The sequence below is a fragment of the Kitasatospora sp. NPDC002543 genome, assembly GCF_053594915.1.
In genome coordinates this window covers 1-57421 of sequence record NZ_JBSFWR010000031.1, presented here as the reverse complement: position 1 = coordinate 57421, position 57421 = coordinate 1, and the positions used below count along the sequence as shown (strand labels likewise).

Genomic DNA, 57421 nt, shown 5'->3' with positions numbered 1-57421 from the left:
TGACGGCCGCTCAGGCGGGGGATCCGGGGTCGAAGGAGTACCTGCTGGCCAAACTGCGGCCGGTGGTGCTGCGCCGCTGCTCGCGCTTCCTGCCCCACCACGCCGACGCGGAGGAGGCCGCGCAGGACGCGCTCCTGTCCGTCAGCACGCACCTGGGCGAGTACGGCGGCCACGGTTCCTTCCTGGGCTGGGTGACGGTGATCGCCTCGAACGCCGCCCGGTCCACCTACCGTTCGCTGCGCCGGCGCGCCGAGGACAGCCACGCCGACCTCCCCGAGTCCGTCGACCCGCGCACCACCAGCGTCATCGCCGGGACCCGGCTCGACCTGATGGAGGCGCTGGCCGCGCTCGAACGGCGGCACCCCGCCCTGGTGGAGGCCTTCGTCCTGCGCGACCTGTGCGACCTGACCTACGTCCAGGTGGCCGAGGAGCTGGACGTTCCGCTGGGCACGGTCAAGGACCGCATCCACCAGGCCCGCCGCTTCATGCGCGAGCGTCTGGTCACCGGCCCGTGAACGACGGTCCCGCGGCGGGCGGCGACGGCCGCGCCGTCGTCCGGCGCCGTTCCGCCGTCGCCGCCCTGGTGGCCGCGGCCGCGCTGGGGCTGGTGACCGGCCGGTTCGTCCTGCCGCCCCCCGGCCCCGCCACGCACCCGGCGGCGCGGCCGGGTGCCGCGACGCCCGGGTCCTCGGCCTCCGGCTCCACCTCTCCGACCGCTGCGGCCGGCGCGACTCCCGCGACCGCTCCGGCCGGCGCGACCGGGCCGGTGACGAGCGCCAACCTGCTGGGGCCCGAGGCGTTCGGCCCGGACGTCGACACCGGGCGGATCCACGTCACCGACCGGTTCGGCGACGGGGCCTACGCCAACGCCGCCTGCTCCGGCGAGAAGACCCTCGCCCAGACCCTGGGCGGGCGCGGTGCCCACTTCCGCGGACTGATGACCACCACCCGCACCTCCCCGGACGACCCCACGGTGGCCCTCGGCAGCGGCAACCAGGTCGCCCGCGAGATCGCCGCCGAGACCCCGAGCCCTTCCCTGGCGCAGAACTTCGCCGACCGCCTGCTGCTGGAGGAGGTGCCCTGCCAGGAAGCGGTGCCGGGGCACTGGGTCTACGGGCCGACCACGACGGTGCGGCTCGCCCCGGACGTCACCGCGAGCTGGATGGGCACCTACCGGGGGGACCTCAACACCACCGGCAGGGCGCCCGAGGGCACGGAGCCCTGCGGCGGCATCGCCGTGCTGCGCAGCGGCAACCACTACGCGGTGCTGGAGGTCGACGCCTGCCTGGGGACGGCCACGATGGACCGCGTCGTCAGGACCGCTCTGTCACAGCTGTGAAACAGCCGGTCGGGGCTCCAACTTTCCCTTCCCCGGCGGCATCTCCCCGGTCGTACGAGGACGCAGCAGGCGTCCCGACCAACAGGGGGACCGGATGACCGAGAACCAGACCGTCCAGCAGAAGTCCGTTCACCGCAACCGGGTCGCCGCCGCGGCCTGCCTCGCCGCCGCACTGATCACGGCTGGCGTCGTCGGCACCCAGTCGGCCACCGCCGACGGGACCGCGCACGGGTCCGCCCGCCCGGCCGCGGTCGCGCCCGCCGCGCCCGGACTCGGCTCCGCCCGCCTGGTCCAGAGCGAGGACTACGCCCGGCAGGGCCTGAACCCGGTGGGCGCGACCGTCGACCTGACCGGAGGCCAGGGGCTGTCCGCGTGCTCCGGCGAGGAGACCATGCGCGGCCTGACCAAGGGCGCGGCCACCGGGTACGCGTCCGTGTCCTGGACCTTCGACACCGCCGGCCGGCTGGCCGAGTCGGCCGCGAGCGCTCCCACCGGGACCGCGGCCGACGCCTGGGAGAAGCAGCTCGTCGCGCTCGTCGAGGACTGCCAGGACGAGCCCGCCGGCCACTGGTACTACGGCGCGGCCCACACCCTGACCGTCACCGGTGGCACCGCCCGCTGGTACACGGCCTACAACGGGGACGGCGTCGTCAGCGGCTGGGTCGCGGTGCTGCGCAGCGGCACCGGGGTCGCCGTCGTCGAGCTCACCGGCCGGTCCGCCGACGCCCCGGGCCGTGTCGAGGGCGTCGTCACCGCGGCGCTGAACCGGCTCCACTCCTGAACGGCGGCCCGCTCCGCCCGCGCCGGCGGGCGGAGCGGGCCCCGGACGTCGAAGGGGCCCCCACGCCCAGGACGCCCACGACCACGACCACGACCACGGTGAACGGCCGCCCGCGGAACGGGGACCGGCGCGCCCGGTGCCCCGGTCAGCTCCGGCCGCTCGTGAAGGCGTCGACGTTGAGGTCGCCGCAGACGCTGAGGACGCCCTTGTCGACGCCGCCGGTCACGGGCACCTGCACCTGCTGGGTGGTGTTCGGCAGGATGATCGAGACCTTGGAGCCGGCCACCGCGCACACGTAGCGGGCGGAGGCGGAGCCCTGGCCGTTCAGGTCGCTGTACAGCAGGTCCGCGGTGGCCTGGGCGCCCGGGGCCAGCGTCACCGGGGTGATCGGGCCGCTGTCGTGGCGCACGGCGTCGATCGGGGAGGACTTGCCCTGGTCGTCGGCGAGCTGCACGCCCGGGTAGCCGGTGAGGGTGCAGCTGTGCCCGGAGGTGTTGACCGCGCGGATGGTCGCCGTGGCGGGCTGCTGCTCGGAGGCGTGGCCCGCGGGGCCGGTCACGGTGAGCTTCACGTCGGCGCCGGCGCAGGGCTTGGAGCCCGCGGGGGTGGCGGAGGCGGCGGCCCCGCCGCCCGTCGTCGGCGCCGCCCCGCCCGGGGTCGTGCCGGTGCCCGCCCCCTTCGTGGCCGGCGCTCCGGACACGGCCGGGGCCTGCGCGGAGCCCGCCGTCGAGGGCGTGGAGGCCGCCGCCGGGGACGAGTCGGTGTTGGGCCCGTCGCAGGCGGTCAGCGCGAGGCCCGCGGTCAGGGCAACGGCGGCGGTGGCGATCAGGCGTGCTGCGGTGCGCATGTGTGTCTCCCCCATGGGCAGGTCTCCCTGCCGAATGCATGTCGCTCGTGTTCTTCGGCCTTCCACACCAGTTGTATCCCGCGGAGATCCACAGCTCCATGCCCCGCCTGTCACAGCCATGCCACAGCGGTGAGGCGGTAGGGCGTGCCCGCGGTGGAGGCCTGGTGAACACGGTGCTCAGCCGCGTGCCCCGGCCCGGCGCCGCGGGCCGGGCCGGGCCGGCCACGGGACGCCCGCGCCCGGGGGGTTACGGGTGCGGGCGGGTGCGCTGGGTGGGGAGGGACGGGGCGCAGGTGCGGCGGGCGAGCTCGGCGAGGGTGTGGAAGAGGACGTCGCCGAGCAGGACCGGGTCGCGCGAGGCGTCGGACGCCTGCGGCTCGCGGGCGTCGGGGCGGGCGGTCGGGGGCGGCTGGTCACGGAGCTGGCGTGTGGGCATGGCTCTTCCTGCCGACGGGGTGGCCGTGCGCGGTTCCTGCCCGCCGTGACCGGCCGGGCACCCCGGGTACGGGCGGATCGGCCGGAAACGGCGCATGAAGGGCTTGATCACGGTGAGGGCGGCCGGTGGGCCGCAGGCCGGGCCCGGTGGCCGCAGGCCTGGCCCGGTCGCCGCGGGACCGGGCCCGGTGACCCTTCCGCGCCGATGGGCGAAGATGGACCGGTGACCGAACCCCGTACCGCACCCCGCCTCGTCGCCACCGATCTGGACGGCACCCTGCTCTGCTCCGGTGGCACCGTCACCGACCGCACCGCCGCGGCGCTGGCGGCGGCCGAGGCGGCCGGGGTGCAGGTGGTGTTCGTGACCGGGCGCCCGCCCCGCTGGATGCGGCAGGTGAGCCCGCACATCGGCGGTCACGGGGTGGCGATCTGCTCGAACGGCGGCGCGGTGGTGGACGTGCGGCGCGGCGAGCTGCTGGAGACCTTCCCGCTGCCGGTGGAGACGACCCTGGCGGTGGTCGAGGCGCTGCGGACCGCGCTGCCGGGCACCGCGTTCGCCTTCGAGTACCCGGGCGGCTGGGCCCGCGAGGCCGGGTACGCGGTGCCGATGTGGGGCGACGAGCTGGAGCACGAGGTCGGCCGGGCGGAGGAGCTGCTGGGGGCCGGTGGTCCGGTCCGGGGCCTGTTCAAGCTGCTGGCCAAGCACCCGGACCTCGACCCGGACAAGTTCCTCGCCGAGGCCAGGGCCGCGGCCGGGCACCTGGCCGAGATCACCCGCTCCGCGTCGATCCCGCTGCTGGAGATCAGTGCGCCCGGCGTCACCAAGGCCAGCACGCTGGCCCGCTGGTGCGCCGGGCGCGGGATCGACCGGAGCGAGGTGGTGGCCTTCGGCGACATGCCGAACGACCTGGAGATGCTGGCCTGGGCCGGCACCGCGTACGCCGTCGCCAACGCGCACCCGCAGGTGCTGGCGGCGGTGCCGCTGCACACCGTGAGCAACGAGCAGGACGGTGTGGCGGCGGTGCTGGAGCGGCTCCTCGGCGTGTAGTCCGTGGCCGCCGCCCCAGCCGGGCGGCCGAACGGGCTCAGCCGAAGCGGCCGTTGACGTAGTCCGAGGTCCGCTGGTCGGCCGGGTTGCCGAAGATGTGCTCGGTCGGCCCGGCCTCGACGATCCGCCCCGGGGTGTCGTGGGTGGCGAGGAAGAACGCGCAGGTCTGCGAGACGCGCTGGGCCTGCTGCATGTTGTGGGTGACGATCACGATGGTGAGCCGCCCGCGCAGCTCGGCGATGGTCTCCTCGACCCTCCGGGTGGAGGTCGGGTCGAGCGCGGAGCACGGCTCGTCCATCAGCAGGATGTCCGGCGAGACGGCCAACGACCGTGCGATGCACAGGCGTTGCTGCTGGCCGCCGGAGAGCGCCCCGCCCGGGGTGTGCAGCCGGGTGGACACCTCGTCCCAGAGCCCGGCCCGGCGCAGGCTGGTCTCCACCAGGTGCTGGCGCTCGTCCTTGGACACCTTGATCCCGGCCAGCTTGAGCCCGCTGGAGACGTTGTCCTGGATGGACATCGCCGGGAACGGGTTGGGCCGCTGGAACACCATGCCGATCCGGCGCCGCACCTCGGCGGGCCGGCGGCCGGGGCGGTAGACGTCGTCCCCGTCCAGCAGCACCTCGCCGGCGAGGGCGGCGCCGCGCACCATCTCGTGCATCCGGTTGAGGATCCGCAGGTAGGTGGACTTGCCGCAGCCGGACGGTCCGATCAGCGCGGTGACCTCGCCGGCCGGCATCGCCAGCGAGACCCGCTCCAGCACCTTGCGGCTGCCGAACCAGGCGGAGACGTCCCGCGTCTCCAGCCCGGCGAGCGGTTCGCCGGGCAGGCCGTCCGCGTACTGCTGGTCGGCGTACGGGGCGGCGGCGACCGGGGGGAGGGTGATGGTGTCGGCGACCGGGTCGGGCGCCTGGGTGTCGGTCAGTGGTGCGTCGGTCATCGGAACGGCCCTCCGGGCGCGCGTCAGTAGAGGTTGGGCAGCAGGGCGGCGGCGTTCTCGTAGACCGCCCAGAGCAGCGCGCCGACGACCGGCGCGAGGCTCAGGTACGCGGCCGAGCGCCGCCAGTACCGGGCCAGCACCACGGCGCCGGCCACCGCGCCGAGCAGGCCGAGCGACCACAGCTGGAGCGTGGCCAGCGCGCCCTTGTCCGCGGCCAGCGCCTTGTCGTACGGGACGGTCGCGGGCCGGCCGCCGGGGTTCTGCTCCGGGTCGCCGTCCAGTCGGGCGCCGACCAGCACGGTGGAGCCGGGGATCCAGTCGGAGTCGCCGGTGACCAGCACCAGGCGGTTGCGGGCCTGGTCGACGACCGGGTGGTCGCCGTCGCCGTACGCGTTGACGGTGTAGGTGAACTTGCCCTGGCCGGTGGTGGCTTCGATCTTGTCGCCGACCCGCAGCTTGGACAGCCCGGCGAACGGCGCGCCGAAGGTGGCGCCGCGGCCGAAGACCACGGCCACCCCGCGCTGGCCGGGCAGCGCGGTGTCCCGGCGGTGGCCGGGGCCGCGCATCAGGTCCCGGCCGGTGGTGCCCTCGACCACCACGGCCTGGTGCAGGCCGATCGCCGGGATGTCCAGCAGCGCCACCGGGGCGCCGTCCGCGGCCGCGCCGGTCGGGGCGACCGCCCGGGCCAGCTGGTCGCGGAAGGTCTTGTACCCGGTGGACTGGTAGTGCTTCTGCTGGATGTTCGAGAGCGTGAACAGGTACCCGACGAAGCCGAGCACCAGCGCGGCCGCCAGGCTGACCGCCCAGGCGCCCTGGAGGAACCGCCGCCGCCCGGGGGAGACGGCGGGCCGGGCCGGGGCCGGCGGGGCGGGGGCCTCGGCGGCCGGGGCGCCCGGCGCCACCGGCTTCTCCAGCACCGGGGCCGTCACGAGGTGCCGCCCGAACCGTTGCGGCGGCGCAGCAGCCGGCGGCCGAGGAGCGGCGGGACGAGCACCACGGCGAGCAGTTCCAGTGCGGTGAGCGAGGACAGCATCCAGTCCTCGGGCTTGCCGCTGACCTCGACCACGTTGGCCGCCACCTCGGTGGCGGCGCCGCCGCCGCGGCCGCGGGCGACCACCTGGCCGGTCTGCGGGTCGACCACGTCCTCGGTGCCGCCGTCGCCGGCGCCGGGCGCGTTCGGGTCGCCGCCGGCCGCACCGCCGCCGGCGGCGTTCGGGTCACCGGCGCCGTCGCCCGTGCCCGCGCCCGCACCGGTGCCGCCCGCGCCGCCGTTCCCGGTGCCGCCGGTGCCGCCGGACCCGCCGGCCGCGCCGCCGGAACCGCCCGCGGCACCGCCGGAACCGCCGGCCGCGCCGCCGGAGCCGCCCGAGCCCGAACCGGTCTTGACCGGCTGGCCGTTCTGCACGGTGCAGTCGATCGGGGTGCCCGCCTTGTCACAGGGGCTGGGCATCGGGGCGTTCTTGAGGACGGTCAGCTCGCCCGCCGAGTTGAAGGTCGGGTTGGCGCAGTTGGAGAGGGTGTTCGGGTCGACCGGGCTGGCGTTGCCGGGGATGTTCCTGGTCTGCAGCAGCCCGCCCTTGACCAGGCCGCGCGGGATCGGCGAGTAGCCGAGGTCGTCCGCCTTGCCCTGGCCCTCGCACAGCACGTAGGAGAGGAAGCGGCTGAGCGCGGAGCCCTTGTCGTTGTTGAAGCGCGGCGGCGGCGGGCTGGCCGCACCGGCCCGCGGCACGATCAGGTAGCTGTAGCTGGAGATCGGGTAGGCGCGCGGGTCGTCCATGGTGTAGACGCCGTCGAGGTTCTGCTGCAGGTAGTTCGGGTCGTTCGCCGGGGTGCCGTCGTCCACGCCGCGGATCTTGGCGGCGGTGAGCGCGACGGCGACGTTGGAGGCGGTCGGCAGCGAGTAGTAGCCGGCCTGGTTGAGCACCTTCACGACCGGCCAGTTGCTGCGCTTGGCGAAGGCGTACTCGTCGTAGCCGATGGTGCCGACGTTGGTCGGGGACTTGATGTAGCCGGCGACGACGTCGGAGCCGTTCTGCGCCGTCATCCGGCCGGAGGGCGGGAAGAACTCGGTGTAGTCGCCGCAGCTCACACCGTTGACGGAGGCGCAGTAGGCGTCCCACTGGTCCTTGTGGGTGTGCTCCATCCAGCGGGTGAACTGCGCGGTGGCGCCGGAGCCGTCGGAGCGGACCACCGGGGTGATCGGCAGGCTGGGCAGCGCCCTGCCGTAGTCGGCGGTGATCTTCGGGTCGTTCCAGTTGGTGATCTTGTTGGTGAAGATGTCCACGATGGTCTGCGGGGACAGCCGCAGGTCGCGGACCTGCTTGCCGCCGACCACCAGGTTGTACATGAAGGTGGTGCCGCCCGCCGTGATCGGCACGTAGGAGAAGCCCCAGACCGGGTTCTCCGCGCTTCCGGCGCCGTTCGCCTTGCCGCCCTGGCCCACGCCGGTGTCCTGGGCGGAGCGGAACGGCACGTCCGAGGCGGTGAAGTCGTCCTGCCCGACCGACCACTGGGTGCGGCCGGCGGCCGAGCCGACCGGGTTGAAGTTGATCTGGATGCCCTGCGGGGACACGTCCTGCCGCCACTGGTCGATGGCGGGGCCGGCCCAGCTGGAGCCGTCCGCGCTCAGCGAGACGGAGGCCGCGAACGCCGGGGTCTGCCCCAGCAGGGGGGAGGCCGCCGCGAGCATCAGGGACATCGTCCCCGCCAGCAGCCGGGCCACGGAGCGACTGAGGCCCCTGGACATGTGAACTCCTCTGGTACGGAGGGTGGTTGGCCTTGTCATCGATGCTTCGCCTCGGAGTGGAGGGCGTACGGGCGGGCGATGCCCCCGAGGGCGGCCGCCTCCTGGCGGCGGGCCTCCCGGCTGATCATGCGCTTCTGGGCCCTGGTCAGCTGGCCGGGCCGGCGGCCGCCCAGGACGCGCGCGGTGACGAAGAGGATCAGCACCACGGCCATCAGGGTCAGGCCCGCGGCGAAACCGCGCGCGATCATCCCGTCGTAGGGCTGCTTGACGTAGTTCCAGATGTACAGCGGCAGCGACACCTGGTGCTCGAAGAACGGGTTGCCGTTGAACTGCGAGGTGAAGCCGGAGGTCAGCAGCACCGGCGAGGTCTCGCCGACACCGCGCGCCATGCCGAGCACGACCGCCGTCACCAGGCCGGGCCGGGCGGTCGGCAGCACCACGTTCCACACCGTGCGCCACTGGCTGCCGCCGAGCGCGTACGAGGCCTCCCGCAGGGTGCCCGGCACCAGCCGGATCACCACCTCGGCGGCCCGGGTGACGATCGGCATCATCATCACGGTGAGTGCGAGGGAGGCCGCGAAGCCGCTCTTCTCGAAGCCGAAGGTGAGGATCACGACGCCGAGGATGAACAGCCCCGCCACGATGGACGGCAGGGCCGTCATCGCCTCGACCAGGGTGCGCACCGGGCGGGCCATCCGGCCGCCGACCTCGGACATGAAGACGGCCGCCGCGATGCCCAGCGGGACGGCGAACAGCGTGGCCAGGCCGAGCTGTTCCAGCGAGCCGACGACGGCGTTCAGCGCGCCGCCCGAGTCCAGCCCGTCGAGCGGGCCGGTGTGGTCCATCGACTGGGTGAAGAAGTTGAGGTGCTGGGCGGCCTCCCAGCCGCGGGTGGCGACGTAGCCGATCTGTTCGGCGATCAGCCCGACCACCAGCAGCCCGGAGCTCCAGGCCGTCACGGCGATCAGCCGGTCCCGCACCATCATCGGGTGCCACTGGAGCCGGCCGACCAGGTAGTAGCCGGCCAGGAAGAGCAGGTACCAGCAGATCAGGAAGCCGAAGGCGCCGCTGAACGGCAGCACCCGCTCGTACAGCACCCAGTCCAGCGCGAGCGAGCCGACGGCCGCGCCCGCCACGGTGAGGACGTCGTCGCGGGTGACGCCGCCGATCCGGAGCTTCTTCTCCGGCCGCGGGGCCCCGGTCGCGGCGGGCCCGGCGGGCGCCGCTTCGTCGACGGGCCCGGACGCCGCGACCGGCGGCAGGTCGAGCGTGGTCATCGGATGGTCCCTTCACGGTTCGGGTGGCGGCGTGCCCCACGGGCGATCTGACGGTTCGTCATGCTCAGTCCGCCGTCGCCGCGCCGGAGCGCGAGCGGTTGATGACGAACCCGGCCAGCACGTTGACCAGCAGGGTGAGCGCGAACAGCACCAGACCCGCGGCCATCAGCGCGGAGAGCGACAGCGCGTCCGACTCGCCGAAGCGCAGCGCGATCAGCGCCGAGATCGAGTTGGCGCCGTTCTCCAGGATGTGGGTGATGGCCTTGAAGTTCGGCGAGATGATCAGCGCCACGGCGATGGTCTCGCCCATCGCCCGGCCGAAGCCCAGCATCACCGCGCCGATCACACCGCCCTTGCCGAACGGCAGGACGACCGAGCGGACCATTCCCCAGCGGGTCGAGCCGAGCGCGTACGCGCCCTCCCGCTCGCCCTGCGGGGCCTGGGAGAAGACCTCCCGGCTGAGCGAGGTGATGATCGGAATGATCATCAGTGAGACCACCACCCCCGCGATGAAGGTCGACGAGGTGTACGAGGTGCCGATGTCGCCGGTGCGCACCTTGAGGAACGGGACGTAGTCCCCCAGGTGGTTGGCCAGCCAGCGGACGAAGCCGAGGATCCGCGGCTGGAGGAAGAACAGGCCCCACAGGCCGTAGACGATGCTGGGGATCGCCGCCATCAGGTCGACCAGCGAGACCAGGGCGGCCCGCAGCCGCACCGGGGCGTACTCGGAGATGAAGATCGCGGTGCCGAGCGCCACCGGGACGGCGATGACCAGCGCGATCAGCGCGATCAGCAGGCCGTTGGGCAGGACGGCGCCGATGCCGAAGTTGTGGGCGGCGGTCTGCCACTTCTGCTCGGTCAGGAAGGACCAGCCGACGGCGCGCAGCGCGTCGGTGCCGCGCAGGATCAGGAAGAAGGCGATCAGTCCCATGATCGCGAAGACCGAGAGGCCGGCCAGCCGCAGCACGCCGCGGAAGACCCGGTCGCCCGGGGTCGCGGGGGCGGTGATGGTGCGCGGCACGTCCTGGTCGGGCCCGTGGCCGGGTTCGCGTGGTGCCCCGGCGTACGGTGCCGCGGGCTCGGCGGCGGATGTCATGGTGTGCTCTCCGTGCTCGGGAACGGGCGTGCTCGGTGAGGGACCGGGGCGCTGCCTCGGCGGGAGGGAACGCGCTCGGCGGGGCCGGAACGGCGGCCCCGCCGAGCGCGGGTTCCTACTTGCGGCGCAGTCGCGACCACTGGGTGCGGGCGCCGGCCAGCACCTTCGCCCCGGCCGGGGTGCCGCCGAGGAACAGCGCGGCCGGTCCACCGACCAGCAGCACCAGGCCGGCGATCAGCGCGACGGGCAGCAGCAGCCGGGCGGCGCCGGAACGGTCGGGCACCGGGGTGCCGACGGGGGCCGCGGCGATCGCGTTGCCGGAGGGCGCGGCGCTCGCGCCGGGCTTGGCGCCGCCGGCCGCCGGGGCGCCGGGCGCCGCGGCGCCGCCGGCCGTGCCGGTCCCGGTGGAGCCGGTGCCGGACAGGCCGCCGCCGGACAGGCCGTCGGAGGAGCCGAAGCCGGTGCCGCCGGAGTTGCCGTCCGCGGTGGTGCCGCCGGTGCCGGAGCCGCTCACCGGGGTGACGCCCTCGCCGGTGCCGCCGGATCCGGAGGAACCGTTCCCGTTCTCCGGGGTGCCGGGCTCACCGCCGGGCGGCGGGGCGGTCTGGTTGCCGGGCAGCTTGCCGTCCTGCGCGGCGACGTGCTGCACGGCCTCCTGGGCCTGCTGGCGCTGGGCGCCGGTCAGGGCGAGGTAGCCCTGGGTCAGCTGGCCCGGCGCGAGGCCGTAGGTCTGGCCGTCGGTGGTCACCGACTTGAGGAACTGCGCGATCGAGGCGGCCTTCTCGGCGGACACGCCGCCGGTCGGCACCATCGCGTACTGCACGGCGGTCAGCGGGTACGCCCGCTGGTCGCGGGAGAACGCGGTGTCCGGCGTGCCGTAGGGCAGCTGCTGGACCCCGGTGGCGGCGTCGGTCGGCATGTCGGCGACGGCGGCCTGGAAGCCGGCCGTGCCCGGCGCCACGAAGGAGCCGGCCGGGTTGCCCAGCGCGGCCTCGGGCAGCGAGAAGGCCTTGGCCTGCGCGGTGTCCATGATGGCGAGCAGCGCGCGCTGGCCGGGGATCTGCGCGGGGCAGGCCTTGTGGCTGCCGTCGGACTCGGTGTTCGGCTGCTGGCAGTTGGGCTGGTACTGCATCAGGTTGCGCGCCACCCGCCCGAGACCGTCGAGCGAGGGGTTCCACTCGTACTGCTTCCAGTGCTGGAAGTCGACGCCCGCGCTGCCCTGGGCGGGCCCGGAGAAGTCCTGGGTCTGGAACGCCTCCGCCGGGTAGCCGGCGAACCGCGGCTTCAGGTAGAAGGTGTCGACGCGCATGCCCCACGGGTCCGGCTCACCGTCGAGGAAGCGGCTCGCGTCCGGATCGGCGGCGAACCACGAGGTCAGCTGGTAGGTGAAGTCGGTGGTGCCGCCGGGGACGCCCGGGTAGATCGTCAGGGTGCCGCCGCAGCTCGTCGGCCAGTGGATCCCGTTGGCCGCCGTCTCCGGGTTCAGCTGCTTGAACTCGGGGTCGGTGAAGAGGCAGGTCGGGTTGCCGGCCACGGAGGGGATGCTCGTTCCCGGTGAGGCGTAGGACTGGGTGAGCAGTTTGGCCACCAGCCGGGCGTTCAGCTTCATGTCCCGGATCTGCCGGCCGGTCTTCGGGTCGTCGATCAGGTACGTGACCGAGATGCCGGTCGTGGCGAGCGGGGCGTAGACGTACGGACGGGTGGGCGGCGACCGGTCGGGCCGCGCCGTCAGCGCGACCTCGGTGGTGCCGCTGCCGGCCAGGAACGCCGCGCGGGCCTGCGGCTCGCCGCCGGCCGGGACGTAGCCCACGGTCATCGGCGATTCGCCCAGGCACAGGCCGGCCCGCCACTGCTGCATGGCCCGGTTGGCCATCTCCAGACCGGCGGCGCCGAAGGCCTGGCTGCTCGCCGCGCAGGAGTCCGGCGTGGGGGCGAAGGAGAGCGGGACCACGGTCCGGTGCTGCCAGGCGCACTGCTCGCTGGTCCGGTTGCCCGTCTTCCAGTTCTGGTTGCCGGGGGTCATGATCCCGTCGGCGGCGGTGTAGCCGTCCGGGTCGGTGTCCAGGTCGTGGAACTCGCAGTCGGCCTTGCCGTCGAGGACCTGGTAGAGGTCCAGCGGGTCGCCGCCGTAGTTCGGCTCGACCACCAGGGAGCAGGGGTGGGTCGCGTCACAGCCCAGCGTGGAGCTCTCCTTGGAGCTCCACACCTCGATCGAGGCGGTGCCCGAGCCGTCCGGGCCGGTCGCGGCGATCACCTGGTTGGTGGGCCACTCCGGGGTCTCCGTGCGCGTCGGCCGGGGCGGCTGCTCGAAGCCCTTCGTCGCGTCGCCGCCGTAGAGGGTGCTGCCGTAACAGTCCGTCACCGCCGGGTCGGTGCCGCGGCACTGGTAGATCCGCACCGCGTAGAGGATGTGGGTCGACAGCGGCTGCGCCGTCGGGGCCGGGGCGTTGGAGCCCAGGAAGACGGTCGGGGTGAAGCCGCTCCAGGAGACCTGGAGCACCTGGTTGGTCAGGTTGGCCGTCTGGGAGACGGTCACGCTTCCCGGCTGGCCGTACTTCTTGGTGGCCGGAATCCAGACCTTCGGGCCCGGAACCGTCACCGCCGAGTCGGCATGCGCCTGCGGCGCCGCGCCCAACCCGATCGGAATCACGGCGAGCGCCGCCACCACGGCCTTGACGAGTGCCAGGGCCGGTAGTCGACGGCGCCACCCCCCTTGGCCTCTCGGTTCGGGTACGGGGTTTCTCATGGCGAGGCCTCCGGGAGATGCGGGCCGCCGAGGGAGGCGGCGCGAGGGCGTCGATCGCGCTGGGGACGGACGATTCCGTGCGTACTATTCGGCCAGCCGGACATGGCGGGATCCGGTCGGCCAGATGTACGAGACCACAACGCGACGACTCCGTACCGGAGTTGGGAACTCCGCAAACGGGCGGGCCCACGCCGAGGCGCGGGCCCGCCGACCTGCGGTCCGGTACCGCGCGGGCGGTACCGGGTGGCTCAGTGCGCCGGGGTGTAGGACAGCGCGAGCTTGCCGATCTTCTGGCCGGCGGTGAAGTAGCCGGTGCCCAGCTTGGTGTCCAGGTACTGCGCGCCCGCCGCGTCCACCTCGAAGCTGGAGGAGGTCAGGTTCTGGGTGAGGCCGCTGCGGGTGATCACGTTGTCGCCGGACGGGTCGAGCAGCGGGACGGGGGTGGTCGAGCCGTTCGGCACCGCGGTGAAGTAGCCGTTGTCGACCGAGAAGTCGAGCTGCTTGAAGGTCACGCTCTTGCCGGTCTTCAGGTTCAGGAAGAGCAGGCCGCCGCCGAACTGCACGTCGCCGTAGAAGGAGGGGATGTTCGCAGCGCCGCCGGTCACCGGGAGCGTCACGGTGAGGCCCGCGGTCTGGTCGTACGCCGGGTTCGCGGGCTGGAGCGGGATGACCACGATGCCGTTGAGCGCGGCGTTCGTCAGGAAGTCGACGTCCGTGGTGATCACGGCCTGGCCGGCGGCCGGCGTGGTGGCCGTGTCGGCGACGGCGGCACCGCTCACCGCGGTCAGGGAGAGGACGACGGCGGCACCGGTCGCGGCCAGGCGGGCGCTGATGCGGGACATGCTGGACTCCTTGGGAGAGGGAGAGGTGAGGTGCTGGTGGTGCGGGAGGGCTCAGGAGCGGGGGCTGCGGCCGCAGGCGATCCAGGAGAGTGGCCCGGCGGCCGCGGGGCGAGGCCCCGCGGCCGCCGGTGTGGTGCGGGGTGGCTCAGGAGTGGGTGACGGAGCCGCAGGCGAAGGAGGACAGCGGCAGGAAGCCGAAGCTCTTGATGTCGCTGGCGCCGTTGGTGCAGATCCAGCCGCCCTTGCCGAAGATGGCGCGCAGGGTGGCGTTCGAGGTCCACTCGGAGTCGCGGAAGACGTTGTAGACCACGCGGGCGTACGGGGTGGCCGCGAAGTTGCCGCTGATCTGCTTGAGGGTGGTGTCCACCGGGCCGCCGGTGACGCCGTCGACGTTGCGGATGGTCAGCGGGCCCTGGACGTCGGCTCCGGTGCCCTTGCCGTAGTAGACCTGGCCGATGTAGTGGGCCACGGAGTAGGGGACCAGCGCGTTGACGTCGGCCAGGGCCGTGTCGCTGCCCTGGTTCTCCTGGGTGCCGCTGGTGACGCAGGCACCGGGGGTGACCGCGACGCCGCCACCGATGGTGGTCAGGAAGAACGAGCGGGTGCCCGAGTCGGACTGCGGCAGGAAGGGCTTGATGGTGGCGTTCGGCAGCGCCGGGTCGATCTGGTTCCAGGTGGTGACCGCGCAGGTGTAGATGTCCTTCAGGTTCGCGGTGCTCAGGTTCGCCGGGGCGTTGCCGGTGGCCGGGGCGGCCCAGGCGACGGCGTCCTTGGCGAAGCTCACGAAGTCGTCGGTCGTCGGGTCGGAGGACTGCGGGCCGCGCGAGGAGCGGGCGAAGTCCACCGTGGTGTTGGTGTAGGTGGTCAGCGCCTTGATGCCGGCACCGGAGCCGTTCGGGCGGGCGATCGTGGCGGCGCCGGCCTTCGGGGTGATGGTGGTGCCGGTCGGGGTCGCGTCCCAGCTGTAGACGCGGGGGGCGTTCGGGTCGGTCAGCGACGCGTTGTAGTCGGCGGCGAGCTGGTTCAGCACGGCCTGGGTGGTGTCCGAACCGGTGCCCGCGAAGTCGATGGCGCGGGGGGTCACGCCGGCGGCCGGGTCGGCGACGGCGGTGCCGCCCGCGACGGTCGCGAGGGAGGTCGCCAGGGCGGCGACGGTGAGCAGCTTGGCAGCGGTCTTACGCATGTTCCTCTTCCTCCGGGGGAGAGACGTACATCGCGTGAACCCGCACTCCGTTGGGGAGTTCGGGGCCGTGTGGCCGCGTCCGCTGCGGCCTCGCCGGCAGTGCCGATCCTGTCCGCCGGGGAGGTTCCGCCGGAAGAGAGGTGGAGTCCCGCCGGGGAATGTCGACTCATCGGTTCAGCGAGGTTTAGCCACTGGTCAGCGTGCACGTGACAGGGGCACTGCCCGGTCTCCGAAGCCGGTCGACGTTCTTCTCCAGGAGGCTGCTCGGGGTGTTGCCGGAAACCTGTCCTTCACCGGAACTGCACGGACCGGGACCGGAGCGGAGCCACCCCCTCCGGGAACGCCGACATGACGGTCCGTCGAACGACGGACCGTCATGGTTCCGGACGGTCAGAGGGGCCGGCGGCCGTCCCGCCCGGACCGCCGCAACTCCTGCCCCACCCACTGCAGTCCGGCCAGGAACCCCTCGATCCCCGCCTGGCACTGGTCCCGCCGCAGGTACCCCCGCGCACTGCGGGCGACCGGAACGGCGTCGGCCGTGCCCGGCCGGGTGCTGCGCACCGGCAGGTAGGCGGCCCAGACCCACTGACGCCCCTCGGACTGCCCGACCGAACACCGCAGCGCGGCCCGTTCGATCAGCAACACCCGTACAGCCTCGGCGAGTTCCTCCTCGCTCCGGTAGCTCCGCACGCCGACCCCGAGCGGCCGCCCGTTGGCGGCCCGCAGCACCCAGCCGAGGCAGCGGTCGGCCGCCGGCACGGTCAGCAGCCGCGGACCGCGCCGTTCAGCGGCCATCGGTGCGTCTCAACGGCACCGCGGGCTCCGGGAGTTCGCGGGGCGGCTGCTTGGCGAGCAGCACCACGAACCGCCGGAAGGCGTTCTGGCAGGTCGCGTACCGCTCGTACGCGCGGCTGGAGCGCACCTCGGGGAAGGCCCGTGAACTCGGGACGACCCAGATCCAGCCGATGCCCTCCCGTACGTGGGTGATCCGCGCGGTGAGGTCGCCCGCCGTGGCGCGCAGTCCGTCGAAGCCCCGCTCGGCCTCGCCCACCGTCTCGAACGCGGCCGGGGTGATCGCGACCACCCGTCCGTTGGGCGCCTTCAGTTGCCAGCGGTAGCGCCCGTCCGCCGCCCGTTCGGCGCGGAAACCCCCTCGACTTGCCCCTGCTGCGGTGTAGCCGCGGCCGGCAGCGTTCACTGCCCCCTCCGTCCGGTTGCCCTCCGGATTCCCCTCCGAGCGGGAGCAAAGCTATGTGTGCACACGGAGGCGCCGAAAGCCCAGAACGTTCACAACTTGCGCTGTTGGCCCGGAAGTTCTCTCTCGTTTAACTTTCATCCGTCCTGGTCGGCAACCGGCCCGCAGACGCACCGCGAACAGCCGGGAACCGGTCGGGGACCGACCGGAAACGGTCAGAGCCGGGCGGTCCAGCGCACCATCGTCCCCTTGCGGTAAGGCCCGCTCTCGTGCCAGGCGTCGCCGCCGAGCGCCTCGGCGCGCCGGGTGAGGTTGAGCAGCCCGCTGCGCCGGCCGCCCGCCGGGATGCCCACCCCGTCGTCGGTCACGGTGAGCAGCACACCGGGCCGCCCGCCCCGGTCCAGCGACTCCGGGTCGCCGCCCATCGGCCGCCCGTCCTCGTCCAGGTGGCTGGTCGCGTCGATCTCCACGCCGACCCGGGAGGCCCGCGCGTGCCGGGCCGTGTTGGAGAGCATCTCGCGCAGCGCGGCCAGCAGTTGACGGCCGGTCTTCTCGCCGACCAGGCTCTCCACCGGCCCGACGAAGCTCACCGAGGGCTTGAACCCGAGCGCGGCCGCGGCCTGGCTGGCCTCCCGCAGCACCCGGGTGCGCAGGGTGTCCGGAGCGTCGCCGTGGTTGTCGTGCTGGAGGGCGTAGATGGTGGTGCGGACCTCCTGGATGGTGGCGTCCAGCTCGTCCACCGCCTTGCCGATGCCGACCCTCACCTCGGGGACGATCGCCCGCCGGGCGGCGCTCTCCAGCATCATCCCGGTGGCGAACAGCCGCTGGATCACCAGGTCGTGCAGGTCGCGGGCGATCCGGTCGCGGTCCTGGAAGACGGCCAGGCGCTGCTGGTCGCGCTGGCCCTCGGCGAGCCGCAGGGCCAGCGCGGCCTGCGAGGCGAAGGTCTCGGCGAGCTGCTTCTCGCTGTCGGTGAACGGCACCGCGCCGGTGGGGCGCCAGACGCAGAGCCCGCCGAGCACCCGCCCGGCGGCGACCATCGGCACGGCCACGGACGGGCCGAAGCGGCGGGCGAGCCGGATCACCACCGTCGGGTCGCTGGACATGTCGTCCAGGTAGACGCTCTCCCCGGCGAGCAGCCGCGCCGCGAAGCTCTCCCTGGGCAGCAGTTCGCCGCGGACGTACTCGGCCAGTTCGCCGGAGGCGTGCGCGACCCGCATCTGCCCGTCGCCCTCGCCGCCGCCCTCCGGGCCGGTCGGCAGCAGGATCATGCCGAGCGCGGCGTCCGCCAGCTCCCGGACCTGCTCGGCCGCGACGGTCAGCGCGCTCTCGGCCTGCTCGGCGGAGAGCAGGGCGGTGGCGACGGCGGCGGCGCCGGCGATCCAGCGCTCGCGGCGCCGCCCCTCCTCGTACAGCCGGGAGTTCTCGATGGCCACGCCGGCCGCGGCGGCGAGGGCGTGCACCACCTGTTCGTCCTCGGGGGTGAAGGCGCCGCCGCCCTTCTTCTCGGTGAGGTAGAGGTTGCCGAACACCTCCGCCCGGACCCTGATCGGCACGCCCAGGAAGGTCCTCATGCACGGGTGGTGCGGCGGGAAGCCGGAGGAGCGCGGGTCAGCGCGCAGGTCGGCCAGCCGCAGCGGCTCGGGGCGGTCGATCAGCGCGCCGAGGATGCCCCGGCCGGCGGGCAGTTCGCCGATCTCGGCGGCGGTCCCGTCGTCGATCCCGACGTGGATGAAGTCGGCCAGGCCGGTGCCGCCGGGGGCGATCACGCCGAGTGCCGCGTACCGGGCGTCGACCAGCTCGGCCGCGCCCATGGCGATCCGGTGCAGGGTGGCGTGCAGGTCCAGTCCGGCCCCGATGGAGACCACCGCCTCCAGCAGCCGCTGCATCCGGTCGGTGACCGCGGCGGCCGACTGCAGGCGTTCGGCGACCTCGGTGACCAGCGTGTCCAGTCCGAGCGAGGCGATCTCGGGCACCCGATGGGGTGTCGGCTCGGCAGTGGCCTCGGGGAGGTCCGGCGTGGGGTCCATGAAGAAAGCCTAGTTTGTACGCTTTTCAGACGAAGGACGGCGCGACGGACGCGCGAGGCCGGTGCGGGCCCGGCGCGACGGCGGCCCGACGGCGGCCCGGCAGCGGCGCGCGACGGCCCGACGGCGGCCCGGCGGGCGGTACCGCCGGCCGCCGTACGGCCGTCAGCCCACCGGTTCGAGCAGCCCGTCCGCCTCCCGCTCCCGCCGCCACATCGCGTGCAGCCGCCCGTCCGGGTCGGCGACCAGCTCCGACCAGCGGCCCCGCTCCGCCACCCGGCCGCCGTCCAGCACCAGCACCTCGTCCACCGTGGCGTCGTCCAGCCCGGCCAGCCGGTGGGTGATCAGCACCGTGCTGCGGCCCTCGGTGGCGGCCAGCAGGTCGGCGGTCAGGGCGTCGGCGGTGGGCAGGTCGAGGTGCTCGGCGGGCTCGTCCAGGACCAGCACGGGGAAGTCCGCGAGCAGCGCCCGGGCGAGCGCGAGACGCCGGCGCTGGCCGCCGGAGAGCCGGGCGCCGTGCTCGCCGACCATGGTGTCCAGGCCGTCCGGCAGTCCCTCGGTCCACTCCAGCAGCCGGGCGGCGGCCAGGGCGGCGCGCAGCTCCTCCTCCCCCGCCCCCGGGCGGGCCAGCCGCAGGTTCTCCCGCAGCGAGCTGTCGAAGACGTGGGCGTCCTGGGCGCAGAGCCCGATCACCCGGCGGACGGACTCACCCGACAGCGCGCTCGCGTCCACGGCCCCGGCCGTTCCGTCGGCGAACCGCACCGTCCCGGCGCTCGGCTCCAGGAAGCGCAGCAGCGCCTGGGCGAGGGTGGTCTTGCCGGAGCCGGACGGGCCGACCACGGCGATCCGGCGGCCGGCCGCGAGGTCCAGGTCCACCCCGGTGAGCGCGTCCACCGGCTGCCCGGGGTGCCGGACGGTCAGCCCGCGCACCGCGACGGGCAGCGGCCGCTCGGGCAGCGCCAGCGGCTCGGCGGGCTCGGTGACCGGCTCCGGAGCGTTCAGCACCTCGTCCAGCCGGGCCCGCGCGGCGCGGCTGCGCTGGCGGGCCTGGACGGCGAGCGGCATCCCGGTGACGGCCTCGAAGGCGGCCAGCGGGGTCAGCACCACCACGGCCAGGCAGACCGGCGCCAGCACCCCGTCGCGCACGCCCTGGACGCCGACGGCGGCCGCGGCGGTCACGGTCAGTCCGGTGAGCAGGGCGATCAGACCGGTGCCGAGCGCCGTGGTGGCGGCCGAGCGGGCGGCCAGCCGGGTCAGCGCGGTGTCGGCCGCGCGGACCGCGGCCAGCCGGCCGGGCAGCGCACCGGCCACGGTGAGCTCGGCCGTACCGGTGAGGGCGTCCACCACGGTGGTGGCCAGCCGCCCGCGCGCCGGCGCCTGGCGCCGCTCCGCCCCGGCCGACCAGCGGGCGGCCAGCGCGGGCACCAGCGCGCCCGCGAGCAGCAGCCCGAGGCCGAGCACCAGCCCGGCGGCCGGCAGGAAGGCGGCCATCGCCGCCGTCGAGGCCAGCGCGACCAGCCCGGCCACCGCGGCCGGCAGCCGCCAGCGCAGGTAGTGGTCCTGGACCGCGTCCACGTCGGCGACCAGCCGGGAGAGCAGGTCGCCGCGGCGGAAGGCGGGCAGTCCGGCCGGGGCGAGCGCGCTCAGCCGGCGGTACACGGCGGCCCGCAGGGTGCCGAGGGTGCGCAGCACCGCGTCGTGCGAGACCAGCCGCTCGGCGTAGCGGAAGACGCTGCGGCCGATGCCGAAGGCCCGGACGGACGTGACCGCCATCATCAGGTAGAGCACCGGCGGCATCTGGGAGGCCCGGGAGATCAGGTAGCCGGAGGTGGCCATCAGCGCGACGGCGCAGCCCAGGGCGAGCGCCCCGAGCAGGATCGCGAGCGCCAGCCTGGGGGTGGTGCCGCCCTCGGCGCCGGGCTCCTCGGCCGCGGCGGGGGCCGGGGTGGGCCTGCCGCTGTGGGCGAGCGGGGCGACCGGTTCGGCGGCCGGGAGGGCGGGCGGTCCCGCCAGCCGTACCCGCCGGTCGGCGGCGGCCAGCAGGGCCGGCCGGTGCGCGACCACCAGCACGGTGCGCGCCGGGTCCCCGGTGAGCGCCCGGACGGCGTCCACCACGGCCGCCTCGGAGGCGCCGTCCAGGTTGGCGGTCGGCTCGTCCAGCAGCACCAGCGGCCGGTCCTCGGCGAGCAGCACCCGGGCCAGGGCGAGGCGCTGGCGCTGTCCGGCGGAGAGCCCGGCGCCGTCCTCCCCCAGGACGGCCGCCAGGTCGGTCACGAAGTCGAGCGCGTGCGCGGCCCGCAGCGCCGTCCACAGCTGCTCGTCGGTGGCCTCCGGCCGGTAGAGCCGCAGGTTCTCGGCGACCGTCCCGGCGAAGAGGTGGGGGTGCTGGGGCACCCAGGCGATCTGCCGCCGCCAGCTCCCCGGGTCCAGCTCGGCCAGGTCGTACCGGCGGCCGTCGGCGGCGGTGATCCGGACGGTGCCCTCGTCGGGGGCGGTGAGGCCCAGCAGGACGGCCAGCAGGGTGGACTTCCCGGCGCCGCTGGGGCCGGTGAGCGCCGTGCCGGAGCCCGGGTGCAGGGTCAGCCCGGCGCCGTCCAGCGCGGGCTCGGTGCGCCCGGGGTGCCGGACGACCAGGCCCTCGGCGGTGATCACGGCACCCGCGAGGTCGGGCGCCGGGACGGTGCCGGCGGCGGGCAGCGGGGTCTCCAGCACCTGGAACAGCTCGTCGGCGGCGGTCAGTCCCTCGACGCTGGAGTGGTAGAGCGCGCCGACCTGGCGGATCGGGAAGTACACCTCGGGGGCGAGCACCAGGATCAGCAGCCCGGTATCCAGGTCGAGCGTGCCGTCCACCAGCCGGAAGCCGACGGTGACGGCGACCAGCGCGACGGACAGCGTGGAGAGCAGCTCCAGGGTGAAGGAGGAGACGAAGGCGATCCGCAGGGTGCGCAGGGTGGCCCGGCGGTAGTCGGCGGTGATCCGGGCGATCGTGGCGGCCTGGGTGCGGGCCCGGTTGAACACCTTGAGGGTGGGCAGCCCCGCGACCACGTCGAGGAAGTGGTGGGAGAGCCGGGCCAGGGTGTTCCACTGCCGGTCCATCCGGGACTGGGTGGCCATCCCGATCAGCACCATGAACAGCGGGATCAGCGGCAGCGTCCCGGCGATGACCGCGGCCGAGGTGAAGTCGGCGCCGACGATCCGCAGCAATACGATCACCGGGACGACCACGGCCAGAGCCAACTGCGGCAGGTAGCGGGCGAAGTAGTCGTCCAGCGCGTCGATGCCGCGGGTGGCGAGGGTGGTGAGTTCGCCGGTGCGCCGGCCCGCCAGGTAGGACGGGCCGAGCGCGGTGGCGTGGTCGAGCAGCCGGCGCCGCAGGGTGGACTTCACCCGGGCGACGGAGCGGTGCGCGGTGAGCTCGGTGAGCCAGCCGACCAGCCCGCGCCCGACCGCCGTCAGGGCGAGCAGCAGCAGTGGCGCGGTCAGTTCGCCGAGCGTCGCCCCGCGCTGGAAGGCGCGGACGACGATCTCGGCGATCAGACTCGCCTGGGCGACCACCAGGGCCGCGCCGACCGCGCCGAGCAGCACGGATCCGGCGAGGAAGGCCCTGGTGGTGCGGGCGTACCCGAGGAGTCGGGGGTCGACCGGCTTCACGGCGTCAGGCCTGGTCGAGCTGGGCGGCCGGGTCGTGCCCGGGGATGTGCTGGACGCCGATCCGCTTGCGGAACACCCAGTAGGTCCAGCCCTGGTAGAGCATCACCAGCGGGGTGAAGATCGCCGCCACGATGGTCATCACCTTCAGCGTGTACGGCGAGGACGCCGCGTTGCTGACGGTCAGGCTCCACTCCGGGTCGAGGGTGGAGGGCATGACGTCCGGGAAGAGCGCCAGGAAGAGCATCCCGACCGCGGCCACGATGGTCAGCCCGGAGAGCGAGAACGCCCAGCCCTCGCGGCGCAGCTGGTTCGCCGCCAGCGCGCCGAGCAGGGCGGCCACCGCGACGACCATCGCGGCGAGGCTGCGGCCGTTGCCGTGGTCGGCCTGGGTCCGGACCAGGAAGACCAGCGCCAGCACGGCGGTCGCCAGCCCGGACAGCAGCGCGGCCCGGCGGGCCCGCTCCCGGATCCCGCCGACCGTCTTGAGCACGGCGAACACCGAGCCGTGGAAGGTGAACAGGGCGAGCGTCACCAGGCCGCCGAGCAGCGCGTACGGGTTGAGCAGGTCCCAGAGGGTGCCGGTGTAGTTCTTCTGCGCGTCGATGTCCACGCCGCGCACGATGTTGGCGAAGGCCACGCCCCACAGGAAGGCCGGCAGGAGGGAGGTCCAGAAGAGGGCCTCCTCCCAGTTCCGCTGCCAGCGCTCGCCGTCGCGCTTGTGCCGGTACTCGAAGGCCACGCCGCGGATGATCAGGCAGACCAGGATGACCAGCAGCGGGATGTAGAAGCCGCTGAAGAGCGTCGCGTACCAGTCCGGGAAGGCCGCGAAGGTGGCGCCTCCGGCGGTCAGCAGCCAGACCTCGTTGCCGTCCCAGACCGGGCCGATGGTGTTGATCAGCACCCGCCGCTCGGCGGTGTTCCGGGCCAGCGGCTTGAGCAGCACGCCGATCCCGAAGTCGAAGCCCTCCAGGAAGAAGTAGCCGATCCACAGGACCGCGATCAGCACGAACCAGACGTCGTGGAGTTGCATGTCAGATCCTCAGTTCCCCAGTGGTCCCGGCGCCTCAGTAGGCGAAGGCGAGCGGCTTGTCGGCGTCCTCGTCCGAGGACGGTCCGCGCAGGGACGGGTCCTTGGTGGGCGGCTGCTCGGTGACCACCGGGCCGGCCTTGGCGTACTTGACCAGCAGCCGGACCTCGATGACCGCCAGGATCGCGTACAGCGTGGTGAAGGTCGCCAGCGCCCCGATCTGGGTGCCGACGCCGACGTTGGGGGAGACCGCGCTGGCCGTGGTCATCAGGCCGAAGACGGCCCAGGGCTGACGGCCCATCTCGGTGAAGATCCAGCCGAAGCTGTTGGCGATCAGCGGGAAGCCCATGGTCAGGATGCCGATCCGCCAGCTCCACTTGGTCAGCTGCGGCCCCAGCTCGCGCCTGGGGGTGAGCATCAGCCGGGGCACCTCGGTCTCGCCGGTGCGGAACTCGGGGTGCAGGAAGAGCTTCTTCCGGGTGGTCCAGAGGCCGATCAGGCCGGCCACGAAGGAGGTCATCCCGAAGCCGATCATGAGGCGGAAGCCCCAGTAGGTGACGAAGATGCTCGGGATGTAGTCCTTGGGGTCGCCGCCGTGCTGGGCGGCTTCGGCGGCGGCGGTGTCGTTGATGCCGGGGACGGACGAGCTGAAGTCGTTGTGGGCGAGGAAGGACAGTATCCCGGGGATCTCCAGGGCGACCGAGTTGTGGCCCTTGCTGACGTCACCGACGGCGAACACCGAGAACGGCGCCGGCGCCTGGGTCTCCCAGAGCGCCTCGGCGGCGGCCATCTTCATCGGCTGCTGCTCGAACATGACCTTGCCCAGGGTGTCGCCGCTGAGCGCGGTGCCGGCGCCGAAGATCACCGCGAGCACCAGGCCGAGCCGCAGCGAGGTGCGCATCGCGGCGGTCTTCTTCGGGTCGGCGGTCTCCGCCCCTCCGCTCTTTTCAAGCAGCCGCTTGGCCTTCCAGAGGTGGAAGGAGGCGATGCCGACGACGAAGGCCGCACCGGTGAGGAACGCGGCGGTCAGGGTGTGGAAGACCACCACCAGGGTGGTGTTCTGGAACAGCACCCGTACGACGTCGGTCAGTTGGGCCTTGCCGGTGACCGGGTCGATCGCGTAGCCGACCGGGTGCTGCATCCAGGAGTTGGCGGCCAGGATGAAGTAGCCCGAGAGCACGGTGCCCAGCGCCACCATCCACATGCAGGCGGCGTGGATCTTCCTCGGCAGCTTGTCCCAGCCGAAGATCCACAGCCCGATGAAGGTGGACTCGAAGAAGAAGGCGATCAGCGCCTCCATCGCGAGCGGGGCGCCGAAGACGTCACCGACGAAGCGGGAGTAGTCGGACCAGTTCATGCCGAACTGGAACTCCTGGACGATGCCGGTGACCACGCCCATCGCGATGTTGATGAGGAAGAGCTTTCCCCAGAACTTGGTCGCGTGGAAGTACTTCTCCTTGTTCGTCCGCACCCAGGCGGTCTCCAGACCGGCCACGATCGCGGCCAGGCTGATCGTGAGCGGGACGAAGAGGAAGTGGTAGACGGTGGTGATGCCGAATTGCCATCGCGCGATGGTCTCGTGAGCGATTGCCAGTTCCACGTCGCCCTCTCTCCCAACCTGCCCGCGTGATGACGGGCATCTTCCGGACAAACTTCATCTATAGCCGTAGACCGTTGCTCAACCACGCAAGCTTGTCCGCTTGTGAACGTGAACACGTTCACAAGGAGCAGTATCCACCATCCTTACGGGGGAACTGCAGGTGGGGTGGGGTGGACGGTCTGTGGGGTGCGTCACGGCCCGCGGCGCGGTCCGCACAGTCTGCGGACCGACCGCGGGCCGGAGCAACGAACGACCGGGCGGGTGGCCGGAAGTTGTTGGCCGAACCGGCGCTTGACAGGCTCGCGGGCCGGTCGCACCGACCGCGCCCACGTGCTAGGACGCGGCCCCGGCACGGCCCTGCCGCGCCTCCTCCCGGGCGGGCCGCGGGGCGCGCTACGCCCGGCCGAGCAGCTCGGTGCCCGGGGCGGAACCGGCGCGGGCCGTGAAGAACCCGGTGAAGCCCTCGAGGAACTCCTCCCGGGTGATCCGACCGTCCCCGTCGGCGTCCAGCCGGCGGAAGCCGTGCGACAGCTCCGCCGGGTGCGTCCTCGGCCCGCCGAACACGGCGCGGTACTCGTTGAACTCCAGGAAGCCGCTGCCGTCCGTGTCGGCCGCGGCGAACACCGCCCGCAGCGCCGGCAGCAGCCCCCGCTCCAGGTAGGCCTCGTCCCGGTCGCAGCCGGCCAGGGTGGCCGCCACGAACTCCTCCTGACCGACCCTCCCGTCGCCGTCGGCGTCCATCACCGTGCGCAGCTGCTCCCACCAGCTGTCGAAGGCCTCGTACACCCGGGCCTCACCGGCCTCGTCCAGCTCCAGCCGCCAGCACACGTTGTGCGCCATCGCCCGCAGGTCGTGCACCGTGACGAAGCCGTCGCCGGTCTGGTCCAGCACCTCGCGGAAGAAACGGTCCAGCCGGGGCGCGCGGCCGTCCCGCTCCGGTCCGCAGCGCTCCGGTCCGCGGCGCTCCGGCCCCCGGCGCTTCGGCCCGGACGGCTCCGGGGAGCGGTAGCGCAGCCGGTCCGGCAGTCGGGGGACGACCGCGCCGGCGCCGCGGTGCAGCACGGCGGACAGCAGCGCGCCCCGCCGGGTGCGGACCAGCCCGAACCGCTCCAGCACCACCGGCGGCAGGTCCGCCACCGTCAGCTCGCGGACCGCCCGGGCGACCACCAGCCGCAGCAGCCGCCAGCCCGTGTCGCCGAGGAACCCGAGCCGGCGCGGCCGCGGCGCCTCGCGCAGCAGGTCGTCCAGCAGGTAGCGCGCCGCCTCGGTGAACTCCAGCCGCTCCCGCGCGTACCGGGCGAAGTAGGCCGGCAACTCCCCCACCGTGGCCGGGATCTCGCCCTCGGGAAGCCCGAAGGCGGCGACCGCCTCGCGGAACTCCGCGTACGCCGACGCCGACTCCCCCGCGCCGTACCCGTCCCCGCCCAGCCGGCGCATCGCGGCCACGCACTCGAAGAGCGTCAGCAGCACCCACGCCCTGGTCGCCGCGTCCGCGGCGTCGTACGGCTCCCCGTCGGGGCCCGTCCCCCGGATCCGCTTGTGCGCCCGCTCCAGCCGCGCGATCTCCCGGCGCAGCGTCTCCGCGTCCTGGTAGAACAGCCGCCGCCCGCTGCCCAGGGTGTGCTCCACCCGCCGCCACGGGTGCGCCCGGTACGTCGAGTGCTCGACCATCCCCGCCGACACCATCGGGTCCGCCGCCTGCAGGATCAGCAGCCGCCACGCGACCAGCATGATCCGCCACTCCGACAGGTCCCGCTTGAACGAGGCCGGCCCGTCAGCCACGGCGCTCGCCGGTGATGTCGGGCCCGATCACGAACCCCTTGGCGGGGCCCTCGGGGATCACGGCCTCCTTGCCGTAGGGGACGCGGGTGGAGGAGCCGTACTCACGGCGTTCGGCATCGGGTTCGGTGAGGACGGTGACGGCACCGCCGTCGTCGTGGTCGTCGATGATCACGTACACCGGGATGCCGGCGGCCGCGTAGGCACGCCGCTTCAGGACGTGATCGCGGCGGCGGTTCTCGGCGCCGGGAGAGACGGTCTCGACGACGAGGAGAACACCGGAAGCAACCAGGCCCTTTCCCTCCGGGTGCTCGATCTCCTCGATCTCCCGCTGAGCGACGAACACGTCGGGGATGAGCACTTTGAGCCCGTCGATGACGTTGCAGTCGTTCCCCGGCCGCCATTCACTGCCGCGCAACTGCACGAACAGACCTTCGAGAACCCGGTTGTTGACATCGAAATGGCGGCTGCTGCCGGTGGGTGACAACGTGATCGTCCCCTCGATGATCTCCGCTCGGAAGCCCTCGGGCACATCCATGGACTTCCACGCCTGCCACAGCAACTGGTCCAGGTTCACGACGGTCCTCTCGGCGACGAGCGCGCTCATTGAGACACCCCACTTCCCGTCCAGTGTGATCAGCCCGTGCGAGCCCGCACAAGCAACGGCAGCACGGTCGCACACGACCGGGGGGCCGACCGGGTGAACGGCGGCGGGTTCACTCGATCGAGGAGTTTCGGGGCCGGGAACGCCGGAACCGTGGGACCGGCCGGGCCTGTCCCGTGGTGCGGGAGCGCGGCGTTCGGACTCGCGGGCGTCCGGTCAGCGCTGGCGGGGGAGTTCGACGCGGAAGGTGGCGCCCTCGCCCGGGGCGGTGTGCAGGGTGAGGGTGCCGCCGTGGGCGCGGGTGAGGGCGGTGGCGATGGCGAGGCCGAGGCCTGCGCCGCCCCCGTTGTCGCGGCTGCGGGAGGCGTCGACCCGGAAGAACCGGTCGAAGACCCGCTGGGCCTGCTCCTCGGTGAGGCCCGGGCCGGAGTCGGCGACCTCCAGCAGGCAGACGCCGCCGGGCCCGGCGCCCACCCCGATCCGGACCGGGGTGCCGGCGGGGGTGTGCTTGACCGCGTTGCCGACCAGGTTGGTGACCACCTGCCGCAGCCGCGCCTCGTCGCCGACGACGGGCGCGGCGCCGGGCGCACCGGTGCCGGCCGGGCCGGTGAGCGCGACCGGGCGGCTCGGGTCGAGGGCGGTGAGGTCGTGCAGGGCGTCGGCAGCGAGGGTGCGCAGGTCCATCGGGGCGAGGTCGAGCGGGCGCTCCTCGTCGAGGCGGGCGAGCACCAGCAGGTCCTCGACCAGGGCGCCCATCCGGTCGGCCTCGCTCTCGATCCGGGTCATGGTCCGCGTGACGTCGTCCTCGGTGGGCAGCGCGCCCATCCGGTACAGCTCGGCGAAGCCGCGGATTCCGGCCAGCGGGGTGCGCAGTTCGTGCGAGGCGTCGGCGACGAAGCGCCGCATCCGGGCCTCGGACTCGGCGCGGGCCGCGAAGGCCGCCTCGATCTGGGTGAGCATCCCGTTGAGCGCGACCGACAGCCGGCCGACCTCGGTGCCCGGGGAGAGCTCCGGCATCCGGTGCGACAGCTCGCCGGCCGCGATCCGCTCGGCGCCCTCCTCGATCCGGCGCAGCGGCCGCAGCCCGGCCCGCACCGCGAAGAAGCCGAGCGCGGCGATCAGCAGCAGGACGCCGCCGCCGATGGCCAGGAAGGAGGTGTTCAGCTTGCCGAGGGTGGCGTCGATGTCCTCCCGGGAGACCGCCACCATGACGTGGGTCGGCGTGACCTCCGGCGCGGCGTACGCGCTGGGGCCGACGGCCTGCCCGCGGGGCGGCTGGAGCGGCAGCACCAGCACCCGCCAGCTGTGGTGGCCGCGCTGGTCGGGCAGGTCGAAGGGGACGTCGGGGGCGGTCCTGGTCGGGTCGAGTCCGGCCAGCTGGGGCGCCGGGTCGCTGTCCGAGACCGGTTGGCGCATCACCGCCTGGACCTTGCCGTCCGAGGAGAGGTACTGCACCAGGTACTGGCTGGGCAGGCTGACCCGCCGGCCGGCGACCGCGGGCCGGCCGCCGGCCTGCGCGGTCAGCTGGCTCGGGGGCTTGCGGGAGAGCGGCAGTCCGTACCGCTGGAGCTGCTCGTCCAGCTGCTGCACCAGCTGGGCCCGTACGGTGCCGAGCACGAAGGCGTCGCTGACCGCGAGCCCGGTGGTGACCAGCACGAGCGCGAGCACCAGCAGGCGGGCGCGCAGCGACAGCCGGGAGGAGAACCGGGCGAACACGGGCGGGGTCCGGTCAGCCCTGCGGGGGGCGGCGCAGGACGTAGCCGATGCCGCGCACGGTGTGGATCAGCTTGGGGCCGTGCGCCGGGCCGGAGTCGAGCTTGCGGCGCAGGTAGGAGATGTACGACTCGACGATGGAGAGGTCCCCGCCGAAGTCGTAGGCCCAGACGTGGTCGAGGATCTGCGACTTGGAGACCACCCGCCCGACGTTGGCCATCAGGTAGTGCAGCAGCTTGAACTCGGTCGGGGAGAGCGAGACCGCGGTGCCGCCCCGGGTGACCTCGTGGGCGACCGGGTCGAGGCTGAGGTCGGCGACGATCAGCCGGCCGTCCTCGGCGGGGCCGCCGGCCCGGCGCAGGATGGCGCGGATCCGGGCGATCAGCTCCTCCAGGCTGAACGGCTTGGTGACGTAGTCGTCCGCGCCGGCGGCCAGGCCCTGCACCTTGTCGCCGACGCCGTCCTTGGCGGTGAGGAAGAGCACCGGCAGGTGGTCGCCGGGGTGTCCGTGGGCCGGCCCGGCTATCTGGCCGCGGCTGGTGCGCTCGCGCAGCTTCTCGACGACGGTGAAGCCGTCGAGGTCGGGGAGCATCACGTCGAGCACGACCAGGTCGGGGCGTTCGACGGCGACCAGTTCGAGCGCCTCGGTGCCGCTGGCGGCGGAGGCGACGCGGAAGCCGGAGAAGCGCAGCGAGGCGGAGAGCAGCTCGCGGATGTTGGGCTCGTCGTCCACGACGAGCAGGAACGCTTCGCCCTGGCCCCCGGCCGCCGTGGGGCCGCCTGGTGTGGTGACAGTGCCTTGCACGGGGCTTTCGCCTCCCGGTCGGACGATGACGTTCAGCATGAGGCTAGCCCCCGGAGGCTATGCGGCATGGATGAATGTTGGATTAACACCTTATCGGTCGGTTTTTGGGCGATCGGCGCACAGGGGCGGGGTTCGGTGGTGTGCGCACGGGCTCGCCGGCTCCGGTCCGGACCGGCCACCCCTCCGCCCCTCCGCCCGGGCCGGGGGCACCTCCCCGGGCCGCGCCGTGCCCCGGCCGCACCTCGACAGCGTCGCGGCGTCGCCTCGACCGCACCCCCCCGGGGCGTCTCCGGAGGCGCTGCCGGGGTACCGCCGGGGAGCCGCCGGGCCGGACCCGCGAATCCCTCCGCATTTCCCCCTGCTATGATTGACAACGAGGCGAAGGCAATGCTTTCGAGCAATTGCCCGGCCCGATCATTTCGGTGGTCATAGCGAGAGGGAAACGCCCGGCTCCATTCCGAACCCGGAAGCTAAGCCTTTCAGCGCCGATGGTACTGCAGGGGGGACCCTGTGGGAGAGTAGGACGCCGCCGAATTCTTCTCAGGCCCCTGCCGTGTCCGACAGTGACACGGCAGGGGCTTTTTTCATTTCTCCGGCCATTTCGCTCCCGCCGGACTTCCGCGGCGCGGCCCGCCCCCGTCCCGTCCGGCATGCGAGACGTCAGGTCCCGGAAGAGCCGCTTTGCGCACATCTGAGAGGATGGCGGACACCGAAACAGACTTGCGTCTCGCCAACTGAGACTGCAATATCATGGTATGGACAACACTAGCGGCGTCGGCGTTCTCGACAAGGCCGCTCTGGTGCTCAGCGCACTGGAGTCGGGCCCCGCCACACTGGCGGGGCTGGTCGCCGCCACCGGTCTGGCGCGCCCCACCGCCCACAGACTCGCCGTCGCACTCGAACACCACCGCCTGGTCACCCGTGACATGCAGGGCCGCTTCATCCTCGGCCCCCGCCTGTCCGAACTCTCCGCCGCCGCCGGCGAGGACCGACTGCTCGCCACCGCGGGCCCGGTCCTCACCCATCTGCGCGACGTCACCGGGGAAAGCGCGCAGCTCTACCGCCGACAGGGCGAAATGCGCATCTGCGTCGCCGCCGCCGAACGACTCTCCGGCCTGCGCGACACCGTCCCCGTCGGCAGCACCCTGCCGATGAAGGCCGGCTCCGCCGCCCAGGTGCTCCTCGCCTGGGAAGAGCCCGAGCGCCTCCACCGAGGCCTCCAGGGCGCCCGCTTCACCGCCACCGCGCTCAGCGGCGTCCGCCGCCGCGGCTGGGCCCAGTCCATCGGCGAGCGGGAGCCGGGCGTCGCGTCCGTCTCCGCCCCCGTCCGCGGACCGTCCAACCGCGTGGTGGCCGCCGTCTCCGTCTCCGGCCCCATCGAGCGGCTGACCCGCCACCCGGGCCGCCTGCACGCCCAGGCCATCATCGAAGCCGCGAACCGGCTCACCGAGGCCCTCCGTCGCAGCTGACGGAACACGGCCGGAGGCCGGAAGGCACCGGGACGGCACCGGACGGCACCGGACGGCACCGACAGACGCCGAAAGACGCCGAAAGGGCCGCGTCCGAGGACGGATCTCCTCGGACGCGGCCCTTTCGTGTTCCGCCCGCCATTTCCCGGTTCTACGGTTCCGCGGTTCTACGGTTCGAGGCGGTGCGGCCCCCGGAAGAGGAAGGTCGCCTCGCGGATCGACGGCAGGCCGAGGGCCAGCATGAGCAGCCGGCCGAGCCCGAGTCCGAAGCCGCCGTGCGGCGGGGTGCCGTAGCGGAAGCAGTCGAGGTACCCGGTGAGCGGCCCGGTGTCCATGCCCTTCTCCCGGGCCTGGGCGACGAGGCGGTCGTACCGGTGCTCCCGCTGGGCGCCGGTGGTGATCTCCACGCCCTTCCACAGCAGGTCGAAGGAGTCGGTGACGCTCGGGTCGTCCTCCGGCCGCAGGTGGTAGAAGGGCCGCACCGCGGACGGGAACCGGGTGACGAAGACGAACTCGTGCCCCGTCTCCTCGGCGATCAGGCCGCACAGCGCGCGCTCGCCCTCGGGGTCGAGGTCCTCCTTGACGCCCTCCCGGTCCCAGCCGGTGGCGCGGAGCCGGGCCAGCGCGTCCGCCATCGTGATCCTGGGGAACGGCAGTCCGGGAACCGTCACCGGGGTGCCGAAGTGCTCGGCGATCGCCGCGCCGTGGCGCTCGGCCACCGCGGCCAGGACGCGGTGCAGCATCCGCTCCTCGAAGGCCATCACGTCCTCGGCCCCGTCGGTCCAGGCGATCTCGACGTCCACCCCGGTGAACTCGGTGGCGTGCCGCGAGGTGAAGGACGGCTCGGCCCGGAACACCGGCCCGACCTCGAAGACCCGGTCGATGCCGCCGGCGATGGCCATCTGCTTGTAGAACTGCGGGGATTGGGCCAGATAGGCGGTGCGGTCGAAGTAGCCGACCTCGAACACCTCGGCGCCCGACTCGGAGGCCGTCCCCATCAGCTTGGGCGTGTGCAGCTCGGTGAAGCCCTCCTCGGCCGCCACCTCGCGCATCGCGCGCTCGACGGTCGTCTGGACGTCGAAGACCAGGTGCTGGGAGGGGCGCCGGATGTCGAGGAACCGCCAGTCCAGGCGCTGGTCGATGCCGGTCCGCTCGTCGATCGGCAGTTTCGGTTCGGCGGGTGAGACGACCTCCACGCGGGTGGGGACGATCTCCAGACCGCCCAGCTTCACCTGCGGGTTGGCGACGACCCTGCCGGTGATCTTCACGGCGGACTCGACCGTCACGCCCTCGAAGGCGGCCTCGACGGCGTCGCCCTCCCCACCGCGGAAGTGGGTGACCTGCACGAGACCGGTGTGGTCCCGGACCAGTACGAACTGGATGCGCCGCTGGAGCCGGAGCGTGTCGACCCACCCGTGGACGGTGACCGTCTCCTCCAGGTGGGAATGCAGCTCGGCGGCGAGGGTGCGCGTCATGACAGGGAACTCCCCGGGTGTGCGGGCGCGTTGGTCGCGCCACGTCGACGGGCGGTAAACGGCCGCCCTGGGCGTGTTCACCGTAGGGGATCACGCCCGGGGGAGTCGCCCGGTTTTCCGTCGCGGTGCCGCCGGTCCGGGTTCGCCCTACGCTGGCTGGAGGGGGTTCGCGGGCAGCACCGGCCACCACCTCACGGAGTCGCCATGGCCACCACGAAATGGTTCTTCGAGCCCAGCCACACCGGTGCGGAGTTCCGCGCCCGGCACATGATGGTCACCTACGTGCGCGGCCAGTTGAAGAACGTGCAAGGCTTCCTGGAGGTCGACCCCGACACTCCGGAGCGGGCCCGGGTCGAGGCGACCATCGACGCGACCCAGGTGTACACCGGTTCGCCCGAGCGGGACGCCCACCTGCGCAGCGCCGACTTCTTCGACGTCGAGCACCACCCGACCTGGAAGTTCGTCGGCTCGCAGGTCCACCAGGTGAGCGCGAGCGGCTTCGAGGTGACCGGGCAGCTCACCATCCGCGGCGTGACCCGCCCGGTCACCTTCGACGTGAGCTACCTCGGGCAGTGGGACACCCCGTGGTGGGAGGACGGGCGCGACCTGGGACCCCGGCGGCGCGCCGGGTTCACCGCGAGCACCCGCATCAACCGGCAGGACTTCGGGGTGAGTTGGAACGACGTGGTGGACCGGGGCGGCACGGTGGTCAGCAATCTGGTGGACGTCACGGTCGACGTGGAGGCGGTCCTGGAGACCGCTCCCGACAGCGCCGCCCGTGCCGCCTGAACCGGCCCCCGGGCCGGGCCACGGGCCCCGTCGCTCGTGAAACGGCTGGTCGCCCCGGTACGGCAGGGCGCCCAGCCAATAAAGCTTATTTCCTGACAACCTTGGGACATTCCTTCACGTCGATCCGGCCACCTCCGTTACCACCGCCCATTCGGAGAGCGCCCGGACGGTCAATTCCCGGCTATTCGATCGCCTTCCCTCCCGAGGATCACCACACCCACCGGACCGCCACCCCCGCCCGCCCACCAGCGGGATGCCGCGCCCCTGACAACCACCCCCGTCGAACCGGGCCCACCGCCTCCCGCCCGGCCCGCGTCGAGGTGTGCAACCTTCCGACCCACTCCGGGCATCCAAGAGAGGGCAGGGCCCGGGAAGGAGGGGGAGCCGCACGCCGGCGGGCCGCATCGCACACGGACCACCGAGCCTCCCGCATTCATATGGTGCGTATGCGATTCACCCCCGCCGGAGTCAGCCCCGGCCTGTTGCACAGCCGTGACAACCGGGCGCGAAAAATCGTTCGAGCGGCGACTCCCGAGGGTTAGCATCCTGGAATGGAATCGAACCTCCCCCCGATATGGAGTTCCTCCGAGGACGCGGACCCCCAGCCGCCCCGCAGGGCGCCGCTCCGGCTGGCCCGCTTCGGTGCGACCTTCCTGGGGGTGAGCGTCGTGTCCGGCGTGCTGCTGGCGGGCCTCGCCCTGCCCGTGGCCGGCGGCATCGGGCTGACGGCCAAGGGCACCGCGGAGGGATTCGCGGACGTCCCCTCCGACTTCAAGACCCCGCCGCTCACCCAGGCCACCCAGATCTTCGACGCCAAGGGCGGCCTGATCGCCAAGGTCTACGAGCGCGACCGCACCGTCATCACGGCCGAACAGATGTCACCGTTCATGCGGCAGGCCCAGGTGGACATCGAGGACGCCCGCTTCTACGAGCACGGCGCCGTCGACCTCAAGGGCGTCCTGCGCGCGATCAGCAAGAACGCGGAGAGCGGCACCGCCTCCCAGGGCGCGTCCACGCTCACCCAGCAGTACGTGAAGAACGTCAACGTGGAGCAGGCCGGCGACGACCGCGACGCGGTCCTGGAGGCCCAGCGCAAGACCCTGGGCCGCAAGATCCAGGAACTCAAGGTCGCCATCAAGCTGGAGGAGGAACTGCCGAAGGAGCAGATCCTCACCAACTACCTCAACATCACGTACTACGGGAACGGCGCCTACGGGGTGGAGGCCGCCTCCCAGCGCTACTTCAGCAAGAGCAACAAGGACCTGACCGTCGCCGAGGCCGCGATGCTCGCCGGGCTGGTGCAGAACCCGTCCCAGTACGACCCGAAGCAGCACCCGCAGGCCGCGCAGAACCGCCGCGACACCGTCATCGACAAGATGCTGGAGAACAAGCACATCACCGCGGAGCAGGCGCAGGAGGCGAAGGCCGCCCCGCTCGGCCTCAACTTCAAGGCCCCGCAGAACGGCTGCATCACCGCCCAGGCCGGCATGGGCTTCTTCTGCGACTACGTGCGCCACGTGGTCAAGCAGGACCCGGTCTTCGGCCAGGACTCCGCCGAGCGCAAGAAGTTCTGGAACCAGGGCGGCCTGAACATCTACACCACCCTGGACCCGGACAAGCAGGCCGCCGCCCAGAACGCGGTGAGCTCCAACGTGCGGGTCACGGACAGCATCTCCGCCGCCGCCTCCATGGTCGAGCCCGGCACCGGCAAGATCCTCGCCATGGCCCAGACCCGCCCGTACGGCCTGGACACCAACCAGAACCAGACCGTCGTCAACCTGAACGTCGACGCGGCGATGGGCGGCGGCAACGGCTTCCAGCCCGGCTCCACCTTCAAGCCGGTCGTCGCGGCCGCCGCCCTGGAGGCGGGGCTGCCGGCGACCCAGGAGTACTCGTCCCCGAACAAGCTCGAGTACCCGACGATGAAGACCTGCGAAGGCACCTGGAAGAACGACACCAGGCCCAAGGCCGTGGTGCCCAACGAGTCCGCGAGCGAGAAGGGCCCGTACCAGCTGAAGATGGCGATGGCCCTCTCGGTCAACACCTACTTCGTGCAGATGGAGCAGGAGATCGGCCTCTGCGCGGTCAAGCAGATGGCCAACAAGCTCGGCATCAACGCCAAGGCCAGCGGCAAACCCCTGGAGGAGGTCCCCGCGATGGCCCTGGGCGTCGAGGAGATGAGCCCGCTGACCATGGCCAACGTCTACGCCACCTTCGCCGCCCAGGGCACCCACTGCGCGCCGGTCGCCATCAACCGGATCACCACCGTGGAGGGCAAGGACGTGCCCGTCCCGGCGAGCCAGTGCGAGCAGGTGTTCTCCGAGAAGACGGCCCGGGCGCTGAACACCGTCCTGAACGGCGTGACCGAGAACAACGGCACCGGCGCGGCGCTCAACCTGGAGGACAACCGCCAGATCGCCGGCAAGACCGGCACCTCGGACCGCAAGCGGGCCGCCTGGTTCAACGGCTACACCCCGCAGCTCGCCACCGCGGTCTGGCTCGGCGGCCCCAACGGCGGCGTCGAGATGCGCAACTTCACCTACAACGGGAAGTACCACACCGAGGTGTTCGGCGCCGACGGCCCCGGCCCGATCTGGCGCGACGCCATGAACCAGGCCCTGCGCGGAACGCCCAAGCAGTCCCTGCCGATGGCCGACATCCCGGACCCGGCCCCCAGGCCCAACCCGAACGCCACCGGGGGCGCCACCGGCCCCTCCACCACCGCGGGCTCCCCCGCCGGCGCCGGTGCGCCCGACCCGGAGCAGCAGCCCTGACCGCGCACGCCCCTCGTACCACGACGCCCCGCCGAGCAGCCGCTCGGCGGGGCGTTCCCGCTCCGTCGGCCGGGCCACCGGGCGTCGTGCGCGGGGCCGCCGGGGAGGGCGTCCGGCGCAGGAGGTCGGAACGGCCGACCTCCTGCGCCGAGTCGGTGGGGTTCAGCCCGCCTCGGAGAAGGAACCGGCCAGGGCGGAGGTGCGGGTGAGGACCGCGACCGCGGCCAGGGCGAGGGCGGAGAGGCCCTGGAGGACGGCGTACCAGAGCGGGCAGAGGCCGGGGATCCCGTCGACCGCGACGATGGCGATCGGCAGAACGGTCGAGAGCGTGCGGAGGCGGTCGAAGGCCTGCCGGGAGCCGCCCGCCGCGTCGGAGGCCTTGCGGTGGAGGAAGGGCGCCAGCGCCAGGAAGATCACCCCGCGGATCCACATGAACGGGGTCGTCGGGTGGCCGGTGGCCGCCACGGCGGCGACCGTGCCGAGGACGACGGCGCCGCCCGCCCCGAAGAGCACGATGCACTTCTTCACCGCGGTGAAGCCGTCCTGGTGGGTCGTGGTCGCCATGGTTCTTTCCCCTCCGTGTCGTTGTGGCAACGACGCTACGGAGCGCGCGGACGGCCCGGTATGGCCCCAGCCCCACGAAGAGGTGGGTCCAGACCCACCCACCCGGGAACACCGGGCGTGTCCTAGAAGTAGATGAAGGTCCAGAGCTGATTGATGCCGGGCTTGCCGAAGGTCTCGACAGGCTTGACGACCTGCCCGGCCCCCTCTGCCGCCAGGGCCGCGTTCTTGTTCTTCTCGCTCACGATCGTGGTGTGCTCCAGGCCGGTGTCCACGTACCAGCGCTGCGCGATGTTCCCGTCGTTGCACTCCTCCAGGAGCACGGGCCGCCTCACCCCGTCGCTCTTGATGCACCTGCCGGTGTCGTCGGCCGCCTCGATCGTGTAGATCCCGGTCCCTTCATGGCTCTCTCCGACCCTCTTGAACCGCCAGTCCTGGGACTTCGCGCCCAGCTCCGGAGTCTGAGTCGTGACCGCGGTGTCGTCGGGGTGGGCGAGGTTGGTGTCGTACATTTCGTCCTGGGCCTTCGCCTGGAAGGCCACGACAGGCAGCGACGCCGCCGGCGCGTCGTCGCCCGCCGCGGAAGCGGTACCGACCGCCGCACCCGAGAGCACCGCTGCCACCGCGACCGCGCCGATCCTCCTGCTGATGCTCACGTGACTTCTCCTCGGACGTTCCCCGTGCCCGTGCTCACGGGCGCCGATGCGGGCAGGTCCTCCTGTCCGGTGGAAACGTAGCAACGCGCGGTCCGCCCACGGCCCTGCCGGGGCATTGGATCGTCAACAAACAACCTGGATGCCCCAACGGCTCCGGGCCGGACGCCGCGGATCGCCCGGCGTCGGTGGCGGCCGGACCCACCACGCTCGATCGCGGCGCGGGAAGCACGGGCCCCACGGCAGTCGGCGTTCGGGCCCGAGCGGCTCGACTCCCGCCGGACGGGGTCACGCGCACACGGTTCCCGTGTCCTTCCCGACCGACCGGACGGACTCCCGGGATCCCTCCTCCGCACGTGCGAAGGCCCCCGCCCAGGGAAGGGGCGGGGGCCTCGTGGTCGTCCGACGGCTCCGGGTCAGCCGTTGGACGAGCTCCTGGGGGTGCCGCCACCGGCGCCGCCGCCACCGAAACCGCCACCGGAGCCGGCAGCGCCTTCGACGAGCTGGCCGGCGGTGTAGCCACCGTTGGCGTCGGGGGTGCCGACGACGGTCACGCTCTGACCGGGCTGGAGGTCGGCGACCTTGCCCTCCTTGTTGAGCTGGACCTTCGTCGCGTCGCCGGTGGTGACCTTGATGGTGTTGCCGTTGCTGTCGGTCAGGTAGACGGTGGTGCCGTCGACGGCCTTGACGGTGCCCCGCGCGAAGCCGGCCTGCCCGCCCTGCCCCTGCTGGCCCTGGCCGGCCTGGCCCTGGCCCCGGCGGCCGGAGCCGCTCTGCCCGTAGCCGCTCGGGCCCGAGGCCGCGGTCGGCCGGGCGGCGGAGGACTTCCCGCTCCCCGGCGACCCGTGGTTCTGCTGGAACCAGACCCCGCCCGCGAACGCGCCGGTGGCGATCACGCCGCCCGCCAGCACCAGGCTGAGCCAGGGCAGCTTCCGCCGGGGCGGCGCGGCGAGTTCGGCGCTCACGTCCCGCGCGTCCGGCGGGGTGGCGAGCAGGGCGACCTGCTCGGCCGGGGTAGCGGCCTCGACCGTGGCGATCTCTTTGCTCATGGAGTGGGTCCTACTCGTGCCGGAGGGCGTCGATCGGCCGCAGCGAGGCGGCCCGGTTGGCGGGGTAGCTGCCGAAGAACAGCCCGATGGCGACGGCGACGGCGAACGCGCCGAGCACCGATTCGGGGATCACCACCGGCTTGATGCCGACGATGCTGAAGTGCGAGCCGGCGATCCCGGCCGCCACGCCCAACCCCGCGCCGATCACCGACAGCAGCGTCGACTCGGTGAGGAACTGCCCCAGGATCACCGCGCGCGGTGCGCCGAGCGCCTTGCGGATGCCGATCTCCCGCGTCCGCTCGGTGACCGTCACCAGCATGATGTTGGTGATCCCGATCCCGCCGACCAGCAGCGAGATCGCCGCCACCGCGCCGAGCAGCACGGTGAAGGTCCTGGTGGTGCTCTCCCTCGCCGTGAGCAGCGAGGACTGGCTGGTGATCCGGAAGTCCGCCTTGGCCGGGTCGGCGATGGCGTGCGTGCCGAGCAGCACGCGGGTGATCTCGGACTGGGCCGCCGTGGTGCTGTCCGCGGACGAGGCCTGGACCAGGATCTGGTTGACGGAGCCGAAGCCGGTGAAGGCGTTCTGCACCGTCGGCAGCGGGGCGATCACCACGTCGTCCGGGTCGGTGAAGCCGCTGCCGCCCTTGGCCTGGAGCACGCCGACCACGGTGAACGGCGTGCCGCCCAGCACCACGGACCTGCCGACCGGGTCCTCGGTGTCGAACAGCTGCTTGGCCGTCGTCGCGCCGAGCACCGCGACCTTGCGCGAGGCGAGCACGTCGTCATCGGTGAAGTACTCGCCGTGCGCGACCTTCTGGTTGGAGGTCTCGAAGTACGACGGGTAGGTGCCGACGATCGAGCCGGGGCTGTACGAGATGTTCCCGTAGAGCGCCGTCCCGCTGGTGGTGACCACCGGGGCGACGGACTTGATCGCCCCGGTCGAGGAGTCGCTCGCCAGCGCCTTGGCGTCGGCGACCGTGAGCTTCTTCACCGAGGAGGTGGCCCGGGAGCCGCCACTGGCCGAACCGGAGCTGACCGTCAGCGCGTTGGTGCCGAGCGAGGTGATCGACTCCTTGACCGCCGCCGACGAGCCGTTGCCGACCGCCAGCAGCAGGATCACCGAGGCCACGCCGATCAGCACCCCGAGCATGGTGAGCGCCGAGCGCACCTTGTTGGCGGCCAGGCCGCCGACCGCGAAGCGGAGCGTCTGCCAGAGGATCACGCCGGCACCTCCGCGCCCGGCGCGAGTTCCGCGTCGGCCGTGTCCAGGAAGGGCGGCGGCCCCTCCACCGGGGCCTGCCGCAGATCGCTCACGATCTGACCGTCCACCAGCCGCAGCACCCGCTTGGCGTGCCGCGCGACCTCGTCCTCGTGGGTGATCAGCACGACCGTGCGGCCGATGGCGTTGAGCCCGTCGATCAGGGCCAGCACCTCCTCCGTCGAGCGGCTGTCGAGGTTGCCGGTCGGCTCGTCGGCGAGCAGCATCGCGGGCGCCGTCACCAGCGCCCGGGCCACCGCGACGCGCTGCTGCTGGCCGCCGGAGAGCTCGTTGGGCTTGTGCCCGGCCCGCTCGGCCAGCCCGACGAGGGACAGCGCGGCCATCGCCCGGCGGCGCCGCTCGGCGGCGCGGACGCCCGCGTAGGCGAGCGGCAGCTCGACCTGGGCGAGGGCGGTGGTGCGGGGCACCAGGTTGAAGGACTGGAAGACGAAGCCGATCTTGCGGTTGCGGACCAGGGCGAGCTGCTGCTCGTCGAGGTGGCCGACGTCGGTGCCGTCCAGCAGGTAGCGGCCGGAGGTCGGGACGTCCAGGCAGCCGAGGATGTTCATCAGGGTGGACTTGCCGGAGCCGGAACTGCCCATCACGGCGACGTAGTCGCCCTGTTCGATGTCCAGGTCGACGCCCCGCGGCTCGCCGCTCCCGGGATCGGACGGGCCGCGCAGCGCGTGGACGGTGGCGTCGCCGTGCCCGTACGCCTTGGTGAGCCGGCGGATCCGGATCACCGGAACGGGGTGCGCCGGGACGCGCTTGTCGATGACGTGACGCATGACCGGTCTCAGCCCCTGCCGCCGCGACCGGCCCCGCCACCGGCACCGCCGGCGCCCCCGCCACCACCCGGGAAGACCCCGCTGCCGCCGCCGGAGCCCCGGTTGCCCCCGAGGCCCGGGAAGGAGGCGTTCGGGAAGCCGTTCCCGCCGCTGGTGGTGGGGAGTTCGACCTTGTCGCCCTCCTTCAGTCCGGAGACCACCTGCACCGTGCTGTCGCCCTCGACCCCGACCCCGACGGTGACCCGCTCGGAGGCGCCGTCCGGCTGCACCAGGGTCGCGGTGCGCGAGGTGCCGGTGCCCGAGAGGGCGGAGGTGGGCAGCGACAGCGCGTTGTCCGCCTCGCCGGTGATCACCTGGACGGTGGCGCTGAGGCCGGTGCGCAGCGTGCTGGTGTCGCCGTTCAGCTGCAGCGTGGCCGCGTACTGGACGGCGGCGGAGCCGGCCGAGCCGCCGGAGCCGCTGCTGCTGGGCAGCGGACTGACGGACAGCACGGTGGCGTTGAGCTTGGTGTCGGACTGGGCGTTCAGGGTGACGGTGGCCGCCTCGCCCTTCTTCAGCTTGAGCGAGTCGAGTTCGGAGAAGTTGGCGGTGACCTGCATTCCGGTCGGGTTGGTGAGCACGATGAAGCCGCTCGGGGCGGCCGTCGAACTCGCGCCGGTGCCGCTGGACTTGGTGGCGGCGGTGCCGCTCGCGGTGGCCCCGACGGTGTCGCCCGGCTTGCCGGAGACCGAGGCGACGGTGCCGTCCACCGAAGCGGTCAGGGTCGTCCCGGCCAGCGCCGCCCGGGCGTTGGCCAGGTTGGTCTGCGCGGTGGTGACCTGCTGCTGGGCCTGGGCCACGGCCGCGTCGTCGACCTTGGTGGTGGTGATGGTGGTGGTCTGCGGGGCGGGCGTACTGCTCCCGCCCGCCCCGCGTCCGCCACCCGCGCTGCCGGCCCCGGCGCCGGGAGAGGCGGCGGAGGTGGCGCCCGGCAGCGGCTCGGTGGTCGTGGTGGTGACCCCGGCCTGGGCCTTGGTGAGGTTGGCCTGGGCCGTGGTGAGGGCCGCCTGGGCCGTGTCCACCTGCTGCTGGGCCGCCGTGGTGTCGACGGTGGCGAGCACCTGGCCCTTCTTCACGGCGTCCCCGACCGCGACCTTGACCTCGGTGAGCCGGCCGCCGGTGGTGAAGTCCTGGGCGGCGTCGGTCGGTGAGACCAGGGTGCCGGTTCCGGACACGGTGGCCAGGACGGTGCCCTTGGACACCGTCGCGGTACGGGCCACGGGCTTGGCGGAGGCCTGGCCGGAACTGCCGCTGACCGTGGCGTACACCAGGGCCGCACCGCCCAGCAGGGCCACGCCGAGCGCGGAGTTGACGAGGACGGCGCCTCGCCGCCGTGGGAGCACCTTCATGCCGGACAGCTTCCCGGCGGGCTCTTGCGCTGCCCTGGGCGGCGGCTGGGAGAAGCCTGACCGGCCGGATCCGGGCATTGCGGACGGATCACCCGTCCCGTGCGGGCGCCTTGGCCGTCCCGTGGGCGGCCGTTGGGCGAACTCCCAGCGGGCTCCCAGCGATCTCCAGCCATCCGGGAGGGTGTTCTGAGGCCGTTCTCACGGAGCCGCGGGGTGTCCGCCCGGAGCCGCCGGCCGCCGCGCGGAAACGCCGCAGGGGCGCGCTGGAGGACCAGCGCGCCCCTGCGATCAGCAGCAGGACGTCAGAGCGACTTGCGGAAGGCCTCCGCCACCGCCAGGAAGATCGAGTTGCCCTCGGCCTCACCGATCGACACCCGCACGCCCTCCGGGAACGGCCGCACGACCACACCGGCCTCGGCGCACGCGGCGGCGAACTCCTGCGAGCGCTCACCGAGCCACAGCCAGACGAAGTTGGCCTGCGAGTCCGGGATCTCCCAGCCCTGGGCGCGCAGCCCGGCCACCACCCGGGTGCGCTCCTCGACCAGCGCCTCCACCCGCTCCAGCAGCGCGTCCTCGGCGCGCAGCGAGGCGACGGCGGCGGCCTGGGCGAGCTGGCTCACGCCGAACGGGGTGGCGACCTTGCGCAGCGCGGCCGCGACCGGCTCGTGCGCGATCGCGAAGCCGACCCGCAGGCCCGCCAGGCCGTACGCCTTGGAGAAGGTGCGCAGCACGCAGACGTTCGGGCGGTCCCGGTAGAGGTCGATGCCGTTGGGCACCTCGGGGTCGCGGATGAACTCGATGTAGGCCTCGTCCACCACGATCAGGACGTCGCCGGGGACGGCGTCCAGGAAGCGCTCCAGCTCGGCGCGGTGGATCACGTTGCCGGTGGGGTTGTTGGGGTTGCAGACGAAGATCAGCCGGGTGTTCGGGGTGACCGCGGCGAGCATCGCGTCCAGGTCGTGGTCGCCGTTCGCCTTGAGCGGCACCGGGACGGGCGTGGCCCCGGAGACCGTGGCGACGATCGGGTACGCCTCGAAGGAGCGCCAGGCGAAGATCACCTCGTCGCCGGGGCCGGCCGTGACGAGCACCAGCGACTGGGCGATGCCGACCGAACCGGTGCCGGTGGCGATGTGTTCGGCGGGCACCCCGAAGCGCTCGGCCAGCACGGCGGTCAGCTCGGTGACGCCCATGTCGGGGTAGCGGTTGAGCGAACCGGCGGCCTGGACGGCCGTCTCCAGCACGCCGGGCAGCGGCGCGTAGGGGTTCTCGTTCGAGGACAGCTTGAAGGCGTCGGCGCCGGCCGGCTTGCCGGGCTTGTACGTGGGGATGCCGTCGAGGGTCGGCCGAAGCCGCGGGCCCTGCGCTGACGTACCACTGCTCACGGTCGTACTCCGTTTCCAGTTTCGGAACTCTCCGGTGCGCTCGCCCGCCACGGACGGGTTCGCCTCCGTGCCCGGGACCTCGTGACGCGCCCGGACCACCCCGGTCGGGTGCCTTGCACGATACCGATCGGCCCTCACCCTTAGGAGTGAGATGCCCGGTCGGGTTACAGGCTCGGATCAGCCATTCTGCCCCGTTCCTTTGGCACATGTCAGAGGTAAGAGGCCTGGTTTCAGGCGGGTATCGAAGGGGCGCACCCCGGCTCACTCTTGGAGAAACGTATCTCTGGGGGCTCCCGATGCGCCGGTCACAGACCCTTGTCAGGAGCCATACGATCGGTCCGCCATGACAGCAGCAGCCAACCAGAGCGGTCGGCGGCCCACTACCTCACGGCGTCTGGAGCGGGCCGGCATCCGGGATGTGGCAGCAGCCGCCGGAGTGTCGATCACCACGGTCTCCGATGCGCTGAACGGAAAGGGCCGCCTGCCCGACGAGACCCGCAGCCGGGTGCGCGAGGTCGCCGAGCGCCTCGGCTACCGACCCTCCGCGGCCGCCCGCACCCTGCGCACCGGACGGTCCGGCCTGATCGGGCTGACCGTCACGACCTACGGTGAAGAGCCGTTCACCTTCACCGAGTTCGCGTACTTCGCCGAGATGGCCCGGGCCGCCACCAGCGCCGCCCTGGGCCGCGGCTACGCGCTGGTGGTGCTGCCCGCCTCCTCCCGCCACGACGTCTGGGGCAACATCGCCCTGGACGGCACCGTGGTGATCGACCCGCCCGACCAGGACCCCTTGGTGAGCGAGCTGTACCGGTCCGGCGTGCCGGTGGTCAGCGACGGCAAGCCCGGCAACTGCCCGGTCACCGCCTGGGTCGACAACGACCACGAGGCCGCCGTGCTCGGCATCCTCGAACACCTCTCGGAGGCCGGTGCCCGCCGGATCGGCCTGCTCACCGGCACCAGCACCGACACCTACACCCGGCTCTCCACCGAGGCCTACCTCGGCTGGTGCGCCAAGGTCGGGCAGGAGCCGGTGTACGAGACCTACCCCGCGCACGACCCCGCCGCCGGCGCCGTCGCCGCCGACCGGCTGCTCGCCCGCCCCGACCGGCCGGACGCCGTCTACGGACTGTTCGACCCCAACGGCACCGACCTGCTGGCCGCCGCCCGCCGGTACGGCCTGCGGGTGCCGGACGACCTCCTGCTGGTCTGCTGCAGCGAGAGCGACGTCTACGCGGCCACCGAACCGCCGATCACCACGCTCTCGCTCAAGCCGCGCAAGATCGGCACCACGGTGGTCAACCTGCTGATCGACGCGATCGAGGGAGTGGACTCCGGCACCGGCGTCGACATCGCCCGGCTCTTCCCGCCGCGGTTCCGCACCGCCGGCACCGGGCCGCCGCCGGGCACCCTGATGCCGACCGAGCTGATCGTCCGCGCGTCCTCCCAGCGCCGGAGTCCGCGCACCACCGTCAGCCCGCCGCGGCCCCCGGGCGAGGTCTAGGGCGGCGTGTCCCGCGGATCCCCTCCGGGCGGCCGACGCCCTGATCCGACGGGACCCGCGGGACGCGCCGGACGCGCCCCGGACCACCGCACCGGACGCGCCCGAACCACCGCGCCGCCCGGGCGCCGAGGCCGGGGCGCGGGGCCCGGTCAGAGCTGACGAGACCGTACCGAGCCGGGACAAAACGGACCTTGCGGGCCGCCCGGCTGACGCTCCGGAGGATTGGATACCCACCAGGTGACGACGCCGGGAGAGTGGTCTTCCTATGATGGGCGAATGACACCCGAGGACCGCTTCCCCGGGCCCGAGCACCCCCACTCGGGCCCCAGCCACCAGCCGGACCTCGACGTGCTGCCGTACGGCACCTATTACGAACCCGATCCCGCCCCCGGCTATCCAGCGGCCCCCTACGAGGGCGAGGCCTACGACGGGGAGACCTACAGCGGCTACGGCGGAGCCCGCTACCTGGAGCAGCACTGGCCCGCCGACGGCCAGGGCCACACCGTGCACGCCCAGGGGATCGGCATGGACCAGACCCCGGCCTTCTCCCACCAGGGACAGGGCGGCTACGAGGACGGCCCCGGGTACGAGGGGAGCCGGGAGCAGGCCGGGTACGAGGACGGCGCCGGGTACGAGGGCGGCCGGGACCAGGCCGGGTACGAGGACGGCCGGGACCAGGCCGGCTACGACGCCCGGGACCAGGGCGGCTACGAGCCCGCCCTGCCCGACCAGCCCTCCCCGGCACTCCGGCTCGCCGGCCGCGACGACCCGCCGACCATCGAGCTCGGCCCGCCGCTCCCCGACCCCGCCGCACCGACCTACCCGTACCCGGCCCCCGGCCCCGGCGAGCCGCCCGGCCCGGTCTACGTCGTCGGCGACGTGCACGGCTACCTGGAGGAGCTGCGCGCCGAGCTGCGCCACCAGGGCCTGATCGACGCCGACGGCCACTGGTCCGCCGGCCGCGCCCGGATCTGGTTCCTCGGCGACTTCACCGACCGCGGCCCCGACGGCATCGGCGTCATCGACCTGGTCATGCAGCTGGCCGCCGAGGCCGCCGCGGCCGGCGGCTACTGCCGCGCCCTGATGGGCAACCACGAACTGCTGTTCCTCGGCGCCGCCAAGTACGGCGACGAGCCCGTCCAGTCCACCGCCGGCACCGCCTCCTTCCTCGCCGCCTGGCGGCTCAACGGCGGCCAGCAGAACGACCTGGACCGGCTGGAGGCGCACCACATCAGCTGGCTCTCCCGGCTGCCCGCCATCGCGCTGGAGGACGGCCACCTGCTGCTGCACTCCGACACCACCGCGTACCTGGAGTACGGCGAGTCCATCCCCGACGTCAACGACGCGGTGCACGGTCTGCTCGCCGACGGCAGCGTGGACGAGTGGTGGGACTGCTTCCGCCGCTTCACCAAGCGGTTCGCCTTCCGCGGCGACGCCGGCCCGACCGCCGTCCACGAGCTGCTGGACACCTACGGCGGTAGCCGGATCGTGCACGGGCACAGCCCGATCCCGTACCTCACCGGCGCGGTGCACAACGACGACGGCCAGCCGCCGCACATCCCCGGCCCGTACGTGTACGCGGACGACCTCGCGGTGGCGATGGACGGCGGCGTCACCATGGAGGGACGGCTGCTGGTCGCCCGGCTGCCCATCGGCTGAGGCACCGGCCGGCCGCCGACCGGTCGTCAACCGACCACCCGTCGACCGCCCGTCGAGGCGCCGACCGGTCGTCAACCGACCACCTCCGTGGAACAGTTGTTCCCGGCGCCCGGGGCGTCGCACGCGCGCGCCCCGGGGCGCGAAGTTCCGGAAACCGACTGTCAGCGCGGGCGCACCCGCCCCTACCATGAGGCACACCACACCCGGCCGCCCGTCCGGCGGCCCGCCTCCGCGCCCGTTCCGGCGCACCGAGGGCCGCGCGCCCCCGGAGCGCGCCGATCGGGGTCCGCACGAACGGGGTCCCCATGTCCAACCCCCCGCCACTGCTCGCCGAGGACCGCGCGGAATACGAGCGCCTCCTCACGGAAGCCCTGCGCGACCGCGCCGTCCTCGCCGCCCTGCGCGCACCGGGCGCGCTCACCACCGACCAACTGCGCCTCGGCGCGCTGCGCGAGGCCGACCGCGTCAACGCCGCGGCCGCCACCGAGTACACCCACTACACCCGGCTGCGCGAGAGCCTGCACAGCACGCCCCCGCCACCGCCCGGCAGCGGGACGGCCGCACCCGGACTGCTCACCCAGCTGCGCTCCGGGGGAGACGGCGCCGGGCTGTTCCCCGTCCTCACCGTGCTCACCCCGATCCTGGCCTGGGCCGCCGCCCTGCTCCTGCTGCTGGCCGGCTACCTGCTGCGCGCCACCGACCCCGGCCTCGGCCTCGGCCGGTCCCTGGTCACGGCCGGCTGGGTGGCGCTCGCCGCCGGGGTCGCCTCGATGGCCATCGGCATCGTCGGACTGCTGCTCACCGCCCTGCGCGACGGCGCCACCACCACCCCGGCCGGCACCGACCCGGAGCTCACCGCCGAACTCGGCGACGCCCACCGCGAGTGGCGCACCGCGCTGCGCGAGCGCGGCCTCCTCCCGTACCTGCTCGCCGCGTTGCCGCCGGTGCCTGGCCCGGACACCCGGGCCGGGCGCGACGGCCCCGACTTCAGCAGCCCCGATTTCACCGGGCCCGACTTCAGCAGCCCCGACTTCACCGGGCCCGGCTACAGCAGCCCCGACTTCACCAGCCCCGGCGCCGACGGGCCGACCGGCCCCGAGGGCCGAGCTCCCCGCCCCGCCTTCACCCCGCCCGACTTCACCGGCCCCGGGTACACCCCGCCCGACTTCACCGGGCCCGACGAGGTCCGCTGAGCCCTCCGCGCCCCCGGCGCCGCCCCGCCCGCCCGGTCACCCGTCGGCCACCACGCACAACGGCGCCGCCTCCGCGGCCGCCTCGGAGGCGATGTCCGCGGCCGCCCGGACGAAGGCGAGGACCCGGGCCGTGGAGTTGCTCTCCAGCCAGACCGGGCCGCGCTCGATCGGCGGCGCGTCGTGGATCGGCACGTACGCCACGTCCGGGCGCGGGTAGTAACGGCGGGAGTGCTCGCCGACCGGCAGCACACCGCGGCCCATCGCGACCAGGCTGAGCATCTCCGAGAAGGTGCTGCCGGACGGCCCCTTGGGCACCGGGCGGCCGGCCGGGGTGCGGTCGGGCGTGCGGTCGCGCTTGAAGCCCGCCGAGGTGACGGCCGGGAACTGCACCACCGGGTGGTCGGCGAGCACCTCGACCGACACCGAGCGCTCGGCGGCCAGCGGGTGCCCGGCGGCCACCGCGAGCACCCGCCGCTCGCTCAGCAGCACCGGCCCCCGGGCCATGCCGTCGAACGGGAAGGAGGCGACCAGGACGTCGATCGAGCCGTCCTCCAGGCTGGACCGGGAGTTGGAGAGCTGCACCTCCCGCACGTCCACCCGGCACTCCGGGTGCCGCTCACCGAACAGCGCGACCGCCCTGAGCAGCACCGGTGCCGTCCACTCCCCGAGGAACGCCACCCGGAGCTCCCCGGTGACGCCCCGGCCCGCGTCCTCCGCCCGGCGCAGCGCCGCCGCCATGGCCGCCGCCACCGGGACCAGGTCGTCGACCAACCGCCGCCCCACCGCCGTGATGCGGACCGACCGGCTGGTGCGGTCGAAGAGCGGCCCGCCGATCCTGCGCTCCAGCTTCCGCACCACCTGGCTGACCCGCCCGGTGGTCAGGTGCAGCCGCTCGGCCGTCCGGCCGAAGTGCAGTTCCTCGGCCAGCGCGAGGAGCACCTCGATCTCCAGCCGTTCCAGCATCCGCCCCACCCCTCGATCGTTGAACCAGGCTCAACGATCGTACGGCGATCGCGCGTTGATCACGCCTCCGACCTGGAGGATCGTGGACCACGCCACCAGCGGAGCACCGGAACGGAGCCGATCCCCATGCGCGTCACAGCCTTCGACCACCTCGTCCTCAACGTCGCCGACGTCGAACGTTCGCTGGCCTTCTACACCGGCCTCCTCGGCCTGGAGCCGGTCCGCGTCGACGAATGGCGCGCCGGCAAGGTGTCCTTCCCGTCCGTCCGGGTCGGCCCCGGGACCATCATCGACCTGGCCGTCGGTCCCCGCCACGAGTCCAACGTCGACCACTTCTGCCTCACCGTCGAACCCCTCGACTGGCAGGAGGTCATCGACGCGGGCACCTTCACCGTCCTCGAGGGCCCCGTCCCCCGCTTCGGCGCCCGCGGCACCGCCACCTCCGTCTACGTCCGGGACCCGGACGGCAACACCGTCGAACTCCGCTGGTACCCGCAGGACGCCGTCGGCTGAGCGGTGCCCGCCCCGGACCCACGGGGGTGGACCGGGGCGGGCACCGCGAAACACCGCCGGGGGAAGGTCAGTTCCGGCCGGCGAGGTGCTCCACCAGCCGGTCGAAGCTGGAGTTGAGCCCAGCCTCGGCCTCCGGGCCGCGGAACATCTCCGGCACGTCGACCTGGTGCAGCACCACTCGGGTACGGCCCTCGCCCAGGTCGGTGAAGGTGAGGGTGGAGCGCATCCCCGAGCCCTCCTCCAGCATCGTGAAGGACTCCCCGGCCCGGAACTCGACGATCCGGGCCTTCAGCGGGTACCGCTCGCCCGTCCCGTCGATCACCATGGTGCTGTCGTAGCGCCCGCCCTCCTTCGCCTCGATGGCCACGGTCTCCAGCGGCACGTGGGTGCCGACCGGACCCCAGAAGCGGACGAACCGCTCCGGCTCGAAGTACGCCTCGAACGCGGCGGCCGGGGCACCGGGCAGCTCACGGGTGATGGTCAGCTCGCCCAGGTTCTCGGTCATCTCGGTGTCTCCTCGGTGGTCGCACGATCGCTTGCACGGGGGTAGACCGGGGCCGCGCCGAAAACTCATCGCTCCCCGCGAAGAATTCTCGGCAACAACCGCGCCGACGACTGCGCGGGAGGACGACCAGGGGCCTCCTCCGCGGAGCCGCGCCGATCAGGGGCGGGCCGAAGCGAAGACCTCGACCTCGCACTTTGCCGCACCGCTGCGTTCGATCCTCGCGTCGCTGGTGACCAGCGGTACGCCCAGGGCCTCCGCCAGGGCGACGTACTGGGAGTCGTAGGCGCTGAGGTTGGCGTGCAGCGTCTTCACCCGGTCCCAGAACGGCAGGGTCTCCCGTTTGGCGATGGGAAGCATCCGGTATGCGGCGACCGCCCTCTCCGCTTCCTTCTCGGTCAGCTTGCCGCCACGCCGCATGCCGAGGAGGGCCGACTGGATCTCGTAGTCGAGGAGAGTGGGAGCGTAGACGTCCCCGGCCCCGGCCACCCGGTTGCGGATGAGCTCCCCGTCGGAACCGTGGGCCGTGAGGACCAGGACGAGGGCGGAGCAGTCGATGACGATCAACGCCCGGCTCGCCCTTCGTCGATGGCTGCGAGAACGTCGGCGGAGCTGACGTCGGCAGTGGTCTCGCGGTTCAGCCTCTCCATCATCTCCGCCATCGTGGGCTTGGACACCTCCCTGGCGATCAGGTCCTGCATGAACGCCTGGAGCGACTTGCCGGCCCGGGCCGCGCGGATCTTCAGGGTCTGGATCTGATCGTCCGGGACGTCCCGGATCGTGAGGGCAGTCATGTCTGCATTCTAGCTCCACTGCCTGCATAATGCAGACAAAGGAACCCGGGGCAGGAATGACGAGGAGCCGCCCCGAGAGGCGGGAGCTCTCGGGGCGGCGCCGGGTGCGGTGGGTCAGTCGGCCAGCGGGAGGTAGACCCGGTTGCCCTGGGCCGCGAACTCGGCGGACTTCTCGGCCATGCCGGCCAGGGCCTCGGCGTCGAACTCGGTGCTCACGGCCGTGGAACCGTCGCCGTGCTCGTCGCGGATCTTCTGGGAGATCTTCATCGAGCAGAACTTCGGGCCGCACATCGAGCAGAAGTGCGCGGTCTTGGCGGGCTCGGCGGGGAGGGTCTCGTCGTGGAAGGCGCGGGCGGTCTCCGGGTCGAGGGCCAGGTTGAACTGGTCCTCCCAGCGGAACTCGAAGCGGGCGTCGGAGAGCGCGTCGTCCCAGGCCTGGGCACCGGGGTGGCCCTTGGCGAGGTCGGCTGCGTGGGCGGCGATCTTGTAGGTGATCACGCCGGTCTTGACGTCGTCCCGGTTGGGCAGGCCCAGGTGCTCCTTGGGGGTCACGTAGCAGAGCATCGCGGTGCCCCACCAGGCGATCATCGCGGCGCCGATGCCCGAGGTGATGTGGTCGTAGCCGGGGGCGACGTCCGTGGTCAGCGGGCCGAGGGTATAGAACGGCGCCTCGTCGCAGATCTCCTTCTGGAGATCCATGTTCTCCTTGATCTTGTTCATCGGGACGTGGCCCGGGCCCTCGATCATCACCTGGACGTCCCGCTCGCGGGCGATCCGGCCGAGCTCGCCGAGGGTCTTCAACTCGGCGAACTGCGCCTCGTCGTTGGCGTCCGCGATCGAGCCCGGGCGCAGGCCGTCGCCGAGCGAGAAGGTGACGTCGTAGCTCGCGAGGATGTCGCAGAGCTCCTCGAAGTTGGTGTAGAGGAAGTTCTCCCGGTGGTGCGCCAGGCACCAGGCCGCCATGATCGAGCCGCCCCGCGAGACGATGCCGGTCTTGCGGCGCGCGGTGAGCGGGACGTAGCGCAGCAGCACGCCGGCGTGGACGGTCATGTAGTCGACGCCCTGCTCGCACTGCTCGACGATGGTGTCCCGGTAGACCTCCCAGCTCAGCTCCTCGGCCTTGCCGTCCACCTTCTCCAGGGCCTGGTAGAGCGGCACGGTGCCGATCGGCACCGGGGAGTTGCGCAGGATCCACTCGCGGGTGGTGTGGATGTTGCGGCCGGTGGAGAGGTCCATGACGGTGTCGGCGCCCCAGCGGGTGGCCCAGGTCATCTTCTCCACCTCCTCCTCGATCGAGGAGGTGACGGCCGAGTTGCCGATGTTGGCGTTGATCTTGACCAGGAAGTTGGTGCCGATGATCGCCGGCTCCACCTCCGGGTGGTTCACGTTGACCGGGATGACGGCCCGGCCCCGGGCCACCTCGGCGCGCACGAACTCGGGCGCGAGGCCCTCGCGCAGCGCCACGAACTCCATCTCCGGCGTCACCACGCCCCGCTTGGCGTAGGCGAGTTGGGTCACGGCCACCCCGCCGCGGGCGCGCAGCGGGCGGCGCGGACGGCCGGGGAAGACGGCGTCCAGGTTGCGCAGGTTCCCGCCCCGCGGCGAGGTGTGCTTGATCCCGTCGTCCTCGGGGCGCGGCTCGCGGCCGTCGTACTCCTCCACGTCCCCGCGCTGGCGGATCCAGGCGTCCCGCAGGGCGGGCAGGCCGCGCCGCACGTCGGGCTCGTAGGACGGGTCGGTGTACGGGCCGGAGGTGTCGTACAGCGGGACGGTCCTGCCGTTGGTGAGCTGCACCTCGCGGTACGGGACGCGCAGGTCGGGGCGCGAACCCTCGCGGTGGGCCTTGCGCCAGGCCGGGGTCGGGTACCCGGTGCGCTCGCTGCTGGGGGCGCCCTGGGCAGACTGCGGCTGTGCTTCGAACGTGGTCATCGGACCTCTACTCCCTACGCCGGCATTACCCGGTCAGGTTCCTGCGGTCGACGCAGCCGTCGGTCCGTCCGTCGACGTCCCGGTCAGCGTCCTCTCAGCCCGGTGCTCCGAGCTCCCGCGTCGCAGGCGGTGTTGCCTGCACACGACGTCCAACACCGTAGCGAGCGGATCGCCGCAGGTCCAGAACGCCCCCCGGCCGGCCGGCCTTCCGCCCAGGGGCACCCCGCGGCCGGAAACGTCCGACCCCACCCCCATAATTCTCACCAATGCTCCGCAGACACTCCATCAGGTCGGGCACGGCCCACCCGGGTCGGGCACGAGCGGGAGTGTCGCGGCTTTGACGACTCTTGGGGGAGAAGTACACCGTGCGCATCCGTCACACGGCCGGTCTGAGCGCCGCCGTGGTCTCCGCCGTGGTGGGCCTGCCGCTGCCCGCGATGGCGGCCGAACCGGCCACCATCCTGTACGTCCAGGGCTCCAACGGCGCCTGCACGAACAGCGGTCAGGGCACCCAGGCCCAGCCGTTCTGCACCATCCAGGCCGCCGCCGACCAGGCGCTGCCGGGCCAGACCGTGGAGGTCGCCCCGGGCACCTACGCCGAGGACCTGGTCATCAAGCGCTCCGGCGAGCCCGGCAAGCCGATCACCTTCCGCGGGGGCGGCAGTCTCCTCGAGCGCAAGTCCTTCCCGGTCATCAGCAGTGCGCAGAAGCAGCCGGTGAAGATGTCCGGCCGGCACGACATCGTGTTCTCCGGCTTCAACCTGACCCACTTCGAACTCGACGCCGTCAGCCGGGTCGAGCTCTCCGGCAACTGGATCCAGCAGCCGAACGGCGACATCTTCCGGCCGGCCGTCAGCATCACCGGCGCCAGCGACGGCGTCCGGGTCGAGCGCTCGCTCGTCAGCCTGCCCCACGGCGGTGTGAAGGTCGGTCCGGGCGCCACCGGGACGGTGATCGCCGGCAACGACTTCAGCTCCACCTTCGGGTCGGCCGTGTCGGTGACCGACGCGCCGAACACGGTCATCACCCACAACACCGTGCGCTACCAGTGGAACGTGTCGACCGCGATCGAGCTGGCCGGCGCGTCCCACCACGCGACGATCACCAACAACCTGGCCGACAAATCCGTCGTCCAGGTGTCGGCGGGCTCGACCGAGGGCACCGTCCTCGACTACAACACCGTCGAGTCCCCCCTTCCCGGTAGCACCCCGGTCTACAAGTGGGGCGGCACCGACTACCTGGAGGCCCCGCAGCTGAAGGCCGCGACCGGTCAGGGCGCCCACGACCTGAACCCGTACTCGATGAGCTTCGACTTCGACCAGTTCCCGTTCTCGGTCCCGACGGCCGCGCTCGACACCTGGCAGCCCGGCATCGTGGTCGACTCCGCCGGTCCCGACGTGCCCGGCACCCCGGCCGTCGACCTGTTCGGCCACCGCCCGATCGACCACCCCGACGCCCCCAACGCCGGCCCGAACGGCGCGTTCCGCGACCGCGGCGCCCACGAGGTCGTCGGCTCCTTCAAGGCCGACCTCAAGGTGACCCCGGAGAGCGACTCCGACCCGCTGGCCGTCCGGATCGACGCCAACCCCGTCATGCCGACGCGGATCGCCAACTACTCCTACGACTTCGGCGACGGCACCACGGCCTCGGGGCCCGACCGCCCCGTCGAGCGCCACGTGTACGCCAAGCCCGGCAACTACACGGTGAAGCTCACGGCCACCGACGAGCTCGGTGCCACCCTGACGGACCAGCGGTGGTTCAGCGTCGACTACACCCCGGCCGGCTACACCGCGATCGCGCCGACCCGCGTCCTGGACACCCGTGAGGCCGGCAGCCGCTACCCGCGGCTCGGCCCCGGCGAGACCATCGACCTGGACGTCCGCAAGCCCGGCTCCGGGACCCTGGTGCCCGCGGGCGCCACCGCCGTCGTGCTCAACCTGACCGCGACCGAGGGCACCGCCAACAGCCACCTGGACGTCTACCCGTCCGCCGCCGCCCGGCCGACCACGTCGAACGTGAACTTCGGCCCCGGCCAGGACGTCGCCAACCTGGTGACCGTCCCGATCGGCCCGGACGGCAAGGTCGTGGTGCGCAACAACGCGGGCACCGTGCACGCCGTCGCCGACGTCCTCGGCTACTTCACAGCCGCCGCCCCCGACCGCTACACCTCCCTCGCCCCGGCCCGGCTGCTCGACACCCGCTCCGACGCCACCCCGCTGACCGGCGGCACCCCCCGACGCCTCCAGGTCGCCGGCACCGGCGGCGTCCCGGCGGGCGCCACCTCCGCGGTGCTCAACGTCACCGCCACCGAATCCGCCTCGGCCGGCTTCGTCACCGTCTACCCCGGCGGCACGGCGCGCCCCGCGGCCGGCTCCAACCTCAACACCGCGCCCGGCCGGAACATCGCCAACCAGGTCGTCGTCCCGCTCGGCGCGGACGGCAGCATCGAACTGTTCACCAACGCCGCGAGCTCCCACCTCGTGGTGGACGTCTTCGGCTACTACAGCCCGGACGGCAAGGGCCTGTTCACCCCCGTCACCCCGACCCGTCTGCTGGACTCGCGGGGCAACGTCACCTTCGCGCCGTTCACCAGCCAGCGGGTCTGGCGCGTGCCCACCGGCGCGAGCGCCGCGGTGGTCAACCTGACCGCGACCGGGACCCTCGGGGCCACCCACCTCACCGCGTGGGCCACCGGGACGGCCAAGCCCGACACCAGCAACCTCAACGCCACCCCCGGGATGGACGTCTCCAACCACACCACCATCCCGGTCAGCTCCGAGGGCACGTTCGAGATCGCCAACCACGCCGGCACCACCGACGTGATCGCCGACCTCTTCGGCTACTACCGCAACCAGTAGCGGCCGCCCGGAGGCCCGTCCCGTCGACCGGAGCACACGTCGGCGGGGCGGGCCTCCGGCGTTCCCCAGGCCGCCGCCGGAACGCCCGAGGCCCGGCTCCCCCACACGGGGACCGGGCCTCAGGGCGGCGTTGCGGGGGCGGTCGGTCAGCTCCTGGCGGCCTTCTTCACCAGGACCACCACGGCGGCGGCGATGCCGACCACCACCAGCGCCTTGATCACGATCGAGAGCAGTGCGCCGACGACGCCGAACACGAACGCGAAGACGTTCCAGGCCAGCACCAGGACCAGCACCGGGATGACGATGTTGCGCACCCAGGAGGGCAGCGACTTCCAGAGCTCAGCCATGTCGGTTCCTCTTCTCCCCTCGGGTCGGCCGCCGTCCGGTGCCGCATCCCGCTTGCTTTCGGTACTTCGATCGTACGGTGGTGCGAGTAGCGGAACGAGGCCCTACGGCCCGGAGAGAACCCCGAGATCCCCCCGACCCCGGCCCCCCGGGTGACCCCCGAAGAACGCGGGGATCCGCCTACCGTCCGGGCCCGGCCCGGACGCCCCGTGGATACCGCGGCATCCGGAACCACCCGTGCACCAGCCGCACTTGGGGGAACCGGGCCCTGCGTGCCCGTCGTACCGCCACCCTGGCCTTCCCGGCCGTCCTCACCCTGACCTGCCGGGCCCCGCCGTGTCCCCGGCCTCGCCACCGCGTCGTCCCGCCGGCCGGCAGCGTCCCGACGGCGCCGGCGGCGGCCCGGAATTCCTCCGCCCGGGTACAACCCCCGGCGTTCCCAGACGTCCAACCAGTGCCGGAAGCAAACCCGTCCGGCACCGTCGACCTGGGGGAATCCGAATCATGCGGGCCAGAACAGCCCTGTCCACAGCCGCCCTGGCGGTGCTCACCCTCACCACCGCGGCCCTCGCCACCGTCCCGGCCGCCGCCGCACCCGTCACCGCACCCGCCGCCGCACCGGCGGCCACGACCGCCGCGGACGTCACCGCACCGGCCGGATTCGTCGGGATGGCCCCGACCCGGATCCTGGACACCCGCGACTACAGCAAGGTCCCGGAGACCCGTACCGCCCGGCCGGTGCAGGCCGGCGAGTACTACTCGACCCCGGTTGCCGTGGGCTGCCACAGCCACCCGCCGCAGGAGTGCTACGGCGTGATCCCGTCCGACGCCACGGCCGTGGTGGTCAACGTGACCGTGACCAACCCGACCGCCGAGGGCTTCGTCTCACTCGGCTCCGCCCCCGGCGCGCCGGGCACCAAGCCCGCCACCTCCAGCGTGAACTTCGCGCCCGGCCAGACCGTCTCGAACCTGGTCACGGTCGCGACCGGCCCGGTCAGCCGCTGGGTCCCGTGGCTCACCGTCTACAACAACGCGGGCACCACCGACGTCGTCCTCGACGTGGTCGGCTACTACCGGACCGCGGCGACCGACAAGTACGCCCCGCTGCGCCCGACCCGGATCGCCGACAGCCGGACCGACGGCACCGACCGGCTCAACACCAACTCGGTGCGCAGCTACCAGGTCGCCCGCCCCGAGCTGGGGACGGAGAACGCCAGCGCGGTGGTCCTCAACGTCACCGCCGTCGACGGCTACTGGGACAGCTACCTGACCGTGTACCCGAGCGGACGGCCCCGGCCCGACGGCTCGAACCTCAACTTCCCGGTGAGCACGACGGCCTCGAACCGGGTCGTGGTGCCGGTCGGGGCGGACGGCAGGATCGACGTCTACAACCACGTCGGCGGGGTGCACGTCATCGTCGACGTGGTCGGCTACTTCGGCCCCTCCGGCACCGGCCTGTTCAGCGCGCTGAAGACGCCGGTGCGGAGCTTCGACTCCCGGGTCGGGGGCGGGCCGGTGCCGGGGTCGGGCACCGTGCGGGTCCAGGCCGTCCCCACGGACGGCTCCGTGCCGAACGCCGTCGGCGTCGAGGCCAACGTCACGGCCACCGACGTCGTCGCGGACGGCCACCTCATCGTGTTCCCCGGGCCGGGCCTGCCCACGGACACCTCCACCGTCAACGTGACGACGGGGCGGACCACCTCCAACTCGGCGACCACCGCGGTCGCCGCCGACGGCACCTACTCCATCCACAACCACGGGGCCGACCTGGACGTCATCGCCGACGTGACCGGCTACTACGTCACCGGCTGACCCGGCGCCGCCCGCCCGCCCGTCGTCGTCCGGGCCCGCCCCGCGGCGACGCTCACCGAGCGCCTGGTGCCGCCGATGCCGGACGGCC

General features: G+C 73.0%; 47 protein-coding genes and 1 rRNA gene (1 of these 48 cut by a window edge). 14 read left to right on the top strand and 34 right to left on the bottom strand.

Annotation, left to right across the window (positions count from 1 at the left end):
- From ACWD4P_RS15885 to ACWD4P_RS15875, 3 genes are all read left to right on the top strand, one after another.
- A protein-coding gene (locus ACWD4P_RS15885) for an RNA polymerase sigma factor (protein ID WP_359826065.1) crosses the window boundary here: on the top strand, positions 1-515 show its 3' portion. 1 nt of this gene lie to the left of the window's left edge; the window shows 515 of its 516 coding nt (coding positions 2-516); only part of the start codon is in view: it crosses the left edge, with 2 bases visible at positions 1-2; the stop codon is at positions 513-515.
- Positions 512-1339: a hypothetical protein gene (locus tag ACWD4P_RS15880; protein ID WP_449779985.1), complete on the top strand. Its 828-nt coding sequence runs from the start codon at positions 512-514 to the stop codon at positions 1337-1339. Before ACWD4P_RS15885 ends, ACWD4P_RS15880 begins: the two co-directional genes overlap by 4 nt.
- Before the next feature lie 94 nt (positions 1340-1433).
- The gene (locus ACWD4P_RS15875) at positions 1434-2120 is read left to right on the top strand and encodes a hypothetical protein (protein WP_449779984.1); all 687 of its coding nucleotides are present in this window, start codon (positions 1434-1436) and stop codon (positions 2118-2120) included.
- A gap of 145 nt (positions 2121-2265) precedes the next feature.
- On the opposite strand, the gene ACWD4P_RS15870 is transcribed toward ACWD4P_RS15875, so the two are convergent.
- Both ACWD4P_RS15870 and ACWD4P_RS15865 read right to left on the bottom strand, forming a co-directional pair.
- Positions 2266-2967 carry a DUF4232 domain-containing protein gene (locus ACWD4P_RS15870; protein ID WP_449779983.1) on the bottom strand — a complete coding sequence of 234 codons (702 nt, stop codon included), beginning with the start codon at positions 2965-2967 and terminating at the stop codon, positions 2266-2268.
- 247 nt (positions 2968-3214) lie between these two features.
- A complete protein-coding gene (locus ACWD4P_RS15865; protein WP_359831355.1) occupies positions 3215-3403 on the bottom strand; it encodes a hypothetical protein in 189 nt (62 codons plus the stop codon).
- 204 nt (positions 3404-3607) lie between these two features.
- Here ACWD4P_RS15865 and ACWD4P_RS15860 point away from each other — a divergent pair, with 204 nt between their 5' ends.
- On the top strand, positions 3608-4450 hold the full coding sequence (locus ACWD4P_RS15860; RefSeq protein ID WP_449779982.1) for an HAD family hydrolase: 843 nt from the start codon (positions 3608-3610) through the stop codon (positions 4448-4450).
- Between the two features lie 37 nt (positions 4451-4487).
- On the opposite strand, the gene ACWD4P_RS15855 is transcribed toward ACWD4P_RS15860, so the two are convergent.
- From ACWD4P_RS15855 to ACWD4P_RS15770, 18 genes are all read right to left on the bottom strand, one after another.
- Positions 4488-5387, bottom strand: a complete 900-nt coding sequence (locus ACWD4P_RS15855; RefSeq protein ID WP_359831359.1) for a phosphate ABC transporter ATP-binding protein — start codon at positions 5385-5387, stop codon at positions 4488-4490.
- Between the two features lie 23 nt (positions 5388-5410).
- Positions 5411-6316, bottom strand: coding sequence for a sortase (locus tag ACWD4P_RS15850; protein WP_449779981.1), 906 nt, complete (start codon positions 6314-6316; stop codon positions 5411-5413).
- Positions 6313-8133, bottom strand: a complete 1821-nt coding sequence (locus ACWD4P_RS15845) for a phosphate ABC transporter substrate-binding protein PstS (RefSeq protein ID WP_449779980.1) — start codon at positions 8131-8133, stop codon at positions 6313-6315. Before ACWD4P_RS15845 ends, ACWD4P_RS15850 begins: the two co-directional genes overlap by 4 nt.
- A 35-nt stretch (positions 8134-8168) precedes the next feature.
- Positions 8169-9410: a phosphate ABC transporter permease PstA gene (gene pstA / locus ACWD4P_RS15840; RefSeq protein WP_359831236.1), complete on the bottom strand. Its 1242-nt coding sequence runs from the start codon at positions 9408-9410 to the stop codon at positions 8169-8171.
- 64 nt (positions 9411-9474) lie between these two features.
- A complete protein-coding gene (gene pstC, locus ACWD4P_RS15835; protein WP_359831234.1) occupies positions 9475-10506 on the bottom strand; it encodes a phosphate ABC transporter permease subunit PstC in 1032 nt (343 codons plus the stop codon).
- A gap of 115 nt (positions 10507-10621) precedes the next feature.
- A complete protein-coding gene (locus ACWD4P_RS15830; RefSeq protein WP_449779979.1) occupies positions 10622-13105 on the bottom strand; it encodes a hypothetical protein in 2484 nt (827 codons plus the stop codon).
- A 395-nt stretch (positions 13106-13500) separates the two neighbouring features.
- Positions 13501-14094 (bottom strand): hypothetical protein, encoded by a 594-nt coding sequence (locus tag ACWD4P_RS15825; protein ID WP_359827202.1) that lies wholly within the window; start codon positions 14092-14094, stop codon positions 13501-13503.
- 145 nt (positions 14095-14239) lie between these two features.
- The gene (locus ACWD4P_RS15820) at positions 14240-15277 is read right to left on the bottom strand and encodes a PstS family phosphate ABC transporter substrate-binding protein (protein WP_359827205.1); all 1038 of its coding nucleotides are present in this window, start codon (positions 15275-15277) and stop codon (positions 14240-14242) included.
- A 390-nt stretch (positions 15278-15667) separates the two neighbouring features.
- Entirely contained in the window at positions 15668-16072 is a 405-nt protein-coding gene (locus tag ACWD4P_RS15815) for a hypothetical protein (protein ID WP_359827207.1), read from the bottom strand.
- Positions 16062-16475, bottom strand: coding sequence for a YegP family protein (locus tag ACWD4P_RS15810; protein ID WP_359827210.1), 414 nt, complete (start codon positions 16473-16475; stop codon positions 16062-16064). The genes ACWD4P_RS15815 and ACWD4P_RS15810 overlap by 11 nt, the downstream gene beginning before the upstream one ends.
- A 212-nt stretch (positions 16476-16687) precedes the next feature.
- Complete coding sequence (locus tag ACWD4P_RS15805) at positions 16688-18502, bottom strand: GAF domain-containing sensor histidine kinase (protein ID WP_449779978.1); 1815 nt, start codon at positions 18500-18502, stop codon at positions 16688-16690.
- Positions 18503-18664: 162 nt separating this feature from the next.
- Complete coding sequence (cydD, locus tag ACWD4P_RS15800; RefSeq protein ID WP_449779977.1) at positions 18665-22150, bottom strand: thiol reductant ABC exporter subunit CydD; 3486 nt, start codon at positions 22148-22150, stop codon at positions 18665-18667.
- A 4-nt stretch (positions 22151-22154) separates the two neighbouring features.
- Positions 22155-23180 (bottom strand): cytochrome d ubiquinol oxidase subunit II, encoded by a 1026-nt coding sequence (gene cydB / locus ACWD4P_RS15795; protein ID WP_449779976.1) that lies wholly within the window; start codon positions 23178-23180, stop codon positions 22155-22157.
- Between the two features lie 34 nt (positions 23181-23214).
- Positions 23215-24777 carry a cytochrome ubiquinol oxidase subunit I gene (locus tag ACWD4P_RS15790; protein ID WP_449779975.1) on the bottom strand — a complete coding sequence of 521 codons (1563 nt, stop codon included), beginning with the start codon at positions 24775-24777 and terminating at the stop codon, positions 23215-23217.
- Positions 24778-25170: 393 nt separating this feature from the next.
- The gene (locus tag ACWD4P_RS15785; RefSeq protein WP_449779974.1) at positions 25171-26559 is read right to left on the bottom strand and encodes an oxygenase MpaB family protein; all 1389 of its coding nucleotides are present in this window, start codon (positions 26557-26559) and stop codon (positions 25171-25173) included.
- On the bottom strand, positions 26552-27163 hold the full coding sequence (locus tag ACWD4P_RS15780) for a Uma2 family endonuclease (protein ID WP_359827223.1): 612 nt from the start codon (positions 27161-27163) through the stop codon (positions 26552-26554). The genes ACWD4P_RS15785 and ACWD4P_RS15780 overlap by 8 nt, the downstream gene beginning before the upstream one ends.
- Positions 27164-27376: 213 nt before the next feature.
- Positions 27377-28876 (bottom strand): sensor histidine kinase, encoded by a 1500-nt coding sequence (locus tag ACWD4P_RS15775; RefSeq protein ID WP_449779973.1) that lies wholly within the window; start codon positions 28874-28876, stop codon positions 27377-27379.
- A gap of 13 nt (positions 28877-28889) precedes the next feature.
- Positions 28890-29678, bottom strand: coding sequence for a response regulator transcription factor (locus ACWD4P_RS15770; RefSeq protein ID WP_449779972.1), 789 nt, complete (start codon positions 29676-29678; stop codon positions 28890-28892).
- 418 nt (positions 29679-30096) lie between these two features.
- On the opposite strand from ACWD4P_RS15770, the gene rrf reads away from it, so the two are divergent.
- Both rrf and ACWD4P_RS15760 read left to right on the top strand, forming a co-directional pair.
- Positions 30097-30213, top strand: a 5S ribosomal RNA gene (gene rrf, locus ACWD4P_RS15765).
- A gap of 220 nt (positions 30214-30433) precedes the next feature.
- Positions 30434-31147 carry an IclR family transcriptional regulator gene (locus tag ACWD4P_RS15760; RefSeq protein ID WP_030246527.1) on the top strand — a complete coding sequence of 238 codons (714 nt, stop codon included), beginning with the start codon at positions 30434-30436 and terminating at the stop codon, positions 31145-31147.
- Between the two features lie 167 nt (positions 31148-31314).
- Here the strand turns inward: ACWD4P_RS15760 and aspS are convergent, their stop codons facing one another.
- Positions 31315-32622, bottom strand: coding sequence for an aspartate--tRNA(Asn) ligase (gene aspS, locus ACWD4P_RS15755; protein WP_449779971.1), 1308 nt, complete (start codon positions 32620-32622; stop codon positions 31315-31317).
- A gap of 204 nt (positions 32623-32826) precedes the next feature.
- Between aspS and ACWD4P_RS15750 the strand changes: the two genes are divergently transcribed.
- Positions 32827-33411, top strand: a complete 585-nt coding sequence (locus ACWD4P_RS15750; protein ID WP_359830712.1) for a YceI family protein — start codon at positions 32827-32829, stop codon at positions 33409-33411.
- A gap of 551 nt (positions 33412-33962) precedes the next feature.
- Complete coding sequence (locus tag ACWD4P_RS15745) at positions 33963-36185, top strand: transglycosylase domain-containing protein (protein WP_449779970.1); 2223 nt, start codon at positions 33963-33965, stop codon at positions 36183-36185.
- Positions 36186-36347: 162 nt separating this feature from the next.
- Here the strand turns inward: ACWD4P_RS15745 and ACWD4P_RS15740 are convergent, their stop codons facing one another.
- The 7 genes from ACWD4P_RS15740 to hisC form a co-directional block, all read right to left on the bottom strand.
- Positions 36348-36749 carry a hypothetical protein gene (locus ACWD4P_RS15740; RefSeq protein WP_359823719.1) on the bottom strand — a complete coding sequence of 134 codons (402 nt, stop codon included), beginning with the start codon at positions 36747-36749 and terminating at the stop codon, positions 36348-36350.
- A gap of 122 nt (positions 36750-36871) precedes the next feature.
- A complete protein-coding gene (locus ACWD4P_RS15735; protein WP_449779969.1) occupies positions 36872-37402 on the bottom strand; it encodes an RICIN domain-containing protein in 531 nt (176 codons plus the stop codon).
- A 413-nt stretch (positions 37403-37815) separates the two neighbouring features.
- Positions 37816-38448, bottom strand: coding sequence for a hypothetical protein (locus ACWD4P_RS15730; RefSeq protein ID WP_449779968.1), 633 nt, complete (start codon positions 38446-38448; stop codon positions 37816-37818).
- Between the two features lie 10 nt (positions 38449-38458).
- Positions 38459-39670, bottom strand: coding sequence for an ABC transporter permease (locus tag ACWD4P_RS15725; protein WP_359823711.1), 1212 nt, complete (start codon positions 39668-39670; stop codon positions 38459-38461).
- On the bottom strand, positions 39667-40494 hold the full coding sequence (locus tag ACWD4P_RS15720; RefSeq protein ID WP_449779967.1) for an ABC transporter ATP-binding protein: 828 nt from the start codon (positions 40492-40494) through the stop codon (positions 39667-39669). The genes ACWD4P_RS15725 and ACWD4P_RS15720 overlap by 4 nt, the downstream gene beginning before the upstream one ends.
- 8 nt (positions 40495-40502) lie before the next feature.
- A complete protein-coding gene (locus ACWD4P_RS15715; protein WP_449779966.1) occupies positions 40503-41882 on the bottom strand; it encodes an efflux RND transporter periplasmic adaptor subunit in 1380 nt (459 codons plus the stop codon).
- A 302-nt stretch (positions 41883-42184) separates the two neighbouring features.
- Entirely contained in the window at positions 42185-43264 is a 1080-nt protein-coding gene (gene hisC, locus ACWD4P_RS15710) for a histidinol-phosphate transaminase (RefSeq protein ID WP_359823704.1), read from the bottom strand.
- Positions 43265-43607: 343 nt separating this feature from the next.
- Between hisC and ACWD4P_RS15705 the strand changes: the two genes are divergently transcribed.
- The 3 genes from ACWD4P_RS15705 (at position 43608) to ACWD4P_RS15695 (ending at position 47617) form a co-directional block, all read left to right on the top strand.
- Positions 43608-44765, top strand: a complete 1158-nt coding sequence (locus tag ACWD4P_RS15705) for a LacI family DNA-binding transcriptional regulator (RefSeq protein WP_359823701.1) — start codon at positions 43608-43610, stop codon at positions 44763-44765.
- Positions 44766-45041: 276 nt separating this feature from the next.
- Positions 45042-46424 (top strand): metallophosphoesterase, encoded by a 1383-nt coding sequence (locus ACWD4P_RS15700; protein ID WP_449779965.1) that lies wholly within the window; start codon positions 45042-45044, stop codon positions 46422-46424.
- A gap of 305 nt (positions 46425-46729) precedes the next feature.
- Complete coding sequence (locus tag ACWD4P_RS15695) at positions 46730-47617, top strand: hypothetical protein (protein WP_449779964.1); 888 nt, start codon at positions 46730-46732, stop codon at positions 47615-47617.
- Positions 47618-47653: 36 nt separating this feature from the next.
- Here the strand turns inward: ACWD4P_RS15695 and ACWD4P_RS15690 are convergent, their stop codons facing one another.
- Complete coding sequence (locus tag ACWD4P_RS15690; protein ID WP_449779963.1) at positions 47654-48580, bottom strand: LysR family transcriptional regulator; 927 nt, start codon at positions 48578-48580, stop codon at positions 47654-47656.
- Positions 48581-48706: 126 nt separating this feature from the next.
- On the opposite strand from ACWD4P_RS15690, the gene ACWD4P_RS15685 reads away from it, so the two are divergent.
- Positions 48707-49093, top strand: coding sequence for a VOC family protein (locus ACWD4P_RS15685; protein WP_359823691.1), 387 nt, complete (start codon positions 48707-48709; stop codon positions 49091-49093).
- Positions 49094-49160: 67 nt separating this feature from the next.
- Here the strand turns inward: ACWD4P_RS15685 and ACWD4P_RS15680 are convergent, their stop codons facing one another.
- From ACWD4P_RS15680 to thiC, 4 genes are all read right to left on the bottom strand, one after another.
- Complete coding sequence (locus ACWD4P_RS15680; RefSeq protein ID WP_449779962.1) at positions 49161-49598, bottom strand: SRPBCC family protein; 438 nt, start codon at positions 49596-49598, stop codon at positions 49161-49163.
- 156 nt (positions 49599-49754) lie between these two features.
- On the bottom strand, positions 49755-50162 hold the full coding sequence (locus ACWD4P_RS15675) for a type II toxin-antitoxin system VapC family toxin (RefSeq protein ID WP_449779961.1): 408 nt from the start codon (positions 50160-50162) through the stop codon (positions 49755-49757).
- Complete coding sequence (locus ACWD4P_RS15670) at positions 50159-50389, bottom strand: FitA-like ribbon-helix-helix domain-containing protein (RefSeq protein ID WP_449779960.1); 231 nt, start codon at positions 50387-50389, stop codon at positions 50159-50161. Before ACWD4P_RS15670 ends, ACWD4P_RS15675 begins: the two co-directional genes overlap by 4 nt.
- 114 nt (positions 50390-50503) lie before the next feature.
- Positions 50504-52318, bottom strand: coding sequence for a phosphomethylpyrimidine synthase ThiC (gene thiC, locus ACWD4P_RS15665; RefSeq protein WP_359823687.1), 1815 nt, complete (start codon positions 52316-52318; stop codon positions 50504-50506).
- A gap of 365 nt (positions 52319-52683) precedes the next feature.
- On the opposite strand from thiC, the gene ACWD4P_RS15660 reads away from it, so the two are divergent.
- Positions 52684-55176 (top strand): PKD domain-containing protein, encoded by a 2493-nt coding sequence (locus ACWD4P_RS15660; RefSeq protein ID WP_449779959.1) that lies wholly within the window; start codon positions 52684-52686, stop codon positions 55174-55176.
- 146 nt (positions 55177-55322) lie between these two features.
- On the opposite strand, the gene ACWD4P_RS15655 is transcribed toward ACWD4P_RS15660, so the two are convergent.
- The gene (locus ACWD4P_RS15655; protein WP_359823683.1) at positions 55323-55523 is read right to left on the bottom strand and encodes a DUF5326 family protein; all 201 of its coding nucleotides are present in this window, start codon (positions 55521-55523) and stop codon (positions 55323-55325) included.
- A 502-nt stretch (positions 55524-56025) separates the two neighbouring features.
- Between ACWD4P_RS15655 and ACWD4P_RS15650 the strand changes: the two genes are divergently transcribed.
- Complete coding sequence (locus ACWD4P_RS15650) at positions 56026-57333, top strand: hypothetical protein (RefSeq protein WP_449779958.1); 1308 nt, start codon at positions 56026-56028, stop codon at positions 57331-57333.
- Positions 57334-57421 lie beyond the last annotated feature (88 nt).

Excerpts from the sequence above, each read along its gene's own strand:
- ACWD4P_RS15715 (WP_449779966.1), bottom strand. The coding sequence starts at position 41,882 with ATGAAGGTGCTCCCACGGCGGCGAGGCGCCGTCCTCGTCAACTCCGCG.
- ACWD4P_RS15875 (WP_449779984.1), top strand. The coding sequence starts at position 1,434 with ATGACCGAGAACCAGACCGTCCAGCAGAAGTCCGTTCACCGCAACCGG.
- ACWD4P_RS15705 (WP_359823701.1), top strand. The coding sequence starts at position 43,608 with ATGACAGCAGCAGCCAACCAGAGCGGTCGGCGGCCCACTACCTCACGG.
- pstA (WP_359831236.1), bottom strand. The coding sequence starts at position 9,410 with ATGACCACGCTCGACCTGCCGCCGGTCGCGGCGTCCGGGCCCGTCGAC.
- ACWD4P_RS15870 (WP_449779983.1), bottom strand. The coding sequence starts at position 2,967 with ATGCGCACCGCAGCACGCCTGATCGCCACCGCCGCCGTTGCCCTGACC.
- cydB (WP_449779976.1), bottom strand. The coding sequence starts at position 23,180 with ATGCAACTCCACGACGTCTGGTTCGTGCTGATCGCGGTCCTGTGGATC.
- ACWD4P_RS15745 (WP_449779970.1), top strand. The coding sequence starts at position 33,963 with ATGGAATCGAACCTCCCCCCGATATGGAGTTCCTCCGAGGACGCGGAC.
- ACWD4P_RS15805 (WP_449779978.1), bottom strand. The coding sequence starts at position 18,502 with ATGGACCCCACGCCGGACCTCCCCGAGGCCACTGCCGAGCCGACACCC.
- ACWD4P_RS15720 (WP_449779967.1), bottom strand. The coding sequence starts at position 40,494 with ATGCGTCACGTCATCGACAAGCGCGTCCCGGCGCACCCCGTTCCGGTG.
- ACWD4P_RS15730 (WP_449779968.1), bottom strand. The coding sequence starts at position 38,448 with ATGAGCAAAGAGATCGCCACGGTCGAGGCCGCTACCCCGGCCGAGCAG.
- ACWD4P_RS15685 (WP_359823691.1), top strand. The coding sequence starts at position 48,707 with ATGCGCGTCACAGCCTTCGACCACCTCGTCCTCAACGTCGCCGACGTC.
- ACWD4P_RS15695 (WP_449779964.1), top strand. The coding sequence starts at position 46,730 with ATGTCCAACCCCCCGCCACTGCTCGCCGAGGACCGCGCGGAATACGAG.
- ACWD4P_RS15740 (WP_359823719.1), bottom strand. The coding sequence starts at position 36,749 with ATGGCGACCACGACCCACCAGGACGGCTTCACCGCGGTGAAGAAGTGC.
- ACWD4P_RS15815 (WP_359827207.1), bottom strand. The coding sequence starts at position 16,072 with ATGGCCGCTGAACGGCGCGGTCCGCGGCTGCTGACCGTGCCGGCGGCC.
- ACWD4P_RS15750 (WP_359830712.1), top strand. The coding sequence starts at position 32,827 with ATGGCCACCACGAAATGGTTCTTCGAGCCCAGCCACACCGGTGCGGAG.
- ACWD4P_RS15860 (WP_449779982.1), top strand. The coding sequence starts at position 3,608 with ATGGGCGAAGATGGACCGGTGACCGAACCCCGTACCGCACCCCGCCTC.
- ACWD4P_RS15820 (WP_359827205.1), bottom strand. The coding sequence starts at position 15,277 with ATGCGTAAGACCGCTGCCAAGCTGCTCACCGTCGCCGCCCTGGCGACC.
- ACWD4P_RS15865 (WP_359831355.1), bottom strand. The coding sequence starts at position 3,403 with ATGCCCACACGCCAGCTCCGTGACCAGCCGCCCCCGACCGCCCGCCCC.
- ACWD4P_RS15700 (WP_449779965.1), top strand. The coding sequence starts at position 45,042 with ATGACACCCGAGGACCGCTTCCCCGGGCCCGAGCACCCCCACTCGGGC.
- ACWD4P_RS15855 (WP_359831359.1), bottom strand. The coding sequence starts at position 5,387 with ATGACCGACGCACCACTGACCGACACCCAGGCGCCCGACCCGGTCGCC.
- ACWD4P_RS15825 (WP_359827202.1), bottom strand. The coding sequence starts at position 14,094 with ATGTCCCGCATCAGCGCCCGCCTGGCCGCGACCGGTGCCGCCGTCGTC.
- aspS (WP_449779971.1), bottom strand. The coding sequence starts at position 32,622 with ATGACGCGCACCCTCGCCGCCGAGCTGCATTCCCACCTGGAGGAGACG.
- ACWD4P_RS15650 (WP_449779958.1), top strand. The coding sequence starts at position 56,026 with ATGCGGGCCAGAACAGCCCTGTCCACAGCCGCCCTGGCGGTGCTCACC.
- pstC (WP_359831234.1), bottom strand. The coding sequence starts at position 10,506 with ATGACATCCGCCGCCGAGCCCGCGGCACCGTACGCCGGGGCACCACGC.
- ACWD4P_RS15845 (WP_449779980.1), bottom strand. The coding sequence starts at position 8,133 with ATGTCCAGGGGCCTCAGTCGCTCCGTGGCCCGGCTGCTGGCGGGGACG.
- ACWD4P_RS15690 (WP_449779963.1), bottom strand. The coding sequence starts at position 48,580 with ATGCTGGAACGGCTGGAGATCGAGGTGCTCCTCGCGCTGGCCGAGGAA.
- ACWD4P_RS15655 (WP_359823683.1), bottom strand. The coding sequence starts at position 55,523 with ATGGCTGAGCTCTGGAAGTCGCTGCCCTCCTGGGTGCGCAACATCGTC.
- ACWD4P_RS15780 (WP_359827223.1), bottom strand. The coding sequence starts at position 27,163 with ATGAGCGCGCTCGTCGCCGAGAGGACCGTCGTGAACCTGGACCAGTTG.
- ACWD4P_RS15670 (WP_449779960.1), bottom strand. The coding sequence starts at position 50,389 with ATGACTGCCCTCACGATCCGGGACGTCCCGGACGATCAGATCCAGACC.
- ACWD4P_RS15760 (WP_030246527.1), top strand. The coding sequence starts at position 30,434 with ATGGACAACACTAGCGGCGTCGGCGTTCTCGACAAGGCCGCTCTGGTG.
- ACWD4P_RS15680 (WP_449779962.1), bottom strand. The coding sequence starts at position 49,598 with ATGACCGAGAACCTGGGCGAGCTGACCATCACCCGTGAGCTGCCCGGT.
- thiC (WP_359823687.1), bottom strand. The coding sequence starts at position 52,318 with ATGACCACGTTCGAAGCACAGCCGCAGTCTGCCCAGGGCGCCCCCAGC.